Raw genomic sequence first — 57,435 nt, 5'->3', positions numbered from 1 at the left:
ACGTAATTACGCATTTTGTATCAATTGCGCAGGCCCGGGCTCAGGCGCAGCATGTCCAGCCCTATATCCACCAGACGCTCGGCCTGCTGATACAGCTCGAAGCTGTCAGGCACCAGTAGCCACTGGCCAATAAGCCCATTGATATAAGCGTGAATGCACACCGCCCCGCGAGCGGTGTCGAGGTTTTCCGGGAGTTGCCCGCGGTGGACTGCATTGCGCAGCGTCAGGCCGATGCGCAGGTTGCACTCAAGGCTGTGGGTCTGGCGCTGACGGCGCATGTCGCACATTTCATCGGTAAATTCGCACTTATGGAACAGGATCTCATTTATGCGCCGAGTCTTCGGGTCCAGGGCCACCTGATGAAAAAGATGGATCAGCAGCTTGCGCATGCAGCCCAGCGGATCTACCTCATCCTCGCTTTCACTGGCCCTGGCCAATTCGTCCAGCGGTTCGTGCAGCGTGTCGAGCAGTGCCTGCAACAGGTCCGACTTGTTGCTGAAGTGCCAATAGATCGCGCCCCGCGTCACCCCTGCCCTGGCCGCGATATCTGCCAACGTAGTGCGCGCAACGCCGCGCTCATAAAAGGCTTGCTCGGCGGCTTCAAGTATTTGGCTACGCGTTTCCTGAGCTTCCTCTTTGGTACGACGAACCATGGCAGTAACACCTCAATCAGGACACGAGCGGTGGTTGATGACCACCTTCTGAATAATTATGGGACGACACCTTCATGGGCGCCGAACGTAATAGAATCGAGGCTTTCAGCGCTGCCTTGTAAGGAATCCGCGAAGCCTGTCAAGAGTTTACAAACAACCATGAACGTAAGTATATTGCCTAGCAAGCTACTTATCTACTCAATGCCTGTTTTTTACCCTTCCACACTTCTTGTGCGCATAAAGCGCGCCTGACCCGAGGATCTTCATGCAACTTAAGCCAGCTGTTACCGCTCTGGTCACTGCCGTCGCCCTGGCATCGCTGCTCAGCGGATGTAAAAAGGAAGAAGCGGCGCCGCCCGCTCAAACCCCTCAGGTCGGCGTGGTCACCATTCAACCTCAAGCCTATACCCTGACCTCCGAATTGCCGGGGCGCACCACTGCGTTCCGCATCGCGGAAGTGCGCCCGCAGGTCAACGGCATCATTCTCAAGCGCCTGTTCAAGGAAGGCGGCGACGTCAAGGAAGGCCAGCAGCTCTATCAGATCGATCCGTCGGTCTATGAGGCCACCCTGAAAAGCGCCCAGGCCAACCTGCAGCAGACCAAGTCGATTGCCGACCGCTACAAGCAACTGGTCAACGAGCAGGCCGTCAGCCGCCAGGAATACGACACCGCCGTGTCCAACCGCATGACCTCGGAAGCCAACCTGCAGAGCGCCCAGATCAACGTGCGCTACACCAAGGTATTCGCCCCGATTTCCGGGCGTATCGGCCGCTCCTCGGTCACTGAGGGCGCACTGGTCAGCAATGGCCAGGCCGATGCCATGGCCGTGATCCAGCAGTTGGACCCGATCTACGTCGACGTCACGCAGTCGTCCACCGAGATGCTGAAGCTGCGTCGCGACCTGGAAAGCGGCCAACTGCAAAAAGCCGGTGAAAACGCGGCCATGGTCAAGTTGACCCTGGAAGACGGCAGCGAATACAGCCAGCAAGGCCGCCTGGAGTTCTCCGAAGTGTCGGTCGACCAGACCACCGGTTCGGTAACCCTGCGCGCCGTGTTCCCCAACCCTGACCACACCCTGCTGCCGGGCATGTTTGTCCACGCGCAATTGCAGGCCGGTGTGAACAGCAAAGCAATCCTCGCCCCTCAACAGGGCGTGACCCGCGACATCAAGGGTATCCCGACGGCGCTGGTGGTGACTGCCGACAACAAGGTTGAACAGCGCGTGCTGGTGGCCAACCGTACCGCCGGTGCCTACTGGCTGGTGGAAAAGGGCCTGAATGCCGGTGACCGTGTGATCACCGAAGGCTTGCAGTTCATCAAGCCGGGCATCACGGTTGAAGCGAAGGAAGCCACCAACGCCAAGCCTGCCGGTACTGCTCCTGCCGCTGCTGGCAAAGGGGAGTAATACATGTCGAAATTTTTTATCGACCGTCCCATTTTTGCCTGGGTAATAGCCCTGGTAATCATGCTGGTCGGGGCACTGTCGATCCTGAAGTTGCCCATCAACCAATACCCGGCCATCGCGCCAACCGCCATTGATATCCAGGTGACCTACCCAGGCGCGTCCGCACAAACCGTGCAGGACACCGTGGTGCAGGTGATCGAGCAACAGCTCAACGGTATCGACAACCTGCGTTATGTGGCCTCGGACAGTAACTCCGACGGCAGCATGACCATCACCGCGACGTTCAACCAGGGGACCAACCCCGACATCGCTCAGGTTCAGGTGCAGAACAAGCTCAACCTGGCGACCCCATTGCTGCCGCAAGAAGTGCAGCAGCAAGGGATCCGCGTAACCAAGTCGGTGAAGAACTTCCTCATGGTGATCGGCCTGGTGTCCGAAGACGGCACCATGACCAAGGATGACCTGTCCAACTACATCGTTTCCAACATCCAGGACCCGATTTCACGGACGTCTGGCGTCGGTGACTTCCAGGTCTTCGGTTCCCAGTACGCCATGCGTATCTGGCTGGACCCGGCCAAGTTGAACAACTTCCAGATGACCCCGGTGGATGTCAGCGCCGCCGTGCAGGCCCAGAACGTACAGGTGGCCACCGGCCAACTGGGCGGCCTGCCTGCTCTGCCCGGCACTCAGTTGAACGCCACCATCATCGGCAAGACCCGTCTGCAAAGCGCCGAGCAGTTTGAAAAGATCCTGCTGCGCGTGAACAGCGATGGCTCCCAAGTGCGCCTGGGCGATGTCGCCCGGGTCGAGCTGGGTGGTCAGAACTACAGCATCAGCGCCCAGTTCAACGGCAAGCCGGCTTCCGGCATGGCGATCAAACTGGCCTCGGGCGCCAACGCCCTGGACACCGCCAAGGCCATCCGCGCCACGGTCGCGTCCCTGGAGCCGTTCTTCCCGCCTGGCATGAAAGCCGTGGTTCCCTATGACACCACCCCCGTGGTGACCGAATCGATTTCCGGGGTAGTCGATACCCTGGTCGAGGCGATCATCCTGGTGTTCCTGGTGATGTACCTGTTCCTGCAGAACTTTCGCGCCACCATCATCACCACCATGACGGTACCGGTGGTATTGCTGGGTACATTCGGCATCCTCGCGGCCTTCGGCTTCACCATCAACACCTTGACCATGTTCGGCATGATCCTGGCCATCGGCTTGCTGGTGGACGATGCGATCGTGGTGGTGGAAAACGTCGAGCGGGTGATGGCCGAGGAACACCTGTCGCCCAAGGAGGCGACGGTCAAGTCCATGAGCCAGATCCAGGGCGCCCTGGTGGGTATTGCCCTGGTACTGTCGGCGGTACTGCTGCCGATGGCATTCTTTGGCGGCTCCACGGGTGTGATCTATAAACAGTTCTCCATCACCATTGTGTCGGCGATGGCCCTGTCGGTGCTGGTTGCACTGATCTTCACCCCGGCCTTGTGCGCCACCATGCTCAAGCCGATCGACCCTGAGAAACACGGGCAACCCAAGCGTGGTTTCTTCGGCTGGTTCAACCGCACCTTCGACCGTGGCGTACTGAGCTACGAGCGTGGCGTGGGCAACATGATCAAGCACAAGGCGCCTTCGTTCCTGGTGTACCTGATCATCTTCGCCGGCATGATCTGGCTGTTCACCCGTATTCCGAGCGCGTTCCTGCCCGAGGAAGACCAGGGTGTGATCTTCGCCCAGGTGCAGACGCCGGTCGGTTCTTCCGCCGAGCGTACGCAAACCGTGATCGACGACATGCGTGCCTACCTGCTCAACGACAAGGAAGGCGAACCGGGTGAAGGTTCGGCCGTGAAGTCGGTGTTTACCGTCAACGGCTTCAACTTTGCCGGTCGTGGCCAAAGCTCGGGCCTGGCGTTTGTGATGCTCAAGCCATGGGACGAGCGGGATGCCTCGATGTCGGTATTCGAGGTGGCCAAGCGGGCCCAGGGTTACTTCTCCCAGACCTTCAAGGACGCCATGGTGTTCGCCATCGTGCCGCCTTCGGTACTGGAGCTGGGTAACGCAACGGGGTTCGACGTGTTCCTGCAGGATCAGGGCGGTGTTGGTCACGATGCCTTGATGAACGCCCGTAACCAGTTCCTCGGCATGGCGGCCCAAAGCAAGATTCTTGCTGGCGTGCGTCCAAACGGTGTGAACGATGAGCCGCAGTATGAGTTGACCATCGACGACGAGAAGGCCAGCGCCCAGGGCATCAGCCTGTCGAGCATCAACCAGACCCTGGCGATTGCCCTGGGTGGCAGCTACATCAACGACTTCATCGACCGTGGTCGAGTGAAGAAGGTCTATATCCAGGGCGATGCCGCTGGCCGGATGTCCCCGGAAGACCTGAACAAATGGTACGTACGCGCCGACGACGGGAAAATGGTGCCGTTATCAGCCATTGCCTCTGGCAACTGGATCTTCGGTTCGCCGAAACTGTCGCGGTACAACGGCGTAGCGGCAATGGAAGTCCTCGGGACCCCGGCGCCGGGCTACAGCACCGGTGACGCGATGGCAGAAGTCGAGCGTATCGCCAAGCAACTGCCAGCGGGTGTGGGCTATGCCTGGACCGGCCTGTCCTATGAAGAACGCTTGTCCGGCTCCCAGGCGCCTGCGCTGTACGCCCTGTCGTTGCTGGTCGTGTTCCTCTGCCTGGCAGCGCTGTACGAAAGCTGGTCGATCCCGATTGCGGTGGTGCTGGTTGTGCCGCTGGGTGTAATCGGTGCACTGATGGCTACCAGCCTGCGGGGACTGTCCAACGACGTGTTCTTCCAGGTGGGGTTGTTGGTGACCGTGGGCCTGGCCTCGAAGAACGCCATCCTGATCGTGGAGTTCGCCAAGGAGCTGCATGAACAGGGCAAGGGCATCGTCGAGGCGGCCATCGAAGCGTCCCGCATGCGTCTGCGTCCGATCATCATGACGTCCATGGCGTTCGTCCTCGGTGTACTGCCGCTGGCGATCTCCTCGGGCGCAGGTTCGGGCAGCCAACACGCAATCGGTACCGGGGTAATTGGCGGTATGATCACCGCTACCGTCCTGGCGATCTTCTGGGTGCCACTGTTCTTCGTGACCGTGTCCGCCATTGGCAGCCGGAAAAAAACTGACAAGTCCGATACACCGCAAACTCCTAAAGAGGCTGGCTAATGCGCAAGTCGCTACTTTCCCTGGCAGTCACGGCATTTGTGCTCAGTGGCTGCTCGCTGATCCCTGACTATCAGCAGCCTGAAGCGCCGGTTGCCGCCCAATTCCCGCAGGGGCCGGCGTATTCGTCGGCCCAGGCGCCGAGCCAGGCCGCGGCCGAACAGGGCTGGAAGCAGTTTTTCCACGACCCTGCCCTGCAACAGTTGATCCAGGTTGCACTGGTCAACAACCGTGACCTGCGCGTCGCCGCGCTGAACATCGACGCCTTTGCCGCGCAGTACCGCATCCAGCGTGCGGACCTGTTCCCGGCCGTCGGCGCCAATGGCAGCGGCAGCCGCCAGCGCGTTCCGGCACGGGCCTCGCAAACCGGCGAATCGAACATCACCAGCTCCTACTCGGCGACCCTCGGGATCAACGCCTACGAGCTGGACCTGTTCGGCCGGGTACGCAGCCTGAGCGAAGAAGCGTTGCAGAAATACTTCGCCACTGAAGAAGCGCGCCGCAGCACGCAGATCAGCCTGGTGGCCAGCGTGGCCAATGCCTACCTGACCTGGCAAGCGGACAAGGAACTGCTCAAGCTGACCCAGGACACCCTGGCCGCCTACGAGCAGAGCTTCAAGCTCACCTCGCGCAGCAACGAAGTCGGCGTAGCCTCGGCCCTGGACTTGAGCCAGGCGCGCACCTCGGTTGAAAGCGCCCGTGTGCAACTGGCCCGCTACACCCGCCAGGTGGCCCAGGACGAAAACAACCTGACCCTGCTGCTGGGCACCGGCCTGCCGGCGAATCTCGTTACTCAGCCGCTGTCCGACGACCTGTTGAGCGAAGTACCGGCTGGCCTGCCTTCAGACCTGCTGCAACGTCGTCCCGACATCCTGCAGGCCGAGCACAACCTCAAGGCTGCCAACGCCAATATCGGCGCGGCACGGGCTGCGTTCTTCCCGAGCATCAGCCTGACCGCCAATGCCGGTACGTTGAGCCCGGACCTCGGCGGCCTGTTCAAGGGCGGCTCGGGTACCTGGTCGTTCGCGCCACAGATCAACATCCCGATCTTCAACGCCGGTAGCCTGCGCGCAAGCCTGGACTACTCGAAGATCCAGAAAGAGATCAACGTCGCGACCTACGAGAAGTCGATCCAGACCGCGTTCCAGGAAGTCTCCGACGGCCTGGCGGCACGTGCGACCTACAACCAACAGTTGCAGGCCCAGCGTGATTTCGTCTCGGCGAACCAGGACTACTACCGTCTGGCAGAGCGTCGCTACCGCATTGGTGTCGACAGCAACCTGACCTTCCTCGACGCCCAACGCCAGCTGTTCGCTGCCCAGCAAACGCTGATCACCGACCGCCTGGCCCAACTGACCAGCGAAGTGACCTTGTACAAGGCCCTCGGTGGCGGTTGGAACGAACAGACGGCGAAGAATGAGCCAGTGAAAGAAGAAGCGCCGAAACTCAAGTTGTTCTGAGCGGCGTAGCGACACACGAAGCCCACCTTTTGGTGGGCTTTTTCATGGGCGCACAGTTTCGTGCGATCACCGCCCAAAACCCGCCCTCCCCCAATTGAATCGCCCCAGCAACGCCACGCACCATGGCCCGCACCTGAAAACCACCAATAACAACAGGTCCCACGCCATGAGCACTTTGCACCCTCGCCGGCTATTGCTGGCTACCGCTGTCGCCAGCCTTGCCCTTCCCGCTGTCGCCGAAGAACACGGCTTTCTCGAAGATGCCAGCGCCAACCTCAACCTGCGCAACTTCTTCTTCAACCGCAATTTCACCGACCCGACCAAGACCCAGGGCGGTGCGCAGGAGTGGACGCAGAGTTTCATCCTCGACGCCAAGTCCGGCTTCACCCAGGGCACCGTGGGTTTTGGCGTGGACGTGCTGGGTATGTACTCGCAAAAGCTCGACGGCGGCGGCGGCTCTGGCGGCACTCAACTGCTGCCCCTGGATCACGACGGCAAACCAGCGGATAACTTCGGTCGCCTGGGGGTGGCGTTCAAGGCGCGGTTTTCCAAGACCGAGCTGAAAGTCGGCGAGTGGATGCCGGTGTTGCCGATCCTGCGTTCGGACGACGGTCGCTCCCTGCCGCAAACCCTGCGCGGCGGGCAGATCACCTCCAGAGAGATCGACGGCCTGAGCCTGTATGGCGGCCAGTTCCGCGCCAACAGCCCGCGTGATGACAGCAGCATGACCGACATGTCGATGTTCGGTAAAACCGCCTTCACCTCCGATCGTTTCAACTTCCAGGGCGCCGAATATGCATTCAACGACAAGCGCACCCAGGTCGGCGTGTGGAATGCCCAGCTCAAGGACATCTACCGCCAGCAATACCTCAACCTGACCCACAGCCAGCCCGTGGGCGACTGGACCCTGGGCGCCAACCTGGGCTTCTTCTACGGCAAGGAGGCCGGCAGCGCCCGTGCCGGCAACCTGGACAACAAGACCTGGTCCGGCCTGTTCTCGGCCAAGTACGGCGGCAACACCTTCTACGTCGGCCTGCAAAAACTCAGCGGCAATAGCGCGTGGATGCGGGTCAATGGCACCAGCGGCGGCACCCTGGCCAACGACAGCTTCAATGCCAGCTATGACAACGCCGAGGAAAAATCCTGGCAGCTGCGCCATGACTACAACTTCGCCGCGCTCGGCGTGCCCGGGCTGACCCTGATGAACCGCTACATCAGCGGCAGCAACGTGCATACCGCCACCGTCAGCGACGGCAAGGAATGGGGCCGGGAAAGCGAAGTCGGCTACACCGTGCAAAGCGGCAGCCTGAAAAACCTTACCCTGCGCTGGCGCAATTCCAGCATGCGTCGGGACTACAGCAACAACGAATTTGATGAAAACCGGTTGATCGTCAGCTATCCGATAAGTCTGCTGTAAACCGGCGACAATCTTGCTGTATGGTGCGCGCCTGCCGCTGCTGATCCCACTCAGTAGCGGCCTTTACCTGAGCCCGCGCACACCATGAAGCCCGCCGTCCTCGCTACCGCCCTGTTCGCCCTGGCACTTTGCCTCAGTGGCTGCATCGGCGCGCCCGTAGCGTTGACGCCACTGACCGAACAACGCCTGCAAACCCAGGCGCCGATCCGCTTTTTGCTGACCTTCGATGATGGCCCCAGTGCTTCGGGCTACGCCAACCCCAGCCGTTCGGTGATTCAGGATCTGGCCGACAACCCGGTGCAACCGGGGATCAAGGCGATCTTCTTTTTACAGACCGACGCCTGGCGCGCCGGTGGCAGCCCGCGCGGGCGCAAGACCATGGCGCGTGAGCACGCTGCTGGCCATATCCTGGCGTTTCACACTGCCACGCGCTGGCACAGCAATCACCGTCTGCTCAATGACAACGACCTGGAACAGACCCTGCGCCAGGGCGCCGCGAGCATCGCCTCGATCACCGGCGCCGCACCGAGGCTGGTACGCCCACCGTTCTGGAACTACGACCGACGGACCTTCGCCGCGTACCAGCGCCACGGTATGCATATTCTGTTGACCGATTTAAGTGCCAATGACGGCAAGATCTGGGGCTTCAATGCCAGCCCCCAGCGCCGCGCCAACCTGTTGCGGCAGCTGTCGCTGGTGCGCGAACGCATTGCCCTGGGCCAGTTGCCGACCGTCGACGGGGTGATTCCCGTGGTCGTCACCTTTCACGACATCAACCGCTATACCGCCCGGCACCTGCAGGAATACCTGCAGATCCTGATGGACAGCGCCCAGGCCAATGGCTTGAAAACTGCCGCTGAACCGTTCTACAGCGACCGCTCGGCGCTGGAACGTGGCGCCCTGGCCCGCACGGTAAAAGACCTCCACGAGGTGGTGCAGTTGCCCGGTATGTGGAATTGGGTGTGGGACGCGGACGCCCGATGAGGCGCGTGAACCCGGAATAAAACACACCTTCTCCATGAGTATCTGTCGAATATTTTGAGCCAGATACTTTAAGTCATTTAAAAAACCGGTATTACTTTCTTCAGGAACGTTTACCCAACAACCCACCACCGACTCTCAAAGTGCATACGTCCTAGCGAGAGTCTGTAATGGTTAACTTACCTGCTGCAACATATCCCAACGTCACCCTTTCTTCCCCACCCTCCGAAACTTCCGGCCAAAGAACCACTCCCGCCGTTACCGTAATTCAAAGCCCCCACATACAAGAAGCGACCACCCGCTTTACATCAAAGTCAAAACTCCTACCCGAGCAGAATTACGTCGAGAAATACCCAAACTACACAAACTCGGCGCCACTCTTTAGCGATAACAACATAAAAGTTATCCATAAATCCTCCTGGACAATTGAGAAAGAGGATAACTATAGAAATATCAACAACGTACTTCAAATCGAAACCGGAGACAAAGCAGACACTATAAAAGTCAGCCAACCTTCAGCCAACGAAATCAACTTGCAAGTCAATGGCGCTCACTACACTTTAAAGCTCAACAACCATGAAAACTACCCTGAAGAACTGCACATAAAATCCAAAGGCGGCAATGACAAAATCAAGGTTGATCCCAGCGTCACCGTACCCATCACCATTGAAGGTGGCAGAGGCAATGACCAGATTGAAGCCCTTGGCAGTGGTTTGACTGCAGTCTATGGCGGGGCTGGAAATGATGACATCACCCTGGGCAGCGGGGCCGGTTATGCCGAAGGCAACAGTGGCGATGACAAAATGAAAGGCGGGACCGGTAAATCCGTGATGTATGGAAATGCCGGCAGAGACCAGATGTTTTCTGGCGCCGGGAGCAAAGGTACATTCAGCTACATGGATGGGGGCGCAGGCGACGACTTCATGATCAGCGAAAGCCCCTTTAACGTGATGCACGGTGGCCCCGGCCAGGACTTTATGTACGGAAGAGGCCCTACCACCTTTTATACCGGGCGGGGCCGGGATACCGTCTTTGCAAACGATGCCCGCGACAAAGTCTATGCCGATGCTGGGGATCGTGTGTGCCGGGTTCCCGGTTCTACATTAAGACAAGTCACAATAAGCGATGCCGGCAATAAGGGCTTGAATATCGAAGGCACAGATAAGTTCCGACAGCGTACAGAAGATGATCTTGAGTTCTTTAGAAACTCGCCGACTGCGCAAAAGATGCTCTCCGAGTTAGACCAGGCCGCCGAGCGCAATGGTGCTCCCGTCACGATCAAAGAAACCTTGACCCGCTCTAACTATTCGTTCGCCAACGCGTTCACAAGAGAAACCGACAAACAACTCAAGGACTATGACGATATCAGCGAGTCCGCACAGTTAGGTTTCATCCACGACAATACCAAGGGTTCGGTGGCGACCAGCGCGACGATACACAGCAACCCGCGCATCATATTCACTCCCACCCTCGTACCGCCGATAGTCGACCTCTACCATGAAATGGCACATGCCTATAACGGCGCCAATGGCACTTTCTTACCGGGTACAACCACCCGACCTGATCTGGAGTTTCCAGAGCCCAACTCAGAGCGACAAGCCGTTGGCGTGGAGATCGATGCAGCGGCCTTTGATTTTGACAACGACCGCGCCACTCCCCCCACGACAACCAACCCCAAGACCTTTACCGAAAATGCGCTGCGTGAAGAAATGGGCTTTCCCCTGCGCAAGTCTTACTATCACATTGACTGAGCAATAATCAGCCGCCCTGAGCGATGCATGATTGGGAGAAGCCGCCCTCAACCGCGCGACTCAACCCCCAACTCATCCCATACCGACTCCGCCAGGTGGAAGGTCGCATTGGCCGCCGGGATCCCACAGTAGATCGCGCTCTGCATCAGCACTTCCTTGATCTCGGCGCGGGTCACGCCATTGCTGGCGGCGGCCCGCAGGTGCAGCTTGAGCTCTTCGTTGCGGTTCATGCCGATCAGCATCGCGATGGTGATCAGGCTGCGAGTGTGCCGGGGCAAACCCGGGCGGGTCCAGATGTCACCCCAGGCGTGGCGGGTGATCATTTCCTGGAACTCACTGTTGAACTCGGTCAGGGCATTGAGGCTGCGATCGACATGGGCATCGCCCAGCACTTCACGACGGACCTTGAGGCCATCGGCATAACGTTGTTTCTCGTCCACAAAATTCTCCTGTATTGGTGCGGGCCTGCCGTGAGAAGCGGGCTTGTTGTGGCGAGCGGGCTTGCCCCGCGCTGGGCTGCGTAGCAGCCCCAACAAGATCGCAGTGTTTTATCAGATAGTCCGAGGTGACTGATTTTAGGGCTGCTGCGCAGCCCAGCGCGGGGCAAGCCCGCTCGCCACAACCACAACCACAACCACAACCACAACCAAACCCAAACCCCATCAATCAGCTAACAAAAAGGCCAGCACCCGATCGCTGAACGCAGCCCCGGCCTGTACGTTGGACAGGTGTGCCGCGTAGAACTCGGCGTACTCAGCCCCCCGTACCTGCTCCTGGATAAAGCGGCTGCCAGACGGCGGTGTCACCGCATCTTCGGTACCGGCGATCACCAGGGTCGGCACGCTGATCAACGACACTTGCTCGCGAAAATCGGCATCGCGCACCGCGCCACAGTTGGCGGCGTAACCGGCGGGATCGGTGGCGGCCAGCATGTCGGTAATCCGCTGGGCCTGCTCGGGATGAGCCTGGGCAAAATCTGCGGTAAACCAGCGCGCAATCGACGCATCGCGCAGCGCCACCATGGCCGCCGGGCCATCGCGCAGGACCATTTCTATTCGAGGGTTCCAGATATCCGCAGTGCCGATTTTCGCTGCGGTGTTGCACACCACCAGTTTGAGCAAGCGCTCGCCAGCATTGATGCCCAGCCACTGGCCAATCAGGCCGCCCATGGACAAGCCGCAGAAATGCGCGCGTTCGATGTTCAGCGCATCCAGCAGCGCCAGCACATCCCGCCCTAGCTGTTCGATGCTGTAGGGGCCTGCGGTAACCAGGGATTTGCAGTGGCCACGGGTATCGAGGCGCAGCACCCGAAAGTGCTCGGTGAACGCCGGCATTTGCGTGTCCCACATCCGTAGGTCAGTGCCCAGTGAGTTGGACAGCACCAATACCGGCGCACCTTCGGGGCCTTCCAGTTGGTAATTCAGTTCGCCATCGGCGAGTTGTACAGATCCCACAGCAGCCTCCTCAGGCAGAAAATGCAAAGTGTTCGGCCACGGCGCGGCTGACCCAGGTCTGTGCCTGGCCCAGGTAATGCGCCGGGTCCAGCAGGCGATCCAACTCCAGCGCCGACAGCTCTGCGGTGACTTGCGGCTCATCGGCCAACACCGCGCGCAAATGGCGCTGCTCGGCGACGGCGCGTTTGCAGCACTGCTCCAGTAAGTGATGGGCGGTTTCACGTCCCAGGCGCTGGGCGAGCACGATACTGACGGCTTCGGCCAGCACCAGCCCCTGGGTCAGGTCGAGATTTTTGCCCATGCGTTGCGCGTCGACTTCCAGGCCTTCGCTCACCAGCAGCGCTTGGTGCAAGGCGCCGGACACCAGGCGGCAGATTTCGGGCAAGGTCTCCCACTCGGCATGCCACAGGCCCAGGCTGCGTTCGTGTTCCTGGGGCATGGCGCTGAACATCGTCGATACCAGGCCAGGCACACGGGTGGCCGCACTGATCAGTACAGCGGCGCCCACCGGGTTGCGTTTGTGCGGCATGGTCGAGGAACCGCCCTTGCCCGGTGCCGACGGCTCGAACACTTCCGCCGCTTCGGTCTGCATCAACAGGCTGATATCGCGACCGAGCTTGCCGAGGCTGCCGGCGATCAGGCCAAGGACGCTGGCAAACTCCACCAGCCGATCACGCTGGGTATGCCAGGGTTGTTCCGGCAGCGTCAGTTGCAACTCCGCCGCCAGGGCTTGCGCCACTGGCATCGCCTGTTCGCCCAACGCCGCCAAGGTGCCGGACGCCCCGCCGAATTGCAGGACCAGCAGGCGTGGCTTCAACTCCTGCAGCCGTTGGCGACTGCGCGTCACCGCCCCCAGCCAACCGGCGATTTTCATCCCCAGGGTGACCGGCGTGGCGTGCTGTAACCAGGTACGCCCGGCCAATGGCACGTCGGCATAACGCTGCGCCTGGGTGGCGAGCACCGCGCCCAGCCGGGCCAGGTCTGCCTCGATCAGCACCAGCGCCTGGCGCAGTTGCAACACCAGGCCGGTGTCCATCACATCCTGGCTGGTGGCGCCCAGATGCACATACCGCTCGGCGCCGGCGTCTTCACTGGCAATCAACTTGCCCAGGGCCTTGACCAACGGAATCGCCGAATTGCCCGCCGTGGCAATCGCTACGCCGAGGGCATCCACGTCATACAACGAGGCCAGGCAGGCCTGGGCAATCGGCGCCACGGCGGCCGGCGGGATCAACCCGACCCGGGCCTGCGCCCGGGCCAATCCGGCTTCAAAATCCAGCATGCCCTGCAAGCGTCCCTGGTCACAGAACACCTCGGCCATGCTATCGGCGGTGAAGTAAGCGTCGAACAATTGGTTGCTCGTGCGCAGTGTCATAACTCATCCCTTACAGATCGTGGTGCAAGTACTCAGCCTGTTTCGGCAGGCGCAGGCTGAACAGGAACGCAATGGCCATCATGCCGGTCACGTACCAGTAGAAGGTGTTTTCCAGGCCGATGGACTTCAGGCCCAGGGCCACGTATTCCGCCGAACCACCGAAGATCGCATTGGCCACCGCATAGGCCAGGCCTACACCGAGGGCGCGTACTTGTGGCGGGAACATTTCCGCTTTTACCAGGCCGCTGATGGAGGTGTAGAAACTCACAATCGCCAGCGCCAGGGTAATCAGTACAAAGGCCAGGAACGGGCTGGTCACGGTTTTCAGGGTCAGCAGGATCGGCACCGTGCACAGGGTGCCGAGGGCGCCAAACCAGAGCATCGAGTTACGGCGGCCGATCTTGTCCGAGAGCATGCCGAACAGCGGCTGCATGCACATGTAGAGGAACAGCGCACCGGTCATGATGTAGCTGGCGGTCTTGGCGTGCATGCCGGCGGTATTCACCAGGTACTTCTGCATGTAGGTGGTGAAGGTGTAGAAAATCAGCGAGCCGCCAGCGGTGTAGCCGAGCACGGTGATAAACGCGGCCTTGTGATCACGGAACAGCGCGGCAATGCTGCCGGCGTCCTTGTTGTCACGCATTTCCTTGCTGGTGGTTTCTTTCAGGGAGCGGCGCAGCAACAGCGAAATCACCGCCGCCACCGCACCGATCACAAACGGAATGCGCCAGCCCCAGGCCCGCAGTTCGTCTTCGGTGAGCAGTTGTTGCAGGATCACCACCACCGACACCGCCAGCAGTTGCCCGCCGATCAATGTCACGTATTGGAACGACGCGAAGAAGCCGCGCTGGCCCTTGAGTGCAACTTCACTCATGTAGGTTGCCGTGGTGCCGTACTCGCCGCCCACCGACAGGCCCTGGAACAAGCGCGCCATCAGCAGCAGCGCCGGCGCCCAGGCGCCGATGTCTTTATAGGTGGGCAGAAAAGCGATGACCAGCGAGCCGGCACACATCATCAGCACCGAGATCATCATGGAGTTCTTGCGCCCGTGCTTGTCGGCGACCCGGCCAAACAGCCAGCCACCGATGGGGCGCATCAGAAAGCCTGCGGCGAATACGCCCGCGGTGTTGAGCAGTTGCACCGTGGGGTCGTCGGAGGGGAAAAACGCCGGGGCAAAATAGATGGCGCAGAAGGCGTACACGTAGAAGTCGAACCATTCGACCAGGTTGCCGGAAGAGGCCCCGACAATCGCAAAAATCCTTTTGCTGCGTTCTTCTCCGGTGTAGTGACTGGTATTCGTTGTCATGTTGTTTTCACTCGAGGGGAACGGGTTAGAGTCTAGACATACTTTGCAACAACCTCGTTCCGCAAGCAGACCTTTGGATTGTGGGCGCCTGTACCGACCTCATCGCAGGCAAGCCAGCTCCCACAGGTGATCGCATTCCAATGTGGGAGCGGGCTTGCCCGCGATGGGGCCCTTTCAGACTACTCAGTAATCGAAAAACACCGTTTCTTCATCTGTCCCCTGCAGCACCACGTTCCACTGATAAACCCCCGACGCATCCGCCTTGGCCACCAAGGTCCGCCGCCGCTCTGCCGGCACACACGCCAGCAACGGGTCATCGCCATTGGCCGACTCGCCCTCGAAATAAATCCGCGTCAGCAAGTGCTTCACCAAACCACGGGCAAACACCAACACCACCAAATGCGGCGCCTGGGTTGTGCCCTTGAGGCCCGGCACGCTGCCGGGCTTGATGGTGCTGAAACGGAAACGCCCTTCACCATCCACCGGGACCCGGCCAAACCCTTCGAAGTTGGGGTCCAGGGCTTTGTCCTGGTCATCCTCGGGGTGGTCATATTTGCCGGCGGCGTTGGCCTGCCAGACTTCCAGCATGGCGTCGTTGACCACATCGCCATTGCCATCCACCACTTGCCCGGTGATCGCCACGCGCTCGCCGAGGGTACCGGCGTTGGCCAGGTCTTCGCGGTTCAGCCAGGTCAGGCCGATGTGATAGTACGGCCCGACGGTGTGGGACGTGGTTGCGTTAAGGGTCATGTCATTTCTCCATCGGCGTGGCGTCACGGCCGCGCAGGACGATGTCCCAGCGGTAGCCGAGGGCGTAGTGCGGCACGGTCTTTTCCAGATCGAAACTGGCGATCAGGCGTTCCTTGGCCGAAGTGTCGGGCACGCAGTTGTAGATCGGGTCATAGGCCAGCAGCGGGTCGCCAGGGAAGTACATCTGGGTCACCAAGCGCGTCAGCACGCTGGGGCCGAACAGCGAGAAGTGAATGTGTGCCGGACGCCAGGCGTTGTGATGATTGCCCCACGGATAAGCGCCAGGCTTGATGGTCTGGAACTGGTACCAGCCATCGGCGTCGGTAACGGTGCGACCGGTGCCGGTGAAGTTCGGATCCAGGGGCGCATCGTGCAAGTCGCGCTTGTGGTTGTAGCGACCGGCAGCGTTGGCCTGCCAGATCTCGACCAGGATGCCCGGCACAGGCAGGCCATTTTCATCCAGGACCCGACCGTGAATGATGATGCGCTCGCCTTGGGGTTCGCCATCGTGCTGGGCAGTCAGGTCATTGTCGTGCTCGGCAATGCGTTCGGCGCCGATGGTCGGGCCGGTGATTTCCGATAGCGAATGGGGCAGAAACACCAACGGCTTGGACGGCGAACGCAGGTTCGTCGATTGGTACGCCGGGTGCAGGTAATCAGGCTGAGTACCCGCTTGCGGGCGCCGGTATCCGGGCTTGTCACTCATGGAGTCATCCTCTTTATTCTTGTCAGTCTCAAACGCGTTCAATCGCCAGGGCCAGGCCTTGGCCGACGCCAACACACATGGTCGCCAGGCCTTTGCTGCCGCCGGTTTTTTCCAGTTGATGCAGCGCGGTCAACACCAGGCGCGCACCGCTCATGCCCAGCGGATGGCCCAAGGCAATTGCGCCACCGTTGGGATTGACCTGGGTTGCGTCGTCCGCCAGGCCCAACTCGCGCAGCACCGCCAGGCCTTGGCTGGCAAAGGCTTCGTTGAGTTCGATCACATCAAAGTCGCTGACGGCCAGGCCCAGGCGCTCAACCAGTTTGCGCACCGCAGGCACCGGGCCGATGCCCATCACACGAGGTTCGACCCCGGCGCTAGCCATGCCCAACACCCGGGCGCGGGCAGTCAGGCCGTGCTTTTTCACGGCTTCGGCGCTGGCCAGAATCAAGGCTGCAGCGCCATCGTTGACGCCGGAGGCGTTGCCGGCGGTGACGGTCTTGTCCGGACCATTGACGGGCTTGAGCTTGGCCAGCGCCTCGAGGCTGGAGTCGGCGCGTGGATGCTCGTCGTGCTCCACCAGGGTCTCGCCTTTTTTATGGGCGACCCGCACCGGCACGATTTCTTCAGCGAAGAACCCGGCAGCCTGGGCAGCGGCCGTGCGTTGCTGGCTGCGCAAGGCGAAGGCGTCCTGGTCGGCGCGCGAGACTTTATAGTCGTCCGCCACGTTATCAGCGGTCTGCGGCATGGCATCGACGCCGTACTGGGCCTTCATCAACGGGTTGATAAAACGCCAGCCGATGGTGGTGTCTTCCAGCTTCATGTTGCGCGAGAACGCGGCATCGGCCTTGCCCATCACGAACGGCGCACGGGACATCGACTCGACGCCACCGGCAATCGCCAGCTCCATTTCGCCACTGGCGATGGCGCGGAACGCGGTGCCGATGGCGTCCATGCCCGAGGCACACAAACGGTTGAGGGTCACGCCAGGGATGCTCGATGGCAAGCCGGCCAACAGCGAAGCCATGCGGGCCACGTTGCGGTTGTCTTCGCCAGCCTGGTTGGCGCAGCCGAGGAACACTTCGTCGACCGCGGTCCAGTCCACCGACGGGTTGCGCGCCATCAGTGCCTTGATCGGCAAGGCCGCCAGGTCATCGGCGCGCACCGTGGACAGGCCACCGCCGAAGCGGCCGATGGGGGTGCGGATCGCATCACAGATAAACACGTCGCGCATCAGGCTTCTCCTGGGGTTTGGCCATGGGCGGCGGCGGTACGGGCTTCAAGGTCGCGCAAGGCGTTCAGTTCGATGTCGGTGGGCTCGGCGCTGGTGCCGAGTTGATCGGCAAAGCGCACCGCCCAGCCGGTGGCGGCGATCACTTGCTCGCGGGTCACGCCTGGGTGCAAAGCCGTGACCACAAATTCGTGGGTGCCCTCTTCCGGTTCCATGATGCACAGGTCGGTAATAATCCCTACCGGGCCTGCGCCTGGCAGGCCGAGGCGCTTGCGCGAATCGCCGCCTTCGCCATGGCCGACCGAGGTAATGAAGTCCAGTTTGTCGACAAACGAACGGGACGACTGCTTGAGGATGATCAGCACGCTCTTGGCGGAACCGGCGATTTCCGGCGCGCCACCGGCGCCCGGCAGGCGCACCTTGGGCTGATGATAGTCACCGACCACGGTGGTGTTGATATTGCCGAAACGGTCGACCTGGGCCGCGCCTAGAAAGCCGACGTCAATGCGCCCGCCTTGCAGCCAGTAGCGAAAAATCTCACCGGTGGGGACTACGGTATCGGCGGTTTCCGCCAGTTCGCCGTCGCCAATGGACAGCGGCAGTACCGAAGGCTTGGCGCCAATCGGGCCGGACTCGTAGATCAACACCACATCCGGCGAAGACGTCAGGCGCGCAAGGTTGGCGGCCTTGGACGGCAGGCCGATACCGACGAAGCATACCGAGCCGTTTTTAAGGCGACGCGCGGCGGCGACGGTCATCATTTCATTGGTCGAGTAAGTCATTACTTGGCCTCCTGGGCCGCAGCCAGCTTGGCCTGGAATTGACTGAAGTCGGCGGTGCCATGGATGTATTCATCGATCCAGGCGGTAAACGTCCCACGATCCCGAGCGATCGGGTCCCAGGCTTGATAGAAGCGATTGTCGCGTTCGGTGTAACCGTGGGCGTAGGACGGATGCGCGCCACCCGGCACATGGCACACGGCGGTCAGGGCCCAGGTCGGCAGCACGCAGGCGTTCATCGGCGCGTTGAGGTCATCGACGATCTCTTCGACGGTGACGATGCAACGCTTGGCCGCCAATGCCGCCTCTTTCTGCACCCCAAGGATCCCCCACAACAGCACGTTGCCCTTGCGATCGGCCTTTTGCGCATGGATCACGGTGATGTCCGGGCGCACCGACGGCACCGCCGCCAGCACTTCGCCAGTGAAGGGGCAGGTCACGGTCTTGATCAACGGGTTGACCTTGGGCAGGTCGGAACCGGCATACGCCCGCAACACCGCGAACGGCAAGCCGGAAGCGCCGGCCACGTAGGCGTTGGCCAGGTCCGCATGGCTGTGTTCTTCGATCTCCAACGGTTGCGGCCATTGCTTCTCGACCGCGTCCCGCAGGCGATGCAGGGAACCCACGCCAGGGTTGCCGCCCCACGAGAAAATCAACTTGCGTGCACAGCCGGCACCGATCAGTTGGTCGTAGATCAGGTCGGGCGTCATGCGTACCAGCGTCAGGTCTTTCTTGCCCTGACGAATGATTTCATGACCTGCCGCTGTAGGGATCAGGTGGGTAAAGCCTTCGAGCGCGACGGTATCACCGTCATTGACGAACTGCTTTACCGCATCAGCCAGCGAAAGGATTTCAGCCATGGGGTTGGGCTCCCGATGTAGGTCGAAAAAGGCGCTGGAGGCAGCGCCGAAGTGCTTGAAGAGTAAGCCGGGGTCTGGAGCCAAACAATCCGATAATCGACTATCCGTTCGATAATCGAACAGATTGTTGCTTGGCTAACATTCCGCCAAACACCCCTGAATTCAATGTGAGCACCGTCCATGTGGGAGCGGGCTTGCTCCCACACTTTTGAAGCGTGCCGGCCTTAAATCTCAGGTGGCATCCGCATGACTAACCAGGCCTTTGATCAACACCGCAGTGGTGGCCAATGCAGCCGGAATCACCAACGCCGTCAGCACCTGCTCGAAGTTCCAGCCCAGCCCCAGCAAGGTGGCGCCCATCCATGCGCCGAGGATCGCGCCAAAACGTCCAATCCCCAGCATCCACGAGACACCCGTGGCGCGCCCCTGGGTCGGGTAGAACCGCGCGGCCAGCGAAGGCATGGCCGATTGCGCACCGTTGACACACATCCCGGCGATCAACACCAGGGTGGCCAAAAGGGTGATATTGCCCAGGCTTTGGCCCACGGCGTAGGCAAACACCCCAGCCAGCAGGTAGAAAGTACCGATGACCTTGTGCGGATTGAACCGGTCCATGGCCCAGCCCACGCCCACGGCGCTGAGTACGCCACCAAACTGGAACAACGCGCCGATGAACGCCGCCTGTTCCATGCTGGCACCGCTGTCACGCATCAGGGTCGGCAACCAACTGGTCAGCAGGTACACAATCACCAGGCCCATGAAGTACGTGAGCCACAACAACAAGGTGCCGGTGCTGTAAGTGCCGGAGAAGATCACCGCGAACACATTGCGCGCCTTGACGGTTTTCTGTTCCGGGACACTGAAGCTGGCGGCCTGGGCGACGGTGGCCGGGTCGATGGGTGCCAGGGCCTTGCGCACTTTGTCGGTGCCGCGATTGCGCACCACCAGGTAGCGCGCCGACTCCGGCAGCCACAGCAGCAGCACCCCCACCAGGATCAGGGGCAGGATGCCGCCGATCAGCAGCAGGCTGTGCCAGCCGAACAGCGGTATGAGCTTGGCCGAGATAAACCCGCCACCGGCCATGCCCAGGTTGAAACCACAGAACATGCTGGTCACCAACAACGACTTGTGGCGCTCCGGGGTGTATTCAGACAGCAATGTCGTCGCGTTCGGCATTCCGGCGCCCAGGCCCAGGCCGGTCAGGAACCGCAACACCAGTAGCTGATCAACGTTGGTGCTGTAGGCCGAGGCCAGGCTGAAGGCGCCGAACACCAGCACGGCCCCCACCAGCACCACCTTGCGCCCGAACCGGTCGGCCAAGGGCCCCGAGCCCAAGGCGCCAAAAACCATGCCGATCAACGCCGCACTCATCACCGGGCCGAGGCTGGCACGGTCGATCCCCCAATCCTGGGACAGCGCCGGCGCAATGAAGCCCATGGCCGCAGTATCCAGGCCATCGAGAAAGACAATCAGGAAACACAGGATCACCACCCGCCATTGATAGCGGGACAAAGGTTGCGCGTTGATAAAGGACTGCACGTCCAGACATGTACCAACAGAAGGCGAAGGCTGATTCATTGTTTTTATTTCCACACCGATGGCGGGCGGACGACGGTGAGTCGTCATTATTATTGGAGCGAAATCAGACCTGCGGCGTACGCCATCGCGGTCAATCACGCTGCCGCGACATTAATAAGCCAGGGGAAACACCGTCAATTCACCAAACCGGGATCTGTGCGGTCACCGAACAGCTTAAGCAAACAACTGGGCACTCAGCTCCTGGCTGGCGCTAAGCATGCTCGGCAGGAAGCGTTGCTCCAGCTCGCTACGGCTGACCCGGCCGGCATGGGTGCTGACGTTCAGCGCAGCCAGCACCTGGCCAGACGCGTCATACACCGGCACGGCAATGGAACGCAGGCCCTGCTCCAGTTCCTGGTCAACGATGCACCAACCCTGTTGCCGCACTTGTTGCAGGCATTCCAGCAACGCTTCGGGCGTGGTCAGGGTGCGGCTGGTCTTGGTTTGCAGGTCGGCATGATCGAGGTAGTCCTGCAGCGACGCATCATCCAGGGCGGCCAGCAAGATCCGCCCCATGGACGTGCAATAGGCCGGCAGCCGGCCACCGACCGACAGATCCACCGAGATCAGGCGCTGAGTCGTGGCGGAGCGGGCGATATAGAGGATGTCGTCACCTTCCAGGGTCGCCATGTTGCAGGCTTCGTGAAGCTGCTCGCTCATGCGGTCCAGGTAGGGCTGGGCAGAAACCGCCAGGGGTGTGGACGACAGGTAGGCATGCCCCAGGGTCAGGACCTTGGGCAACAGCGAGTAGGTGCGCCCGTCGGTAGTGGCGTAGCCGAGTTTGATCAAGGTATGCAGGCAACGCCTGACGGCAGCGCGGGGGATTTCTGTGCGATGGCTGATCTGCGCGATGGTCAGGTGGCGCTTGCGCTCCTGGAACGCCTGCACAACGGCCAGCCCGCGTGCCAGGGAGGTCATGAAATCCGGGTCGCCGGTAAACGCCTGGATGCGTTTGGCCGGTGACGCAACGATCGGCGGCGCCACTGAGGCAAAGGAGTTGCGCAATTGATCGTTCATTTCAGGTCCTTTCTCTTATTTTCAAGCGCCATTACAAGCCGCCGCGCGGCAGATGTACAAGGCAGGGGCGCCAAGATTGGGCGATTATCGGACGATCATTCGATAATCGCAATTTGTTGGCTACCTGGATCAGGCGCAGCAGTGTTGACTTAATTAATGCCAATTTTACTTTCAACTGTCACATGCCGGTTATTAAGCAAGTGGCGCCAACTTCTCGACACTATTGAACTACCCTCTCACCAGGCCAAGTTGACGTTTTTTAACTTGTTGACGATAGTCTTATTCAAATGCGCCGCTATAATGCACTCTGCGACAATGTGAAGTGGGCCTGACGCGCGATCTTTGATCCCGCTGAACCCAGCCCTTGCCTTATCCAGGCCTTGGCCGCATGTACCCAGCCTGAAAAAGAAAACTGTTGCTACGACAGTTGTACTTCCCCGGTGCCGTGGCCGCGCGCAATTCAGAAGTGGTGAGTCGTATGCCTCTTCCTGATATCGCGCTTCACCGGAATCAAACTCAACTCAATTAGGTAGCAATGTGACGAAAGACGAACTGCGCGCGGAACTTGAGCGCCAGGAGCAACGTTACAAGGATGTTTACGGCGGGGAAGTCACCACCTACGCCGCCCAACCGGAGCCGGAACGCAAACCATGGCGCAAACGAGCCAGCCTGCTCGACCAGGCGTTTGCCCAGGAAATCCAAAAGATCGAAAAGGACCTCAAGGCCGAAGAGCCATAAGCTCTGCTGGACTGAGCCCCCTGGCCAGTCACCGCCCTGCCAGCACCTCCTGGCAGGGGCGCCTTGGGCATGCCCTCCAATCGTCAGTTTCGGCGCCATTACGAAATTTCATACAGCCGTTTCAGCCGCCTTACCTTAATTGTCGCACCCCGCTCCGCCCCCTCTATTCTTTACAAATCAATGAGTTGCCAAACCAGCGGAATATCTGATAGCCGCACCCCTCCTCCAAACTAATTCGTTGAAGAATGTTACCGGCGAGCAGCTAGTGCATCGATTACTGAGGTTTTCTGGCATAATCGCGCCCCCTTACGACCGGGTCATAAAACCTTCATGATCGATTTATTCAGCGGACTGGATGCCTGGGTTCTTGTGAGCCTGTTGCTCGCCCTCGCCTTTGTCCTCGCCTTCGAGTTCATCAATGGCTTTCATGACACCGCTAACGCGGTGGCCACAGTCATCTATACCAAAGCGATGCCGCCGCACCTGGCCGTATTCTTTTCCGGGGTGTTCAACTTCCTCGGCGTGTTGCTCGGCGGGGTAGGCGTTGCCTATGCCATCGTGCACTTGCTGCCGGTGGAGTTGCTGATCAATGTGAACACCGGACATGGCCTGGCCATGGTGTTCTCATTGTTGGCCGCCGCCATCACGTGGAATCTCGGCACCTGGTATTTCGGGATCCCGGCATCCAGCTCCCACACGCTGATCGGTTCGATCCTCGGTGTCGGCCTGGCCAATGCCCTGATCAACGATATTCCGCTGGCGGACGGGGTTAACTGGCAGAAGGCTATTGATATCGGCGCCTCGCTGGTGTTCTCGCCCATGGCCGGCTTCCTGGTCGCAGCCCTGGTGTTGATTGGTCTTAAATGGTGGCGTCCGCTGTCCAAGATGCACAAGACACCGGACCAGCGCCGCAAGCTCGACGACAAGAAACACCCGCCGTTCTGGAACCGCCTGGTACTGGTGATTTCGGCGATGGCCGTGAGTTTCGTGCATGGATCCAACGACGGCCAGAAAGGTATCGGCCTGATCATGCTGGTGCTGATTGGTATCGTGCCCGCGCAGTTCGTACTCGATCTGGGCAGCACCACTTACCAGATCGAGCGAACCCGCGACGCCACCCTGCACCTCAACCAGTTCTACCAGCGCAACCACGAAACCCTCGGCGAATTCCTTGCCCTGGGCAAAAGTGTCAGAGACGACCTGCCAGGCAAGTTCCGTTGCAATCCGCAACAGACCGAACCCACCATCAACGCCCTCCTCGGCACATTGAAGGGTGTCTCTGACTACCACTCCTTGACCTCCGACCAGCGCATTGAAGTCCGTCGCTACTTGCTGTGCCTGGACGATACCGCGAAGAAAGTCGGCAAGCTGCCAGGCCTTGATTCCCGCGAGAAGTCGGACCTGGAAAAACTGCGTAAAGACCTGACCGCTACCACCGAATACGCCCCGTTCTGGGTGATCCTCGCCGTGGCCCTGGCCCTTGGCCTGGGCACCATGGTGGGCTGGAAGCGTGTGGTACTGACCATCGGTGAGAAGATCGGCAAGCAGGGCATGACCTATGCCCAGGGCATGTCGGCGCAGATCACCACCGCCACCATGATTGGCTTTGCCAACATCTTCGCCCTGCCGGTCTCCACCACCCACGTGCTGTCTTCGGGCGTGGCCGGGACCATGGTCGCGAACAAGAGCGGCCTGCAAGGCGGCACCGTGAAGACCATCCTGATGGCCTGGGTGCTGACCCTTCCGGCCACGGTGAGCCTGTCGGCCGGGTTGTTCTGGCTGGCATCCAAGGCGCTGGGCAGTTAACAGCCCGCGCAACTGAAAAAGGCGTGACCCTCGCGGGTCACGCCTTTTTTTGTCCTTGTAGGAGCCGGCTTGCCGGCGAAAAACTGGAGAGCAGCACGGGCACCAGGCCCACCGCGTTATCGTTGGCGATTTTCGCCGGCAAGCCGGCTCCTACAAGAACTGCGTCAAAATCCGGGCAAAAAAAAGGGCGACCGAAGTCGCCCAAAATGCCTTGCGTGCTCATGTAACCCGGAAAAACCTATGGTTTTTTACGCTTATTCGCGTCTTTCCAGATAAAAAAACCAAACCCTACAAAAAACAGCACCATGAGGCCGACAGTCAGCACCCCGGCGAAAACCACATTATCGAAAAACATGACCGGCCTCCTGCTCTTGCCCTGTTGCGATGGGGCTAAGTTAACCAAGAAGGCGGGAGGAGAAATTGACGGGGATCAATGTCGCCCGCAACGGGGCGTATAGAAGGGAAATAACTGATCTGAATCAACAGATTCAGGTCATTTCAGCGCTTTTTCGTTTTGTTTTTCGACTTTTTCTTCGTCTTGCCCAACGGCATGGCCTGCTCGAACGCCTGGCGCACGTCATTCAGGCGCTTGTCGTTGAGGTCATGTACCCGTTTGGCCCGTTCGGCATTCAGGTCGATCAGCTTGTCGTCACTCATGGCATGGCTTACGTGGTGGCTGGAGTGACTCAATAATGCGTCCTGGCCCGCCCGGGGGTCAAACCTCGACATCCACCCACAACCCCTGGCGGGGCGCGTCTTCGATCAGCGGCGCGACTGGCACGGTGTTATCAGCATTGAGCTCATCACCAGGAATGGCCAGGTGTTGCTCAGGATCCTCGTCGGCTTCGCGCCGGCGTTTCTGCTGTTCCTGCTGGCGCCGCTGTTCCTCACGCAGCATCAGTGTCGATTGCTCGGCGTCGCGGTGCTTGAGGTCGATGGTGCTTTCGTTGGAGCTCGGCTGCGCGGGGACCACCGGTGGAATATCGGGCTTTGGGCGCACGGGGTCGAGTTGCGACGTGACCGGCACAACACTCAAGGGCAAGATCGGTGGCAGCATAATTATTAGTCTCCTGTCAGCAGGCTGTCGGCTGGCGCACCAGCGACTTGAGCCCAGGCTCGCCAACTTGTGACCCAGTCGTCAGTCACCCGTGCCCTGCCACCCGTCGAATCGCCCTCTTTCATCCCTGCAAGCGGAGTAGTTTTTGTCAGAGTCCTTTGGCTGGGGCCCTTGTTCCGTTAGAATAGTCGGCTTTTTCACGGCGGGAGTCAGGCAGCATGGCGCAGCAGTATCAACCGGGGCAACGCTGGATTAGTGACAGCGAAGCAGAGCTGGGGTTAGGCACCGTTCTGGCACAGGACGGCCGCTTGTTGACCGTGCTCTATCCGGCCACTGGCGACACCCGCCAGTATGCGCTACGGAATGCGCCCCTCACTCGCGTGAGGTTTTCGCCGGGTGACACCATCACCCACTTCGAAGGCTGGAAAATGACCGTGCGCGAGGTCGACGATGTCGATGGCCTGCTGGTCTACCACGGTCTCAATGGGCAGAACGAGCAGGTCACCCTGCCGGAAACCCAACTGTCGAACTTCATCCAGTTCCGCCTCGCCAGCGACCGTCTGTTCGCCGGGCAGATCGACCCGCTGGCCTGGTTCTCCCTGCGCTACCACACCCTGGAACACACCAGCCGCCAATTGCAGTCCTCGCTCTGGGGCCTGGGTGGCGTACGTGCGCAGCCGATTGCACACCAATTGCACATTGCCCGTGAAGTGGCCGACCGTATCGCACCACGGGTCCTGCTGGCCGACGAAGTAGGCCTGGGCAAGACCATCGAAGCCGGCCTGGTGATCCATCGCCAGTTGCTGTCCGGCCGCGCCAATCGCGTGTTGATCCTGGTCCCGGAAAACCTGCAGCACCAATGGCTGGTAGAAATGCGCCGGCGCTTCAACCTGCAGGTTGCGCTGTTCGACGAAGAACGTTTTATCGAAAGCGATGCCAGCAACCCGTTCGAAGACACCCAGCTCGCGCTGGTGGCCCTGGAATGGCTGGTGGATGACGAGAAAGCCCAGGACGCGCTGTTCGCCGCCGGCTGGGACTTGATGGTGGTCGACGAAGCGCACCACCTGGTCTGGCATGAAGAGAAAGCCAGCGCCGAATACCAGCTGGTCGAGCAGTTGGCCGAGACCATTCCCGGCGTGCTGCTGCTGACCGCAACCCCTGAACAACTGGGCCAGGACAGCCACTTCGCCCGGCTGCGCCTGCTGGACCCGAACCGTTTCCACGACGTCAAAGCCTTCCGCGCCGAGAGCGAGAACTATCGCCCAGTGGCCGAAGCCGTCCAGGAATTGATGGACAAGGGCCGTCTTTCACCGGCTGCGCACAAGACTATCCAAGGCTTCCTTGGCAACGAAGGTGAAGCCCTGCTGGCCGCCGTCAACGATGGCGACACCGAAGCCAGCGCACGCCTGGTGCGTGAACTGCTGGACCGCCACGGCACCGGCCGCGTGCTGTTCCGTAACACCCGCGCCGCGGTGCAGGGCTTCCCCGAGCGCAAGCTGCACGCCTACCCGCTGCCGTGCCCGGACGAGTACCTGGAACTGCCGCTGGGCGAGCATGCCGAGTTGTATCCGGAAGTCAGCTTCCAGTCGCAGCCAGATATTGAAGAAGAAAACCGCTGGTGGCGCTTCGACCCGCGCGTCGAGTGGCTGATCGACCAGCTGAAGATGCTCAAGCGCACCAAGGTCCTGGTGATCTGCGCCCATGCCGAAACCGCCATGGACCTGGAAGACGCCCTGCGCGTGCGCTCCGGCATCCCGGCCACGGTATTCCACGAGGGCATGAACATCCTCGAACGGGACCGTGCCGCCGCCTACTTCGCTGATGAAGAGTTCGGCGCCCAGGTGCTGATCTGTTCGGAAATCGGCAGTGAAGGCCGCAACTTCCAGTTCGCCCACCATCTGGTGCTGTTCGATCTGCCGTCGCACCCGGACTTGCTGGAGCAACGCATTGGGCGCCTGGACCGGATCGGCCAGAAGCATGTGATCGAATTGCACGTGCCGTACCTGGAAACCAGCCCGCAAGAGCGGCTGTTCCAGTGGTACCACGAAGCGCTGAATGCCTTCCTTAATACCTGCCCGACCGGCAACGCCTTGCAGCACCAGTTCGGCCCGCGCCTGCTGCCGCTGTTGGAAAACGCCGACGACGGTGAATGGCAAGGCCTGATCGACCAAGCCCGCGCCGAGCGCGAGCGCCTGGAGGCCGAGTTGCACACCGGCCGCGACCGCCTGCTGGAGCTCAACTCCGGCGGCGCAGGTGAAGGTGATGCGCTGGTCGAAGACATCCTGGAGCAAGACGATCAGTTCACCCTGCCGATCTACATGGAAACCCTGTTCGATGCATTTGGCATCGACAGCGAAGACCATTCGGAAAACGCGCTGATCCTCAAACCCAGCGAAAAAATGCTCGACGCCAGCTTCCCCCTCGGCGACGACGAAGGCGTGACCATCACTTACGACCGCAACCAGGCGCTGTCTCGCGAAGACATGCAGTTCATCACCTGGGAGCACCCGATGGTCCAGGGCGGCATGGACCTGGTGCTGTCCGGTTCCATGGGTAACACCGCCGTGGCGCTGATCAAGAACAAGGCGCTCAAGCCGGGCACCGTGTTGCTGGAACTGCTCTACGTCAGTGAGGTGGTGGCGCCGCGTTCGCTGCAACTGGGTCGCTACCTGCCGCCAGCGGCACTGCGTTGCCTGTTGGATGCCAATGGCAATGACTTGTCGGGCCGTGTGTCATTCACCACCCTGAACGACCAGTTGGAAAGCGTGCCACGGGCCAACGCCAACAAGTTCGTGCAGGCCCAGCGTGACCAGCTGACGCCACGGATCAACGCCGGCGAAGAGAAAATCGCCCCGCGCCACGCCGAACGTGTGGCCGAGGCGCAACGTCGCCTGGCAGCAGACACCGACGAAGAGCTGGCGCGCCTGACGGCCCTGCAAGCGGTCAACCCAACCGTGCGCGACAGCGAACTGGTTGCCCTGCGCCAACAACGCGAGCAAGGCCTGGCCATGCTCGACAAGGCGGCGTTGCGGTTGGAAGCGATTCGGGTGTTGGTAGCGGGTTGATCCGCGCCCTGCCCTGTCAAACAAGAAGGCCCGCGCAATGCGGGCCTTTTTTATGGGGTCTTGAGGGCCTCATCGCAGGCAAGCCAGCTCCCACAATTGACCGGTGTTCCAGTTGGCAACTCGGTTAACTGTGGGAGCAGGCTTGCCTGCGATGCCATCACCTCGATCTCAAGCAGGAACCGCCGGACCAGGCACCTCCACCACCCCCAACCCATCCTTCATCCGCTTGGCATCGCGCACAAAACACCGCGAAGCCTGGAACAGAAACAGCATGGTCAGGAACAACGCCACCGGGATCAGGTACATGGCGTCATGCAGGCCCACGGCCTTGAACGCTTCGGTCATTTGTTCGGCACCCGCCGCATACATCGCCGCATGGGCAAAGTGATCAGACAATGCGCCCACCACCACTGGCCCCATACCACCACCCAGCAGATACAGGCCGGCAAAGAACAGTGCCATGGCCGTAGCCCGCAGGCGTGGCTCCACCACGTCCTGGATCGCCGTGTACACACAGGTATAGAAGTTATAGGCAAACAGCCAGCCCACACTGAACACCGCGACAAACACTCCAATCTCGATGCGCCCCGCATGCAGGGCCCAGGCCGTGCAGACCGTGGAAATAATCAGGCTGAACGCGGCAAACAGCAGGCGGCCGTTGGGGATACGTTGGTGAATCTTGTCGGCCACCAGCCCACCCAGGGTCAGGCCGAACAAGCCCGTCACACCGACAATCACCCCGGTTGCTACCGCTGCTTCTTGCAGCGGCATCAGGAAGTAGCGTTGCAGCATCGGCACCAGGAACGAGTTGCAGGCATAGGTGGCAAAGTTGAAGCACAGCCCGGCCAGCACCAACCAAAGGAAGGTCGGGACCGCCAGCACGCGACGAATCGGCCGGTCGACTTTCTCTTGGGAAACTTGCACGGTTTCGGCGGCGCCGCGCTTGGGCTCCTTGATGTAGAACATGAAGATCGCGAGGATCAGCCCCGGGACCGCGGCAATAAAGAACGGTGCACGCCAGCTGTCGAACGCCTGGACCATCGCGCCGATGGTGAAGAACGCCAGCAACAGGCCCAAGGGCAGGCCCAGCATGAAAATCCCCATGGCCCGGGCGCGGCGGTGGGCCGGGAACAGGTCGCCGATCAACGAGTTGGCGGCCGGTGCATAACTGGCTTCGCCAATACCAATGCCCATGCGCACCAGCAGGAAGGTCCAGAAGCTGCCAACCATACCGTTGACCGCCGTCAGCGCACTCCAGCTCGCCAGGCCCCAGCCCATCAGTTTGCTACGTGAGCCGGTATCGGCCAGGCGCCCCAAAGGCAAGCCGGCAATGGCATAAACGATGGTGAACGCGGTGCCGATGATGCCGAGCTGGAAGTCACTGAGGTGCCATTCCATGCGGATCGGCTCGATGATGATCGCCGGAATCGTGCGATCAAAGAAGTTGAACAGGTTGGCCAGGAACAGCAGGAACAGAATGCGCCAGGCATTCGCCGCTTGGGTCGAGTTCTGCATGGGTCCGTCTCTTTATTGTTATAGAGGCTCGATGCCGACGCATCCTGCCCGGAACCTGCAATCTAGTCAGGCGCGGCGCGGTTGTCTGTAATGATTCGTAAAGCTGATAGGGCGTAATGTCATCCAGGGCAGCCCGATTTTCCCCGGTAAAAAAATAAGCACGCGCCCCCCTTCCCAAGCGCCTTGGCAGGAATAGAATAGCGAGCCTTCCGCAGTTCCCCCCCTTACCTCTTATTGATGACGTGCCATGTCCGATGCCAGTCCGTGTCTGAATTGCGGTGCCTGCTGTTCACACTTTCGCGTGTCTTTCTTTTGGGGCGAATGCGCTTCATCAGGCGGCACCGTGCCCGATGAACTGGTGGTACAGATCAACCCCAGCCGAGTGGCGATGATCGGCACCGACCAAAAGCCGGCGCGCTGCTGCAGCCTGGAAGGCGAAGTGGGCAGCGGCACACGCTGCTCGATCTACGCCCAGCGTTCCAGCGTATGCCGGGAGTTCGAAGCGTCATGGAGCCAGGGCGAAGTGAACGTCGATTGCGACGCCGCCCGCGCCGCGTTCGGCCTGGCGCCGCTTGAGCAACCGCCTTACGAGTACGAATTGCCGATCAGCGCTTAGAATCATTGGCTATGGTCAGCATGCCAAAATCGAAGAAGTCAAAATGCCATTACCGCTTGCGATTCCGTTGAGCCTTCTATACTCGAATCCATAGGTCATCGCCGCGCGCCGTGACACGAGATGACTCAAACGGGACATGCTATGGAATGGCTGGGTCTGCATTTTTTTACCCCCCTTCCCGAGAGCGGGCATTTATTACTCGATTGCACCCATAACCCCTTCCTGGTGCTACTGGCGTACCTGGTTGCCTGCGCAGCGGGCTTCGGCACCTTGGACATGGCTGAACGGGTCGGCCACGTTGACAACCCCACGGCAAAACGCCGCTGGCGCTGGATCGGCGCCGCTTGCCTGGCCGGCGGGATCTGGTCGACTCACTTCATCAGCATGCTGGCGTTCCAGGCGCCCATTGCCATCCATTACGAAGTGTTCATGACCGTTGCCTCCTTGTTGATCGCAATGGTCGCGTCGCTATTCGCCATGCAAACCCTCAGTCATGCGCAACTGCACTTTCATCAATACCTGGTCGCCTCCATCTGGATGGGCTTGGGCATCGCCCTGATGCATTACGTGGGCATGGCCGCCATGCGCTCCGAGGCCCAGGTGTATTTTTCCGGCGCGCTGTTCGGGTTGTCGGTGGCCATCGCCATCGGCGCCAGCCTGGCAGCCTTGCTGTTGTCCCATTACCTGCGCAGTGGCAGCGGGATGTTCCACCAACTGCTCAAGTACGGCGCCAGCCTGGTGCTCGGCGCCGGCATTCTCAGCATGCACTTCACCGGCATGGCCGCCATGCAACTGCTGCTGCCCACAGGGGCTGTGCCGCCGCTGCCAATCGACAATCACCCGACGCAACTGGGGCTGTCGGTGGCCGTCATCACATTGCTGGTGATCGGCAGCAGCATCAGTGCGGCCCTCGCCGACAAGAAACTGCAGCACAAGGAACGCGACCTGCGTCGGGTCAATACCCTGCTGAGCGAACTGGACCAGGCGCGCGCGTCCCTGCAGCAAGTCGCCCACTATGATGCCTTGACCAGCCTGCTCAATCGCCGGGGTTTCAACCAGATCTTCGCCGAAAAGCTCGCACAGAAATCCCTCGACGGGGGCATGCTGGCGGTGATTTTCCTCGACATCGACCACTTCAAGCGGATCAACGACAGCCTGGGCCATGACGCCGGCGATGAGCTGCTGACGGTCCTGGCCGGGCATATCAAGAGTTCGGTACGCAGCCACAATGATGTAGTGGCGCGGTTTGGCGGCGATGAGTTCTGCATCCTGATCAATATCCATCATCGCGACGAAGCGCGGCACATGGCCCAGCGCATCATGCTGAAAATGAAAGAGCCCATCGAGCTGGCCGGCCGGCGCATGGTGATGACCACCAGCATCGGTATCAGCGTGTTTCCCGAGGATGGGACCACCAGCGAGGAACTGCTGAAAACCGCCGACCTGGCGCTCTATCAGTCCAAGGATGGCGGGCGCAACAGCTTGAATTTCTTCAGCTCCAACCTGAAAACCCGGGCCTCTCTTGAACTGCAACTGGAAGAGGAACTGCGTAACGCACTACGCAACCAAAAAGAACTGGTCCTGCATTACCAACCGATTCTCGACCTGCGCAAAGGCAAAGTCACCCGGCTTGAAGCCCTGGTGCGCTGGCAACATCCCGTCCATGGTTTGCTGGCGCCCGACCGGTTTATCGGTATTGCCGAAAACAACGGGCTGATCGCCGAACTGGACAACTGGGTACTACGCCAGGCCTGTGCCGACCTGAGTTGGCTGACGGAACAGGGCCACCCCGACCTGAGCATGGCCGTCAACTGCTCGGCCCTTAACCTGGCCCGTGACGAACTGGCGGACGAGATCGAATATGCCCTGCGCAGCAGTGGTATCGCTGCCAGCCGCCTGGAACTGGAAGTGACCGAAAATGCCTTGATGGGCAACATCAGCAGCACCCTGATCCTGCTGCGGCAAATCCGCGCGCTGGGCGTTTCGCTGTCCATCGATGACTTCGGCACCGGCTACTCCTCCCTTTCCTATCTCAAGCGTTTGCCCCTCAATACCTTGAAAATCGATCGGTCCTTTATCCAGGACATTCCCAAATCCACCACCGATATGGAGATTGTCCAGGCGATCATCGGCATGGCCCACACCCTGCACCTGCAGGTCATCACCGAAGGGGTGGAAACTGCGCAGCAACTGGAGCTTCTGATCAAGCATGGTTGCGACTATGTGCAGGGTTATCTGCTTAGTGCAGCAGTGCCGGCCAATGAAGTCAGCGCGTTGATCATCGCGCTGGATCAGCACAACCCGCTCACACCGTTAAGCCAGGCAAGCGGCAAGGACACCTCTTCGGTGGTACGTCCCATCCGTTGACTCGCAAAAGCCTTGGCATATCGCCATCATTTTGATTAAAGAACGCCGACGAACGGCCGATTCATGAGAGTCCGGCGCCGCTTTTCCCTAGAAAAAATAGGGTTAAGACGGGTCGCTGAGGCCTAAAACGCACTGTAAAAGTCGCGAACTCTCACTCGGTGATGGCTCTTTGATGCTTTCCAGCCATCCGTCCAGGCACATGGCGCACAATGACTTCTAAAAATAATCCTGTTACTGCGGTATCCGACGTGTTGCTGACAGCTCCTGCGGAAAAACCCTCAGGTTCAAAGTCATTGAACAGTCAACGTGCGCTGGGCACCCAGCAATACCTGTACTTCACCGAAACCAACACCGACCGCATCCTCGACAACCTCGACGGCCTGCGCGACATGGTGTTCCCACGCCCGCCGCACCTTGAGGGCGACAGCGAGTTACGCAGCGAGCAGGAATTTCCCTCGGTCTGCCTGATCGGCTTGGGGCGCTGCGGTTCCAACATTGCCCTGGATGTCGCGGAGCTGGTCTACAACGCGCGCAAGTTCTACTTGAACGAGTTCAGCACCGAAGACAAATCCTACGTTGAAAAGGGCTACAGCCCTGCCCAATGGATCCGCAACAACCTGCGCCTGGGCGCCAGCAAGGCCAGCAAGCCGGTATTCCTGGTAGAACCGTTGGTGATGCTCGGCGACCTGGACAAAGACATCGCCGGGCGCATCCGTTTTTCCCGCAAGGGCGAAAAAAGCGGCTTTTTGCGCGACTACAGCAAGATGAAAATCATGGACCTGTCGGAAGTGCACGCCGGTGGCGCCGGTAACGCACCGATCCTCGGCCAGTACCTGGCCAAGATCATCCTCAACAAAGACACCCAGCGTTTTTCCAGCCCCGACTGGAAGATGATCCATTCGTACCTGATCGATTCCTGCGGGATCAAGGCCAACCAGTCGCGCCTGTACTTCTCGATCTTCAGCGCCGGCGGCGGCACCGGCTCGGGCATGGCCTCGGAATTTGGCCTGGCCCAACAGCACTCGTACATGAACAAGACCTTCGACACCAAGCCCGCCGACGAGCACGACAGCAAGAGCGGCCACGCCTTTGTGTTCGAGCCGATCTTCACCAGCGGCATTTGCGTGCTACCGAATATCTCCGATCACCGCAGCGAAATGTCCGAGGCTCTGCACATCAACGCCGGGCGGCTGCTGTGCAAGTACCTGTCGGAGGAATGGGACTTCTCGTACAACTTCGACAATGAAGACAGCAGCGAGGCCAGCGTCAAAGGGCGTATTCGCCCGTGGAACGCCATGATGCTGATCTCCAACGACATCATGCGTTACGCCGAAGAAAGCGACGATGGCAACATCCAGAACATTGACGTCAATGCCATGGAAAAACACGCCAACCAGTACATCTCACAGCAGATCTTCAACATTCTGACGGCCCAGGCGGTGACAACCGACTACGACCAGAACTATTTCCGCCGGGCCGGCATTGATATCGGTGAAACCATTCGCCTGGACGCCAACGACCTGTTCATGAGCCTGGCCGGGCCGGTGGCGATTGCCTATGCCGAGTCTGTGGTCCCGGAAACCCCGGCGCCGTCGAATGACAAGTTCAAGGTGTTCGAAAAAGAACCGCAGCGCTTGAACATCGATGACCTGTTCTTCCGCTCCATCGACCTGCCCCACTTCAACAAGGTCACCCAGGCCATCGAAGGCATCAGCCTGCTGCCGATCGAGTCCAAGCGCTATCGGGCGTCGCTGGAGCAGTACAAGAATTCCGGCTACGACGCGGCGGCCCTGCATGACCTGCACTTCTTCAAGAACTGCTCGTCGGTGGTGTCCATCGTCTCCCTGCCCAAGGACTACAAACTGTCCTATATGGACCTGAACCGGCTCAAGACGCACCTCAACAGCCTGTTCCCCAACACCACCCTCAAGCGTTACGCACTGGTGATCGGCGCCTCGGCCAACCTGTCGCTGACCACGCTGATCGCCAAGAGCCCGTGCCTGTCGGATGATTTCCTGACGTTGATCGTGGCCTTTATCAAACGCTGCTTTGCCCGCAACCCGTACCGCTTCGACGAGACGCTGGACAACTCGATCCTGGACTTCATCATCCATGAAGACTTCGACGAGGACCGTATTGACGAGTTGCTCAACGAATTCGAGAACCCGGCGAAAATCCTCGATACCAACTGGTACGCGATCAAGCCGATGTATGAGAAGAAGTACCGCGAGCTGATCAATGACAAAGAGAAGTTTGTCTCGATCAACGACATCCGCCTGTCGCGGGACTGTGTGAAGAAGGCGATCAAGTACCTGCGTGAGATTTATCGTCACCGGATTGGCAAGACCAAGGTTATTTCCTTGAATAACCATACCGGGAAGACGGCCTAGACCGCGGCGCGGCCTTCGCGGGCAAGCCCGCTCCCACAGTTGACCGAGGTCCACCCTTGGAATGCGGTCGACTGTGGGCGGGCTTGCTCGCGAAAGCGGTCTGCCAGGCGACAATATCCATAACCTTGCCACACCAAGAAACAATTCCCCGAGCCATTCGCGGCCCGCAAAACTGTTCCCATGACGTTTACGTCACCCTCGCCTGTGACCTTTCTTCACGGCCAGTTGCCATCATGGCGAAAGCGGTTACTCCGCTACACACTTCCCACCGGGAAAAACTCGCACCATTTCAGTGCTAGCATTTAATTCAATGCCCTTTCCTGGATCAGAATCCACGGCGAAACCACCACCGCCCACAGACTCGGATCACGCTCCAGCAGGTCCAATGCCCGCGTCGCAGACACTTCGCCAAGGCTCCCCGAGGCCAGCCAGGCGGCCACTTTGTCCCGGCTGTCCTCGGCCATGCCCTCGGCGGCTTCGATCAAATCTAGGCCCGCGTCGACCCACAATAGGGCACCCTTGGCGAAGAACGGCTCAAGCTCCTTCCAGGAAATTTCCGCGGTTTCGCCGAGCAGCTTGGCATAGAGGGTGCTAGGTTCTTGCGTCATGGGAACTCACCTGAGGAAAAAATCGGCGCAATCATACCGTCGAGACTTCCTCAGAAAAACCCAGTTGCAATTGAGGCACCGATTGAAAGCGTCAGGAACGCCAAGGATTGCCCGAGACTCTGGCATTCACCCGCCGCAATTCTGTCTTTTTCTTTCATTTAAGCGACATACCCAGGGTTTGCCCCCAGTAGCTAGCTTTTCAAGCGATCAACCGGCGCTCTACACTGTACCGGTACAGTTGCCAGGCCGCTGCCGGGGGGATATCCGAGATATCTGATCCGGTTCTGTAGCCCACAAGGCCGCTAGAACTATAAAAAATACAACAGTAAGAGTGGAGCACTATGAATAAGGCTACTAAGCAGATTTCCAAACTGTTTGCCGCTATGGTCCTGGCTGGGGTTGCCGGCCATTCGTTCGCAGCTGACACCATCAAGATCGGTATTGCCGGCCCTAAAACCGGCCCTGTGACCCAATACGGCGATATGCAGTTCATGGGCGCCAAGCAAGCCATCAAAGACATCAACGCCAAGGGCGGTGTCGACGGCAAGATGCTCGAAGCCAAGGAATACGATGACGCTTGCGACCCTAAACAAGCCGTTGCCGTAGCCAACAAAGTGGTCAACGACGGCGTCAAGTTCGTTGTCGGCCACCTCTGCTCCAGCTCCACTCAACCCGCTACCGACATCTACGAAGACGAAGGCGTGATCATGATCACGCCTGCCGCCACCAGCCCGGAAATCACCGCTCGTGGCTACAAGCTGGTCTTCCGTACCATCGGCCTGGACAGCGCCCAGGGCCCAGCGGCCGGCAACTACATCGCCGACCACGTCAAGCCGAAGGTCGTTGCAGTACTGCACGACAAGCAACAGTACGGTGAAGGCATCGCCACTGCGGTCAAGCAGACCCTCGAGAGCAAAGGCACCAAGGTTGCCGTGTTCGAAGGCCTGAACGCCGGTGACAAAGACTTCTCCTCGATCATCCAGAAGCTCAAGCAAGCCAACGTCGACTTCGTCTACTACGGCGGCTACCACCCAGAACTGGGCCTGATCCTGCGCCAGTCCCAGGAAAAAGGCCTGAAAGCCAAGTTCATGGGTCCGGAAGGCGTGGGTAACGACTCCATCTCGCAAATCGCCCAGAAAGCCTCCGAAGGCCTGCTGGTCACCCTGCCGAAATCCTTCGACGCAGACCCTGCCAACAAGGCAATCGTCGACGCACTCAAGGCTGACGGCAAAGACCCAAGCGGTCCGTTCGTGTTCCCAGCCTACTCGGCGGTGGAAATCATTGCCGGCGGCATCGCTGCTGCCAAAAGCGAAGACACCACCAAAGTGGCCGAGGCCATCCACGCGGGTACCTTCAAGACCCCAACCGGCGACCTGAGCTTCGACGCCAAGGGCGACCTGAAAGACTTCAAGTTCGTGGTCTACGAATGGCACTTCGGTCAACCAAAAACCGAAGTTTCCCCTCAGTAAGCCAGGCGTTACTGGACAACAAGCCCACTGTGCAAGCAGTGGGTTTTGTTTTACGAGGTTTATGGGCCACGCACCCGCGATCCGGGCGCTGGTTCACCTGAAAATCTTAAAACCGTCACCAGCGGTTCGCTGGCAAATGCTTTGTGCAAATGTGCTCACAGAACACAGCACCAGGCTGGAAGATGACTCCACCAGTGAAATGCGTATCGGGTTTTTAGGAGCGCTGTAATGCCTGAGATCTATCATTTTTTCCAACAGCTGGTTAATGGCCTGACCATTGGCAGCACCTATGCCTTGATAGCCATTGGCTACACAATGGTTTACGGCATCATTGGAATGATCAACTTCGCCCACGGCGAGGTGTACATGATTGGCTCCTATGTGGCTTTCATCGCCATTGCCGGGTTGGCCATGATGGGTATCCACTCCCTGCCGCTGTTGATGACTGCCGCGTTCCTTGCGTCAATCGTCGTAACCAGTGCCTACGGCTACAGTATCGAACGCGTTGCGTACCGCCCCTTGCGTGGCAGCAACCGCCTGATCCCGTTGATTTCCGCCATCGGCATGTCGATTTTCCTACAGAACACCGTATTGCTATCCCAGGACTCCAAGGACAAGTCCATTCCCAACCTGATCCCGGGCAGTATTTCCTTCGGGCCGGGCGGTGCAGAAGAAGTCCTGATTTCCTACATGCAGATCCTGGTCTTCGTCGTCACCCTGGTGGCGATGCTCGGCCTGACCCTGTTCATCTCCCGCTCCCGTCTGGGGCGCGCCTGCCGGGCCTGCGCCGAAGACATCAAGATGGCCAACCTGTTGGGCATCAACACCAACAACATCATTGCCCTGACCTTCGTGATCGGTGCTGCATTGGCCGCCGTCGCGGCGGTGCTGCTGAGCATGCAGTATGGCGTGATCAACCCCAACGCCGGCTTCCTGGTGGGCCTCAAAGCCTTTACCGCGGCGGTTCTGGGCGGCATCGGCAGTATTCCGGGCGCCATGCTCGGGGGGCTGGTGCTGGGTGTGGCCGAAGCCTTTGGTGCCGATATCTTCGGCGACCAGTACAAGGACGTGGTGGCCTTCGGTCTATTGGTTCTGGTGCTGTTATTCCGGCCGACCGGCATCCTGGGCCGTCCGGAGGTTGAGAAAGTATGAGCAGATATCTTAAATCGGCGTTTTTCAGCGCCTTGCTGGTATGGGCCGTGGCCTTTCCGGTACTCGGGCTCAAGTTGAGCATTGTCGGGATCAACCTTGAAGTACACGGCACCGGGCCGGTGACACTGACCATCATCGCCCTGTGCTCGGTGCTGATGTTCCTGCGGGTACTGTTCACCCAGCAGGTTGGTGCGCTGCTCAAGTCCAACCGGGGCCCGCTGGTCTCGCCCAAGGTCAGCCAGTTCCTGACCCTGCCGCGCACCCAGCGCTACATCATCATCGGCCTGATCGTGGCCGCGTTGATCTGGCCATTCTTCGGCTCCCGTGGTGCGGTGGATATTGCCACCCTGATCCTGATCTACGTGTTGCTGGGCCTGGGCCTGAACATCGTGGTGGGCCTGGCCGGGCTGCTCGACCTGGGTTACGTGGGCTTCTACGCAGTCGGTGCCTACACCTACGCGCTGCTCTCGCACTACCTGGGCTGGAGCTTCTGGATCTGCCTGCCATTGGCCGGCATGGCGGCGGCGACGTTCGGCTTCCTGCTGGGCTTCCCGGTGTTGCGCCTGCGCGGTGACTACCTGGCCATCGTGACCCTGGGCTTCGGTGAAATCATCCGCCTGTTCCTGCGTAACCTCACCGATATCACCGGGGGTCCCAACGGCATCAGCAGCATTCCCAAGCCAACGTTCTTCGGCTTGTCGTTTGATCGCTCCGCTGCCGAGGGCATGCAGACCTTCCACGAGTACTTCGGGATTGCCTACAACCCGGTGAGCAAGGTGGTGTTCCTGTACCTGGTCGCCCTGCTGCTGGCCCTGGCCGCGCTGTTCGTGATCAACCGCCTGCTGCGCATGCCGATCGGGCGCGCGTGGGAAGCGCTGCGTGAAGACGAAATCGCTTGCCGCGCGCTGGGCCTGAATCCGACCATCATCAAGCTCTCCGCCTTTACCCTGGGTGCTGCGTTCGCCGGTTTTGCCGGTAGCTTCTTTGCTGCTCGCCAAGGCCTGGTGACGCCGGAGTCGTTTACCTTCATCGAGTCGGCAATCATCCTCGCCATCGTGGTATTGGGTGGTATGGGCTCGCAGCTGGGCGTGATTCTTGCGGCCATCGTGATGATCCTGCTGCCGGAACTGATGCGTGAGTTCAGCGAGTACCGCATGTTGATGTTCGGCGCCATGATGGTGCTGATGATGATCTGGCGCCCTCAAGGCCTGCTGCCCATGCAACGTCCACATATGGAGCTGCGCAAATGAGCCGCGAGATCCTGAAAGTCGAAAACCTGAGCATGCGTTTCGGCGGCTTGCTGGCGGTCAATGGCGTGGCCCTGACCGTCAAAGAGAAACAAGTGGTCGCCTTGATCGGCCCCAACGGCGCCGGCAAGACCACGGTGTTCAACTGCCTGACCGGTTTCTACAAGCCGGCCGGTGGCAGCATCCTGCTGGACGGCCAGCCGATCCAGGGCCTGGCCGGTCACGAGATCGCCCGCAAGGGCGTGGTGCGGACCTTCCAGAACGTGCGGTTGTTCAAGGACATGACCGCAGTGGAAAACCTGCTGATTGCCCAGCACCGTCACCTGAACACCAACTTCTTCGCAGGCCTGTTCAAGACCCCGGCGTTCCGCAAGAGCGAGCGCGAGGCCATGGAGTACGCCGCGTATTGGCTGGACAAGGTCAACCTCACCGAGTTTGCCAACCGCCCGGCCGGCACCCTGGCCTATGGTCAGCAGCGTCGCCTGGAAATCGCCCGCTGCATGATGACCCGCCCGCGGATCCTGATGCTCGACGAACCGGCGGCAGGCCTCAACCCCAAGGAAACCGAAGACCTCAAGGCGTTGATCGGTGTGCTGCGTGAAGAAAACAACGCCACCGTGCTGCTGATCGAGCACGACATGAAACTGGTCATGAGCATTTCCGACCATATCGTCGTGATCAACCAGGGCACGCCATTGGCCAACGGGACGCCGGAGCAGATCCGCGACAACCCGGAAGTGATCAAAGCCTATTTGGGGGAAGCGTAAATGCTGCAATTCGAAAACGTTTCCACTTTCTACGGCAAGATCCAGGCCCTGCACGACGTCAACGTGGAAGTGCGCCAGGGCGAGATCGTCACCCTGATCGGTGCCAACGGTGCCGGCAAGTCCACCTTGCTGATGACCCTGTGCGGTTCGCCCCAGGCTCACAGCGGCAGCATCCGCTACATGGGTGAGGAACTGGTGGGCCAGCACTCGGCAGCGATCATGCGCAAGAGCATTGCCGTGGTCCCGGAAGGCCGTCGGGTGTTTGCCCGCCTGACCGTGGAAGAAAACCTCGCCATGGGCGGGTTCTTTACCGACAAGGGCGATTACCAGGAGCAGATGGACAAGGTGCTGCACCTGTTCCCTCGGCTCAAGGAGCGTTTCAGCCAGCGCGGCGGCACCATGTCCGGCGGCGAACAGCAGATGCTCGCCATCGGCCGTGCGCTGATGAGCAAGCCTAAGCTGCTGCTGTTGGACGAACCTTCCCTGGGCCTGGCGCCGATCATCATCCAGCAGATCTTCGACATCATCGAGCAACTGCGCAAGGACGGTGTGACGGTGTTTTTGGTGGAGCAGAACGCCAACCAGGCGTTGAAAATTGCCGACCGTGCCTATGTACTGGAAAACGGCCGGGTGGTGATGCAGGGCAGCGGCGAGCAATTGCTGACCGACCCGAAAGTGCGCGAGGCGTACCTGGGCGGCTAAAAACGGCGTAAAAAATGTGGGAGCGGGCTTGCCCGCGATGGCGGAGTGCCAGGGCCGGATGTATTGGCTGACGCACCTCTATCGCGGGCAAGCCCGCTCCCACATTTGTTTTGTGTGAACCGTAGAATTTGCGTTGTTTTCAAGTTTTCTTCGATCCCCGTGTAACGATCCCCTCCCCCCTTTCTCTAGTGGGGTAAGCAAGCACAAACGCTTTCTTACCTACCTCACTACTGGAGAAACACCATGACCACTACCACCCGTTCGCTGTCCGCCGCCACCCTCGTCCTGGCCCTGGGTTCTGCCTTGAGCCTGAGCACCCTGACCACTGTCGCCCATGCCGACGAGCCGAAGATGGAAAAATGCTTTGGCGTCGCCCTCAAAGGCAAGAACGACTGCGCCGCAGGCGCCGGCACCACCTGCGCGGGCACCTCGAATACCGACTACCAGGCCAACGCCTGGAACCTGGTCCCCGAGGGCACCTGCATGAAGATGGAAAGCAAAACCTCGCCAACCGGTTTTGGCCAACTGGAAGCCTTCAAGGCCAAATCCTGAATCCCCCGCCTGAGTACTGACGATGACGCTTTCATCCCTGCCTGATGTCGCCCAGGCTCAGGCTCCCGGCCTTCCGCGCCGGGCCGGGCTGGGGCTCAAGAGCGAGCACTTCCAGCAAGTGCTCGCTACCCTGCCCGACATTGGTTTTTTTGAGGTCCACGCCGAAAACTACATGGTGGCCGGCGGACCGTTCCACCACTACCTGGGGTTGATCCGCGAGCACTATGCGCTGTCGCTGCACGGCGTCGGCCTGTCCATCGGCGGCGAAGGCCCGCTGGACCACGCTCACTTGGCGCGCCTGGCGGCACTGGTGGAACGCTATCAACCCCACTCCTTTTCCGAACACCTGGCGTGGTCCAGCCACGGCCCGGTGTTTCTCAATGATCTGCTGCCCCTGGCCTATGACGACGCAACCCTCAAGCGGGTGTGCGAACACATTGACCAGGTACAAAGCACGCTCAAGCGGCGCATGTTGCTGGAGAACCCGTCGACCTACCTGCTGTTCCAACACTCCTCCCTGGACGAAACCGACTTTATCCGCGAGGTCATCCAGCGCACCGGCTGCGGCTTGTTGCTGGACGTGAACAACGTGTATGTGTCCTGCATCAATCATCAGCAGGATCCGTTGGCCTACCTCAATGCCTTGCCTTTGCACAGCGTGGGCGAGATTCATCTGGCGGGTTTTGCCGAAGATGCCGACAGCCTGGGTGATCGCCTGCTGATCGATGACCACGGAGCGCCGGTCGACAACGCCGTCTGGCAGTTGTATCAACAGGCACTGCAACGCACCGGCCCGGTGGCTACGCTGATCGAGCGCGACAACGATGTACCGGCCTTTAGCGTATTGCACGCCGAAGCCCGGCAAGCGGACCAGCATCTGCTGGCTGCGGCGGTGCACCCATGAACCGGCACGAACAGTTCGCCCAGGCCCTGCTTACGCCGGGCCTGCCATGCCCGGATGGATTATTCAGCCGCAATGGCGCCGAGCCTGCCAGCCGTTTTGCGGTGTATCGCAATAACGTCCACAGCTCATTGATCAACGCCCTGGCCGACAGTTATCCGGTGACCCAACAACTGGTGGGCGAGCATTTTTTCCGGGCGATGGCGGGGTTGTATATCCAGGCGTATCCGCCTATCAGCCCGCTGCTCCACGACTACGGCAGTGACCTGGCGGACTTTATCAAGGGCTTCGCCCCCGCTGCCGATGTGCCGTACGTGGCCGACGTGGCTCGACTGGAACGCTTGCGCATCAGTGCATATCACGCCATCGACACCCCCGTGGCCAATCCACACGCCGTGGTGAACCAACTGCAGCAGTTATCAAGTCTGGGCAACGTGCGCCTGCAATTGCATCCCTGCGTTGCCACCTTGCGCTCGGACTACGCCGTGGTGGCCCTATGGGCTGCGCACCAAACCACCGACCCCGTCGCCCGACTCGACCCCTGGCATGGGCAAAGTGCGCTGGTCCTGCGCAACGGCCTGGAGGTCGAAGTGTTTTGCATCGACAGCGGCTGCGTGACCTTCATCAACAGCCTGAACAACGATTGGCCCCTGGAAATGGCGATGGCATACGCCCTCGACGCGGCCAGCGAATTCGACCTGCACCAATGCCTGGGACTGCTGATCAACCACCGCGCCATCACCCAAATCAAGGTACACCCATGAATACTGCCGCCCCGTGCCTGAGTGCACGCATCACTCAAACCTTCGAAAAAATCCCCTACAGCCTGATCGCCCTTGTCGCACGCTTTTCCATTGCGGCGGTGTTCTGGAAGTCTGGCCAGACCAAGGTCCAGGGGTTTGCCGTCGACCTGATAGATGGCACCTTCGAACTGGGCATGCCCCACCTGGCCAGCTCCACCGTGCCGTTGTTTCGAAGTGAATACCGGCTACCGTTTGTGCCCGCAGAAGTGGCCGCCTACCTGGCGACGTTCGCCGAGCACCTTTTCCCGGTCCTGATTCTGCTGGGGCTCGCCACGCGTTTTTCAGCGCTGGCGTTACTGGGCATGACCCTGGTGATTCAACTGTTTGTCTATCCGGATGCCTACCCGACCCACGGCACCTGGATCGCGTTGCTCCTGGTATTGATGGCCAAGGGGCCAGGACGGCTATCGATTGATCACTGGATCGCCCGGCGCTGGCGCTAGAGCCGGTCCAACGCTTCGCCGTTGCGCTTGAACCAGCCCACCAGGTAATCGGCCAGCACTTGGGTGCGACGCGGTAGCCCGCCCTGATACGGGTGCACCAGGTACATCGGCATGCTGCGGGTCTGATAATCACGCAAGAGCCAACGAAGCCGGCCGTCAGCCAATTCCTCTTGCAACAGATAGGACGGCAACCGTGCGATACCGGCCCCCACCAGCGCGGCCTTTTTCAGCAGGTTGTAGTGGTTGGAGGCAAACGTGCCATCCACCCGCACTCGCAACAGCTCGTGCTGCTGGTGATACAACCACTCTTCACGCCCACTGTAATGGCTGTTGAGTAAACAGCGGTGCCCAACCAGATCCGCGGGTGTCAGCGGCTCACCGTACTGTTGCAGATATGCCGGGCTGGCACAGGTCATTTCATGCCAGGCCAACAGGGGCTTGGCGACCAGGCGCTCATCGTTGGCAACCTCTGAGCGTACCGCCAGATCAAAACCGTCCCTGGCCAAGTCTCGATAATTATTGCTCAGATCCACTTCGACCTGCACTTGCGGGTACTGGCGGGAAAACTCCAATAACAGGCCATCAAAGAAGGTTTCGCCCAGGGAAACCGGAACCGTCATACGCACCGGCCCGGCCACATCGTCTTTCAGCCGGGCCAATGCCTGACGTGCGCGGTCCACCTGGATGACCAGCGCCTGGGCTTGTGGCAGCAGGGCCGCGCCGGCAGCGGTCAGATTCAGTCGGCGGGTGGTGCGGTGCAGTAACACCACCGAGAACTGTGCCTCCAGCTGGCTGATGCGCTTGGACAACTGCCCCTTGCTGCAGCCCAGTTGCTGGGCTGCCAGGGTAAAGCTGCCGGCTTCGATCAACACCGCAAACGCCGCCAGGTCGTCCATCTCGCTCATGGATTGTTTCCAATTGAAAACCAAAGGTTGCCTATTAGTGCGCTTATCTACCGAAAAAACCACTCTAGACTGCAGGCTCACTTGAACCCTTTGAGGTACCACACCATGAAAATCCTGTTGATTGGCGCCAGCGGCACGGTGGGCTCGGCAGTCAAGGCCGAGCTGTCCCAGCGCCACGAAGTGATCAGCATTGGGCGCAAGAGCGGCGACTTTCAGGTCGATATCAGCGACAGCGCGTCGATCCGCCAACTGTTTGCGCAAACTGGCAAGTTCGACGCCCTGGTCTGCGCCGCCGGCAACGTCAACTTCGTGCCCCTGGGCGACATGGATGCCAGCCACTTCGACCTCGGCCTGCAAGACAAACTGATGGGCCAGGTCAACCTGCTGCTGATCGGCCGCGAATTTGCCAACGACGGTGCGTCGTTCACCTTCACCAGCGGCATCCTCAATCGCGACCCGATCCGCACCGGCGCTTCGGCCGCACTGGTCAATGGCGCCATCGATGCCTTCATCAAAGCGGCGGCGATTGAATTGCCACGGGGCTTGCGCATCAATTCGGTGAGTCCGACCGTGTTGGTGGAGGCTATGGGCAGCTATGCGCCGTACTTCAGGGGCTTCAAGCCGGTTCCTGCGGCGGAGGTGGCATTAGCCTACGCAAAGAGTGTTGAAGGCTTACAGACCGGACAGACTTACATCGTCGGCTGAACGGCGGCCGGTCAGTATCACTCGAGCAGCGATGGCATCATCTCCAGCAACTGGTCACGGGGAATGGAAAACGTCAGGGCGGGGCGGTCAAGGACACTCTGAACCGTCGCGGTATTGAGCTGCCGGCCATTGAGATACAGCGTTATCCGTTTGTGCATGGCCAACAGGCTCAGGGCTCTTGTACGCGCCCTGGCCTCGGGCGTCAGCGTCACGTGGACTTGAATAAACTCAGGCCGGGGTACAGAGGCTTTTTTCAGGCTCACCGTGATCTCGGTAAAGTCGGTCTGTGAGCTGTAGAACAGCTTGGCCGGAGCCTGGGCCCAGGCCAGGGGCGTCATCCAGACCAGGGCGAAAAAGGCCCATCGAAGGTTCATACATGTGCTCCTTTGAAAAGCTTGAACGTTGCACAAGGTTGGCACAGCAAACAGAGGAAAAGGCTTAAATCCGCGCGCCATTAAAATGCTGAAACCTAATCGCACGCCATCCTCGGCTTGTGATGCAGCGCCAGCCTGCGTAACGTGGCGGCACTTGTCAGGAGACCCGATAATGCTTGCCGCCCGTACCCTTGCTCTGTTTGCCCTGCTGCCCTTGTTCGCTGCCTGCCAGGTGTTTGAACGCGATCCGGCGACGCCCTCCACTGCGGGCCTGACTCGCATGCAAGGCGAATTGACGGCCATCGGCGACAAATTGCTGTTCCAGCCCTGCCATGACCAGCGTAACTACGTGGTCAACGATACCGGCGGTACCAGCATCCTCCAGGAAGCGGCGTCCCTGGCCGGCCAGCAAGGGGCGTTGTTTGCCGACTTGCGCGGCAAATTTTCCGGGGTCGCCAGCGGCACCCAGGGCCAGGTGGAGCTGCAACAGCTGTACCGCGTCGAACGCTCGACCTCAGCCTGTGACGACCCGGACTTCAAGCGTATGATCCTGCGCGCCAACGGGCACAAGCCAGCCTGGGCACTGAATGTGACCAACAAGGGCATGGTCCTGCAACGCGAAGGCCAGCCACCGTTGCCGGTGCCTTATGTGGAAGAGCAACTGGGTGACGGCCGTTTCAACCTCACCACCGAAGCCAACGGCCAGCAGATTGAACTGTGGGTCGCGCCCCAGCGCTGCATCGATAGCGTCAGCGGCAGCCTGCAACACATGAGCGCCGAACTTCGGATCAACGGTCAAGTGCAGCGTGGCTGCGCGGCATTTGGCGGCTCGCGAGACGACTGATTCGCCCCTGGGCGGTTTTAGCATGACGGGAATGCGTCGTTGGGGCTTATAATCGCCGGTTTGCAAAACCGCCGGCCCTACCAAACGCCGCATATCGGATCCTGTCATGCTACGAATCACCGAACTCAAGCTGCCCATCGACCATCCCGAAGAAGACCTGCGGCCTGCCATCGTGCAGCGCCTGGGCATCGCCAGTGATGATCTGCTCGATTTCACCCTGTTCAAACGCAGCTACGATGCTCGCAAGAAATCGTCGGAGCTGTGCTTTATCTACACCGTCGACCTTGAGGTCAAGGGTGAAGCTGCCCTGCTGCTCAAGTTCGCCGACGACCGCAATATCAATGCCGCGCCCGATGTCAGCTACAAGGTCGTGGGCCAGGCGCCGGCAGACCTGAGCGAGCGGCCCATCGTTGTCGGCTTCGGCCCTTGCGGGATCTTTGCCGGGTTGTTGCTGGCGCAGATGGGTTTCAAGCCGATCATCCTCGAACGCGGCCGCGAAGTGCGCCAACGTACCAAGGACACCTGGGGCCTGTGGCGCAAAAGCGTACTCAACCCCGAGTCCAACGTGCAGTTCGGCGAGGGCGGCGCCGGGACCTTTTCCGACGGCAAGCTCTACAGCCAGATCAAGGACCCGAAGTTCCACGGGCGCAAGGTCTTGCATGAGTTCGTCAAGGCCGGCGCGCCGGATGAGATCCTCTATGTCAGCAAGCCGCACATCGGCACCTTTCGTCTGACCGGTGTGGTGGAAAACATGCGCCAGCAGATCATCGCCCTGGGCGGTGAGGTGCGTTTTGAACAGCGGGTCACCGACGTGCTGATCGAAGACGACCAGTTGAATGGCGTGGTGGTCGCTGGGGGCGAACAGATCCTCTCCAAGCATGTGATTCTTGCCCTCGGCCACAGCGCCCGCGACACCTTCCGCATGCTCCACGGCCGTGGTGTGTACATGGAAGCCAAGCCGTTTTCGGTGGGCTTTCGCATCGAACACCCGCAATCGCTGATCGACGCCGCACGCCTGGGCAAGTATGCCGGGCACCCGAAACTGGGCGCGGCCGACTACAAGCTGGTGCACCACGCCAAGAACGGCCGTTCGGTATACAGCTTCTGTATGTGCCCGGGCGGTACGGTGGTTGCGGCCACTTCCGAGCCAAATCGGGTCGTGACCAATGGCATGAGCCAGTACTCGCGTAACGAGCGTAATGCCAACTCCGGGATCGTGGTCGGCATCACCCCGGAAGTGGACTACCCCGGTGGCCCTCTGGCCGGGATCGAATTGCAGGAGCGCCTGGAGTCCCACGCGTTCATCCTCGGCGGCAGCAACTACGAAGCGCCGGCGCAACTGGTCGGTGATTTCATCGCCGGCAAGCCGTCCACCGCCATTGGAACTGTGGAACCGTCCTACAAGCCAGGTGTAGCCCTCGGTGACTTGGCCCTGGCCTTGCCAGACTTCGCCATCGAGGCCATCCGCGAAGCGTTGCCGGCCTTTGAGAAGCAGATCAAGGGCTACTCGCTGCACGACGCGGTACTGACCGGGATCGAGACCCGCACTTCGTCGCCGCTGCGGATCACCCGCGATGCGTCGATGCAGAGCTTGAATGTCAAAGGCCTGTTCCCGGCCGGCGAAGGCGCCGGTTATGCCGGTGGGATCTTGTCGGCAGGCGTTGACGGGATTCGGATTGCCGAAGCCGTGGCCCGGGATATCCTCGGCATCGAGGCCTGACAGCTCACCCGCAAACGCCCCTCTCTATCGTGGGAGCCGGACTTGCCCGAGATGGCCACCATAGGTATCTACACAACTTTCAGAAACTGACGAACTTTCCTGTGGCGAGCGGGCTTGCCCCGCGCTGGGCTGCGAAGCAGCCCTAAACCCGGCCATCAGAGGTTTATCTGAAGAAACGCGGAGGGCTTTTTGGGGCTGCTTCGCAGCCCAGCGCGGGGCAAGCCCGCTCGCCACTGGAGAGTTGTGTAGATACCTACGGCCATCGCGGGCAAGCCCGGCTCCCAAAATGGTTTCCATACACAGGAAGTTTTAGATATTGGCGCGCAGGATGCTGTCCGGCAACGGCTCGCCCCGCTCGACACTGGCTGCAACAGCGTCAATCAGCTCCTCCAACTCATACCCTTGCCCGAGCAGCCACGCATCGTCGTAATAGGTCGTGGCATAACGCTCGCCCCCATCACACAGAATCGCCACGATAGACCCCGACTCTCCTGCCGCCTGCATCTGCTGCGCGGCAATCAACGCGCCAATCAGATTGGTACCGCTGGAACCCCCGACCCGCCGTCCCAAGCGTTGCGCCAGGTAATGCATGGCCGCCAACGACAAGGCATCCGGCACCTTGACCATCGCATCAATCACCTTGGGCAGGAATGACGCTTCTACCCGTGGCCGGCCAATGCCCTCGATCCGCGAACCGCAGTCCAGGCGCAGGCTGGCATCACCGGTCTGGTAGTACTCGAAGAACACCGAACGCTCGGCGTCGGCGCATAACACCCGGGTGCAATGCTGGCGATAACGCACATAACGCCCGAGGGTCGCGGTGGTACCGCCGGTACCCGGGCTGGAAATCAGCCAGCTTGGCTCGGGATGCCGCTCGAAACGCAACTGCTGGAAGATCGACTCGGCAATATTGTTGTTCGCCCGCCAGTCGGTGGCCCGTTCGGCGTAGGTGAACTGATCCATGAAGTGCCCGCCGCTTTCCTGCGCCAGGCGCTCGGATTCGGCGTAGATCTGCGTGGGATCCTGCACCAGATGGCTCTTGCCGCCGTAAAAGGCGATCTGCGCAATCTTTTCCTGGGAGGTGGTGGCCGGCATCACCGCAATGAACGGCAGGCCCAACAAGCGCGCGAAGTACGCCTCGGAAATCGCCGTCGAGCCGCTGGAGGCTTCGATCACCGGCGCGCCCGGCTTGAGCCAGCCGTTGCACAGGGCATACAGGAACAAAGAGCGGGCCAACCGGTGCTTGAGGCTCCCGGTAGGGTGGCTGGACTCATCCTTGAAATACAACTCGATCCCCGGCAAACCCGGCAGCGGTAGGGGGATCAGGTGGGTGTCGGCGCTGCGCTGGAAGTCCGCTTCAATAATGCGGATGGCCTCTCGGGCCCACGGACGGTGGTCGCTCATGCTCAGGTTCCATTAAGTTTTCAGGCTTGATCTTAAGGACTTTCCTACACTGCACACAGATACAGTCATGACTCAATTCGATACACAATTGCCAGGCTTTGACGCAATCCATACAACGACGCTTTTATATAACAAAAAAGAATATAACTTTTGTTTTAACAACTAACAGTACGGGTTAGGGTACGCCCCTATTGAACTTTGATTGGAGAGCATCCCTTGCCTCTGCGTAGCACGTTTACCCGTTTCTTCCAGCTCGAAGCGGCCAGTGGTCTGTTACTGATCGCTGCGGCCGCCTTGGCCCTGATCATCAACAATTCGCCGCTGTCCTCGTTCTATAACAGCTTTCTTGAAGTGCCCGTCGCCGTCCAGATCGGCGCCCTGCAAATCGCCAAGCCTTCACTGCTATGGATCAACGACGGCCTGATGGCCCTGTTCTTCCTGCTGATCGGCCTGGAGGTCAAGCGCGAGTTGCTCGACGGCCACCTGTCAAAGCCATCCCAGGTCGTGCTGCCAGGCGCAGCGGCTATCGGCGGCATGGTGGTGCCGGCGCTGATCTACTGGGCGCTGAACAAGGATAACCCGGCGGCGCTGGGCGGCTGGGCCATCCCGATGGCCACCGATATCGCCTTTGCCCTCGGCGTGCTGGCACTGCTGGGCAAGCGTGTCCCGGTGTCGCTGAAGCTGTTCCTGATGACCCTGGCGATCATTGATGACTTGGGCGCCATCATTGTCATCGCGATTTTCTACTCCGGCGACCTGTCCACCGCGTCGCTGGCAGGCGCTGGCGCGTGCCTTGTCGCACTGATAGCCATGAACCGCCTGGGGGTGGTGAAGCTCGGGCCCTATCTGATCATCGGCCTGATCCTGTGGGTCTGCGTACTCAAGAGTGGTGTGCACGCAACCCTGGCCGGCGTCACCCTGGCGTTCTGCATTCCGCTGCGCACCAAGAACGCCGAGCCATCGCCCCTGCTGAGCCTGGAACACGCCCTGCACCCGTGGGTGGCGTACGGCATCCTGCCGCTGTTCGCGTTTGCCAACGCTGGTGTGTCCCTGGCCGGGGTCAACCTGGAAAGCTTCACCCACCATGTGCCTATGGGTATCGCCGCAGGCCTGCTGCTGGGCAAGACCGTCGGTGTGTTTGGCCTGACCTGGCTCGCAGTGAAAACCGGCCTTGCGGCCCTGCCGACTGGCGCCAATTGGGGCCAAGTCATGGGCGTGGCCATCCTGTGTGGTATCGGCTTCACCATGAGCCTGTTTGTCGGTTCGCTGGCGTTCGTACCACGCAGTAGCGAATACGCCGGGATGGACCGGATGGGCATACTCACCGGTTCGATCCTTGCTGCATTGATTGGTTATGCAGTGACAGCGATGGCCAGTCGCAAGCAGGTGACGGTCAACGCATAACGCGTAACGAGGGGGCAGGCTTTTCCTGCCCCCTCATTCTTTAAGCCTCTTCTCCCCTCGCTTACAGCACCTTCCTACATTTTTTCTCGTGCTCCTCCCATAACGTCGCACATCCGACTTCAAGAACGGATGTCGCGGTGTAACTCGCCAGGAGGGCATGATGGCCAACAACCAAGACAGACCGCAGGTCTGGCGCTCCTACGGGACCGGCACCGGTGGCTATCGCCGCCTGGAACCTATGAACGAGCGCGAACTGGCGGCCCGCGAGGCGCTCCAGCAACCCTACAACGCAATGCTCGCCCGCCAGCAGGCCTACGAAGCAAAGCTTCAACCGGCTTCAGAACCGAACCCTGCTCCTGTCGTCGGGTGCGTTTTCGCCAAGTCCTGCAACTTGCCGGACGCCATCATCAGCTACAACAACCCGTCTGGTTACATTCCCCTGGAGCGCCTCGCAGACTATGGCGAACATGCGGTGCTGGGCCTGGTCGCACGCCTAGTAGGTATCGACCCACAGACAAAGATAGATCGCACCACAGATGAGCTTTACCACGGCCATGTGAGGTCTTGGGAAGAGCTTCATCAAGACATGAAAAATGCGCTGATAAAAGCGGGTAAAACCAACCGCAAAGGAAAAACTCTCGGAGCAGAAAAATGAACATCCACTATCACGACCCGGATATGAGCCATGAGGAAGCAGTAAGTAGTCTTGCCGCTGGAGACGAACGAAAGGTAGCAACTGCACTGATTTCTATCGGGCTTAATGAAAAAAATAGCGCCTGGGCTCAGGAGACCTGCTTAGAACATATAAGTCATGACAACCAAGCGATTGCCTCAGCTGCCATAGTCGCTGTAGGTCATATCGCGCGTCGATTCAGAACATTGGACACCGCTAAGGTGTCTGCGGCAATGCACCAGGCTGGGCAAAAACACCCATCACTGAGCGGCGTGATAAGTAGCGCGCGAGATGACATCGAAATATTCACCTGATCGCTCCCTCCAACCCGTCACTCAATCTGAGAGTTTTTCCTTCACGGCGCCCCTTTAACCAGTAAAAGATGGAGCCCGTCGATGGTTACAACATATCCCGGCAGTAAACTTGGAGGTGAGCTAGAGCCGTTAATAATCAAATCCATCTCCACGAAAATCCAAAAAAAGAAAAAAGAGTCGCACCATGAGATATCTGATTGAAGCCTTCGATAAGGTTACTGACCTCCAAGTGTTTGTAATCGAGCTACCTCATGGGTGCGAGGACAAGTTGAAAACCATAATGCAATGGTCCGAAGAGCAACATGGCTGGGAGGGCTACAACCTGACCCCCGCTCAACTGACGGCTATAGAAACCTTAGCCGGCAGAGTGATAAATGACTCTATTCATCACTTCCAACTTACTTGCAACGTTTAACGCGCCCGCCCGAAATTAAAAATCATATTAAGAAAATCCGTAGCCAAACTGAAAAAACCCCGACCAGTCACCCGGTCGGGGTTTTTCTTTTACTGTGTGACGCTTAGCGGGTAACGCGACTGGTCCCGTCTACGGTCATGATGCGCACGCGGTCGCCGATGCGGAAGATTTCGTTTTCCTGCACGGCCTGGACGTAGGCGCGCATGCTGCCGTCGTCTTCGCGCACGGTGATTTCAACGCCCTGGGTGCGGGTCAGGCCTTCTTCGGTGGCCGAGCCCAGCAGGCCGCCCGCCACGGCACCGATAACGGCGGTGACGATGCTGCCGCGACCGCCGCCGATGGCGCTACCACCAACACCGCCGATGACTGCGCCTGCTGCGCCGCCGATTGGGGTCTTGGTGCCTTCGATCTTGACCGGACGCAGGGATTCAATGGTGCCCATGCGCACGCTCTGCACGCGACGGGCTTCGTCACGGGAATACGAGTCGCCGGTCAGACTGGAGGCGCAGCCACCCAGCAGCAACGACATGGTGGTAAAGCAGGCAACCAGCAGAACAGACTTACGCATAGCATCAACTCCAAAGGACATATCTTTATTAGACTCCGCTGCTTGACGCCTGTCACGGCACGGCCCGGAGAAAATTGCTTTCATTCAGCCCCAGTACAGACAGGCTGTACCGCAAAAACAGACAAACGGTAGCACCTGCACCCAGACAAGGAATTTCATGGACTACTTCATCATTGTAGCTACCACCGCAGCCGGCCTGTATTTCCATTGGTGGCTGTACCGGCGGATCAAGCGCTGGGTAGACCGCGACCTGGCGCTGTCACTGGCAGGAGACGATCAGCACAAGCGCAACTTTATGCTGCAACAGTTGGACCGCGCCAAGGCTGAGAAGGTCAAGCGTAAGGACTTGCCACAGTGGCTGCAGGACGCAGCACGGCAATATGAGGTCAAGTAGAGGCTGTAGGAGCCGGCTAGCCGGCTCCTACAAGTATGACGTTTTCAGGGTGCCAATCGCTCGCGGGTCCAGTCGGCACCCTGCAAACGATAGTTCAAGCGATCATGCAGACGACTCGCCCTGCCCTGCCAGAACTCGATGCGCTCCGGCAGCAGGCGATACCCCCCCCAGTGCTCCGGGCAATCGGGCTGGGTCTCGCTGAAACGCTGTTCGGTCAGCGTGAGCAGGTCCTGCAACTGCTGGCGATCGCGGATCACCTGGCTTTGCGGGGAAGCCCAGGCGCCGATACGGCTGCCCAGTGGGCGTACTTGATAGTAGGCGTCCGACTCCTCGGGCGTGACCTTGACCACCCGACCCTCGATACGCACCTGGCGCTCCAGGGTCGGCCAGAAGAAGGTCATGGCAGCAAACGGGCGGGCTGCCATTTGCTGGCCCTTGGCGCTCTGGTAGTTGGTGAAGAAGGTAAAGCCCTGGGCATCCAGCCCCTTGAGCAGCAGGACGCGGCAGTGAGGCCGGCCCTCATGGTCGACGGTCGCCAGGGTCATGGCATTGGCCTCGACCGGCGGTTGCTCGGTCTTGACCGCGTCGTTGAACCACTGGTGGAACAAGGCAAACGGCTCGGCCGGGGCCTGGGCTTCGCTCAAACCGTCCCGTGTGTAGTCACGGCGCATATCTGCCAGTGCCTGGGTCATGCAGCTTTATCCTTCTTGCTCAACTGCTCAGTTTTTCGCCTGGTCGTTTGCAGCTACTTTTTTCGCTGGCGTTGCAGCCTTGGCAGCAGCTGGCTTTTTGGCTGCTGGCTTGGCGGCCGCTTTTTTCGCGGCTGGCTTGGCGGCGGCCTTCTTGGCAGGTGCTTTCTTGGCGGCAACCGCTTTCTTGGCGACCGGCGCTGGGGCAACCACGTCCTGTACCGCAACCATTTCTGGCTTCGGCGGGTTTGGCGAGTTGTACTTGCTCAGCAGTGCCAGCATGGTAGTGCGCTGGGTGAACATGATTTCCATGCGACGGTTCAGGGCACGGCCCTGGGTGCTGTCATTGGCAGCGCGGGGCATCAGGTCACCCATGCCACGCAACATCAAGCGGTCCTGCTTCAAGCCACTGAGGCTGAAGATCGACGCGATAGACTGGGCACGCTCCTTGGTCAGGGGCTGGTTCTGCACGGTGTCGATATGACCAAGCACCAGCACGGCGGTCTTGGGATCGCTTTCAACGGCCTTGGCCACACGGGTGAACGGACCCAAGGTCACTGGCAGCAACATCGCCGGGCGTTTCGGGTTGTAGGAGCCATCGACCGGGGCTATCACCACCAGAACGTTGTCGCGACGCTCCAGTTGCAGGTTGCTGTCCTTGATCGCGGCGCGCAGGCGCGGCTCGTAGTCGTCCAGCCAGGCCTGGGTGATTTTCGGGTCTGGCATCGGGATGTTGGTCACATCGACTTTGCTTAGGGGTTTTGGCTTGCTTTCAAACGGCCACCACCATTTGGTGTCGGTTTCAGTCTTGGCGACTACCGGGGCCGCAGATGGAGCCGGCGTTGCCGCCTGCAGGTCGGCCTTAAGATCGGCCTTGGCGTCAGCCGCCTTGGCATCGGCTTTGGCAGTAACGTCCTTGGTCGCCGACTTGTCGAACCCGAATGACCACCAATGCTCGCCAGACGCATCATTTTGTGGAGTTTGTGCACAGCCAGTAATAGTTAGGCAGAGCGCCAGTGCCAAGGACTTGTTCGATAACATGAGATATCCACAAAATGAGAAAACACAGGGGTCTGGATGACCCGTTAAACAGACGCTTCACGAAGTTTAAAGTAACAATACTTTTCAAGCGCCTTTTGTAGGTGCCTTTTTAACAAAAAAACGCCGGACGGCAAGCTATTTACAGACAACCGGCCAATATTCTTACCAACTTTTGCGCGCGTGGGTCCATAAGTACATACGGACCTAGAGTATTGGTCACGAAACCAAATGCTACATCATGTTCCGGGTCAGCAAAGCCCACGGAACCACCCGCCCCAGGATGCCCAAATGCACGCGGGCCAAGGCCGAACGTGGCATTGGGCACATCCGGCTGGTCCAACATGCAACCCAGGCCAAAGCGGGTTTGCGTCAATAAGGTTTTATCCGGCCCGATACTGTGCTCGCGGGTCAGCTGTTCAAGCATATCGGCTTCCAACAAACTTCCGTCCAACAAACCACTATAAAACCCGGCCAAACTGCGCGCATTGCCATGCCCATTTGCCGCAGGCTGCTGCATACGACGCCACTCGGGTTTGTTAGTGCTGGTTAGTATAGAAGGCGGATTGGTAAACGCCCGGGTGCTCATTGCCTCGGGCTCACGCAGGGTGACCTGCAATAGCCGCTGGGCCGCCTCATCCCCCATATTGCCTTTGCCCCTGGCAATGTGCGCGACACGATAAAACTCTTCGTCCGCCAGCCCGACGTGAAAGTCCAAGCCCAACGGGCGGGCAACCCGGGCCACGATCGACTCCCCCGGCCCACGCCCATCGGCGCGGCGCAGCAGTTCCCCGACGAGCCAGCCATAGGTGATGGCGGCGTAGCCATGGCCTTCCCCGGGGGTCCACCAGGGAGCCTCGGCGGCCAGGGCCGCCGTCATCAACGGCCAGTCATACAGGGCTTCGGCGGGCAACGTCTCACGCAACGCTGGCAACCCGGCCTTATGGCACAGCAGTTGGCGCAAGGTGATGCTTTCCTTGCCCGCCGCCGCGAATTCAGGCCAGTAGTTGGCCACGGGGACGTCCAGTTGCAATTTGCCTTCGGCAACCAGTTGCAAGGCCGTGACAGCGGTAAAGGTCTTGGTGCAGGAGAACAGGTTGGCGATGGTGTCGCTGTGCCAGGCCTCGGCACCGTCCTTGTCGGCAGTACCGGCCCACAGATCGACGACGGTTTCGCCGCCAATCTGCACACACAGCGCAGCGCCGCGCTCCTGAGGGTCGTCAAACAATGCGGCGAAGGCTTCACGCACTGCTTCGAATTGAAGTTCGTAATGACCCTGAATCTGCACCTGAATCCCCCCGGAAAAGACCTACGTTAAGTGGCGCCCATTGTTCCAGTCATTACTGGGTTTGGGAACCCGTTGCAGCCTTGGCTTTTTCCGCTTCCTGGGCCAACTGCTGGATCGCCGCCAGGTTGCTTTTACGCACACTGTCGACGAAGCCCTGGAACGGCACATCGGTGATCCCCACCAGACCGAAGTGACCGTTTTCACCGTCCAGCAAACGCCCGGTCACTGGCTGGTCGAGGTACTGGAACCAGTGCACGCCGACAATCGACGGCTCGGCCATGGCCTGCTTGAGGAAGGTCGCATAAGCCGGGCCGCGCGCCTCCTCCCGGGCCAATTGCGTGACCCCACCCCAGAACGGGCCACGGTCGGCCGAGCCGAAGTTGAACTCGCTGATCAGCACCGGTTTGTCCAGTGCGCGCAGCGCCGCAAAGTCGTAACCGTCCTGGGGCTTGAGGGTGTACATGTTGAAGCTCAACACATCGCAATACTGGGCGCAGGACGCCACCGCCTCCGGGGTGCTGACCGCATAGCGGCCACCCAGCAGCAACTGGTTGGGCGCATGCCATTTAAGCGCATCGGAGATGGTCTTGAAGTAGGCGTCGGCGAAGGTCTTC

The 57,435-nt window shown here is 60.0% G+C and carries 54 protein-coding genes (1 of these 54 cut by a window edge); 28 read left to right on the top strand and 26 right to left on the bottom strand.

What is annotated here, in order from left to right:
- Window positions 1-20 precede the first annotated feature (20 nt).
- Entirely contained in the window at window positions 21-653 is a 633-nt protein-coding gene (locus C5F71_RS19405; RefSeq protein WP_029297045.1) for a TetR family transcriptional regulator, read from the bottom strand.
- Window positions 654-918: 265 nt separating this feature from the next.
- Between C5F71_RS19405 and C5F71_RS19400 the strand changes: the two genes are divergently transcribed.
- From C5F71_RS19400 to C5F71_RS19375, 6 genes are all read left to right on the top strand, one after another.
- Window positions 919-2,058 (top strand): efflux RND transporter periplasmic adaptor subunit, encoded by a 1,140-nt coding sequence (locus tag C5F71_RS19400; RefSeq protein ID WP_029297047.1) that lies wholly within the window; start codon window positions 919-921, stop codon window positions 2,056-2,058.
- A 3-nt stretch (window positions 2,059-2,061) separates the two neighbouring features.
- A complete protein-coding gene (locus tag C5F71_RS19395; protein ID WP_029297050.1) occupies window positions 2,062-5,229 on the top strand; it encodes an efflux RND transporter permease subunit in 3,168 nt (1,055 codons plus the stop codon).
- Window positions 5,229-6,686: an AdeC/AdeK/OprM family multidrug efflux complex outer membrane factor gene (gene adeC, locus C5F71_RS19390; protein WP_029297052.1), complete on the top strand. Its 1,458-nt coding sequence runs from the start codon at window positions 5,229-5,231 to the stop codon at window positions 6,684-6,686. The genes C5F71_RS19395 and adeC overlap by 1 nt, the downstream gene beginning before the upstream one ends.
- A 166-nt stretch (window positions 6,687-6,852) precedes the next feature.
- The gene (locus C5F71_RS19385) at window positions 6,853-8,103 is read left to right on the top strand and encodes an OprD family porin (protein WP_104911747.1); all 1,251 of its coding nucleotides are present in this window, start codon (window positions 6,853-6,855) and stop codon (window positions 8,101-8,103) included.
- 84 nt (window positions 8,104-8,187) lie between these two features.
- Window positions 8,188-9,087, top strand: coding sequence for a polysaccharide deacetylase family protein (locus C5F71_RS19380; protein WP_029297056.1), 900 nt, complete (start codon window positions 8,188-8,190; stop codon window positions 9,085-9,087).
- A 167-nt stretch (window positions 9,088-9,254) separates the two neighbouring features.
- Complete coding sequence (locus C5F71_RS19375) at window positions 9,255-10,835, top strand: M91 family zinc metallopeptidase (protein WP_104911746.1); 1,581 nt, start codon at window positions 9,255-9,257, stop codon at window positions 10,833-10,835.
- A gap of 47 nt (window positions 10,836-10,882) precedes the next feature.
- On the opposite strand, the gene pcaC is transcribed toward C5F71_RS19375, so the two are convergent.
- The 11 genes from pcaC to pcaR form a co-directional block, all read right to left on the bottom strand.
- Entirely contained in the window at window positions 10,883-11,275 is a 393-nt protein-coding gene (gene pcaC, locus C5F71_RS19370) for a 4-carboxymuconolactone decarboxylase (protein ID WP_029297061.1), read from the bottom strand.
- Between the two features lie 222 nt (window positions 11,276-11,497).
- On the bottom strand, window positions 11,498-12,289 hold the full coding sequence (gene pcaD, locus C5F71_RS19365) for a 3-oxoadipate enol-lactonase (RefSeq protein ID WP_104911745.1): 792 nt from the start codon (window positions 12,287-12,289) through the stop codon (window positions 11,498-11,500).
- Window positions 12,290-12,299: 10 nt separating this feature from the next.
- Window positions 12,300-13,664, bottom strand: a complete 1,365-nt coding sequence (locus C5F71_RS19360) for a 3-carboxy-cis,cis-muconate cycloisomerase (protein WP_104911744.1) — start codon at window positions 13,662-13,664, stop codon at window positions 12,300-12,302.
- A gap of 10 nt (window positions 13,665-13,674) precedes the next feature.
- Window positions 13,675-14,970 carry an MFS family transporter gene (locus C5F71_RS19355; protein WP_029297066.1) on the bottom strand — a complete coding sequence of 432 codons (1,296 nt, stop codon included), beginning with the start codon at window positions 14,968-14,970 and terminating at the stop codon, window positions 13,675-13,677.
- Between the two features lie 183 nt (window positions 14,971-15,153).
- On the bottom strand, window positions 15,154-15,720 hold the full coding sequence (gene pcaG, locus C5F71_RS19350; protein WP_104911743.1) for a protocatechuate 3,4-dioxygenase subunit alpha: 567 nt from the start codon (window positions 15,718-15,720) through the stop codon (window positions 15,154-15,156).
- A gap of 1 nt (window position 15,721) precedes the next feature.
- Window positions 15,722-16,426 (bottom strand): protocatechuate 3,4-dioxygenase subunit beta, encoded by a 705-nt coding sequence (gene pcaH / locus C5F71_RS19345; protein WP_070995774.1) that lies wholly within the window; start codon window positions 16,424-16,426, stop codon window positions 15,722-15,724.
- A gap of 28 nt (window positions 16,427-16,454) precedes the next feature.
- Complete coding sequence (gene pcaF / locus C5F71_RS19340; protein ID WP_169852022.1) at window positions 16,455-17,660, bottom strand: 3-oxoadipyl-CoA thiolase; 1,206 nt, start codon at window positions 17,658-17,660, stop codon at window positions 16,455-16,457.
- Window positions 17,657-18,436 carry a CoA-transferase subunit beta gene (locus C5F71_RS19335; RefSeq protein WP_029297074.1) on the bottom strand — a complete coding sequence of 260 codons (780 nt, stop codon included), beginning with the start codon at window positions 18,434-18,436 and terminating at the stop codon, window positions 17,657-17,659. Before C5F71_RS19335 ends, pcaF begins: the two co-directional genes overlap by 4 nt.
- Window positions 18,436-19,293, bottom strand: a complete 858-nt coding sequence (locus tag C5F71_RS19330; RefSeq protein WP_029297076.1) for a CoA transferase subunit A — start codon at window positions 19,291-19,293, stop codon at window positions 18,436-18,438. The genes C5F71_RS19335 and C5F71_RS19330 overlap by 1 nt, the downstream gene beginning before the upstream one ends.
- Before the next feature lie 231 nt (window positions 19,294-19,524).
- Window positions 19,525-20,871 (bottom strand): MFS transporter, encoded by a 1,347-nt coding sequence (locus C5F71_RS19325; RefSeq protein WP_029297078.1) that lies wholly within the window; start codon window positions 20,869-20,871, stop codon window positions 19,525-19,527.
- A gap of 174 nt (window positions 20,872-21,045) precedes the next feature.
- Window positions 21,046-21,888 (bottom strand): pca regulon transcriptional regulator PcaR, encoded by an 843-nt coding sequence (gene pcaR, locus C5F71_RS19320; protein ID WP_029297080.1) that lies wholly within the window; start codon window positions 21,886-21,888, stop codon window positions 21,046-21,048.
- 537 nt (window positions 21,889-22,425) lie between these two features.
- Here pcaR and C5F71_RS19315 point away from each other — a divergent pair.
- A complete protein-coding gene (locus C5F71_RS19315; RefSeq protein ID WP_029297082.1) occupies window positions 22,426-22,626 on the top strand; it encodes a hypothetical protein in 201 nt (66 codons plus the stop codon).
- A gap of 330 nt (window positions 22,627-22,956) precedes the next feature.
- Window positions 22,957-24,432: an inorganic phosphate transporter gene (locus C5F71_RS19310; RefSeq protein WP_029297084.1), complete on the top strand. Its 1,476-nt coding sequence runs from the start codon at window positions 22,957-22,959 to the stop codon at window positions 24,430-24,432.
- Between the two features lie 37 nt (window positions 24,433-24,469).
- Here C5F71_RS19310 and C5F71_RS28955 read toward each other — a convergent pair whose 3' ends face one another.
- The 4 genes from C5F71_RS28955 to C5F71_RS19305 form a co-directional block, all read right to left on the bottom strand.
- Entirely contained in the window at window positions 24,470-24,655 is a 186-nt protein-coding gene (locus tag C5F71_RS28955) for a hypothetical protein (protein WP_154906446.1), read from the bottom strand.
- A gap of 15 nt (window positions 24,656-24,670) precedes the next feature.
- A complete protein-coding gene (gene ccoM, locus C5F71_RS29550) occupies window positions 24,671-24,787 on the bottom strand; it encodes a cytochrome c oxidase subunit CcoM (RefSeq protein WP_029297086.1) in 117 nt (38 codons plus the stop codon).
- Between the two features lie 143 nt (window positions 24,788-24,930).
- Window positions 24,931-25,122: a hypothetical protein gene (locus C5F71_RS28950; RefSeq protein WP_133714123.1), complete on the bottom strand. Its 192-nt coding sequence runs from the start codon at window positions 25,120-25,122 to the stop codon at window positions 24,931-24,933.
- 25 nt (window positions 25,123-25,147) lie between these two features.
- Window positions 25,148-25,489 (bottom strand): hypothetical protein, encoded by a 342-nt coding sequence (locus C5F71_RS19305; RefSeq protein ID WP_029297088.1) that lies wholly within the window; start codon window positions 25,487-25,489, stop codon window positions 25,148-25,150.
- A 218-nt stretch (window positions 25,490-25,707) separates the two neighbouring features.
- Between C5F71_RS19305 and rapA the strand changes: the two genes are divergently transcribed.
- On the top strand, window positions 25,708-28,554 hold the full coding sequence (rapA, locus tag C5F71_RS19300) for an RNA polymerase-associated protein RapA (RefSeq protein ID WP_104911742.1): 2,847 nt from the start codon (window positions 25,708-25,710) through the stop codon (window positions 28,552-28,554).
- Between the two features lie 168 nt (window positions 28,555-28,722).
- Here rapA and C5F71_RS19295 read toward each other — a convergent pair whose 3' ends face one another.
- On the bottom strand, window positions 28,723-30,069 hold the full coding sequence (locus tag C5F71_RS19295) for an MFS transporter (RefSeq protein ID WP_104911741.1): 1,347 nt from the start codon (window positions 30,067-30,069) through the stop codon (window positions 28,723-28,725).
- Window positions 30,070-30,316: 247 nt separating this feature from the next.
- Here C5F71_RS19295 and C5F71_RS19285 point away from each other — a divergent pair, with 247 nt between their 5' ends.
- The 3 genes from C5F71_RS19285 (at window position 30,317) to C5F71_RS19275 (ending at window position 35,442) form a co-directional block, all read left to right on the top strand.
- The gene (locus tag C5F71_RS19285; protein WP_029297096.1) at window positions 30,317-30,685 is read left to right on the top strand and encodes a YkgJ family cysteine cluster protein; all 369 of its coding nucleotides are present in this window, start codon (window positions 30,317-30,319) and stop codon (window positions 30,683-30,685) included.
- A 141-nt stretch (window positions 30,686-30,826) separates the two neighbouring features.
- Window positions 30,827-33,052, top strand: a complete 2,226-nt coding sequence (locus tag C5F71_RS19280) for a bifunctional diguanylate cyclase/phosphodiesterase (protein WP_104911740.1) — start codon at window positions 30,827-30,829, stop codon at window positions 33,050-33,052.
- A 209-nt stretch (window positions 33,053-33,261) separates the two neighbouring features.
- Window positions 33,262-35,442 carry a hypothetical protein gene (locus tag C5F71_RS19275; RefSeq protein ID WP_029297104.1) on the top strand — a complete coding sequence of 727 codons (2,181 nt, stop codon included), beginning with the start codon at window positions 33,262-33,264 and terminating at the stop codon, window positions 35,440-35,442.
- 302 nt (window positions 35,443-35,744) lie between these two features.
- Here the strand turns inward: C5F71_RS19275 and C5F71_RS19270 are convergent, their stop codons facing one another.
- On the bottom strand, window positions 35,745-36,050 hold the full coding sequence (locus C5F71_RS19270; protein ID WP_104911739.1) for a DUF2288 domain-containing protein: 306 nt from the start codon (window positions 36,048-36,050) through the stop codon (window positions 35,745-35,747).
- Between the two features lie 341 nt (window positions 36,051-36,391).
- On the opposite strand from C5F71_RS19270, the gene C5F71_RS19265 reads away from it, so the two are divergent.
- The 9 genes from C5F71_RS19265 to C5F71_RS19225 all read left to right on the top strand — a co-directional run bounded on the left by C5F71_RS19265 (window position 36,392) and on the right by C5F71_RS19225 (window position 44,086).
- Entirely contained in the window at window positions 36,392-37,519 is a 1,128-nt protein-coding gene (locus tag C5F71_RS19265) for a branched-chain amino acid ABC transporter substrate-binding protein (RefSeq protein ID WP_104911738.1), read from the top strand.
- A gap of 228 nt (window positions 37,520-37,747) precedes the next feature.
- Window positions 37,748-38,671, top strand: a complete 924-nt coding sequence (gene livH, locus C5F71_RS19260) for a high-affinity branched-chain amino acid ABC transporter permease LivH (RefSeq protein ID WP_029297109.1) — start codon at window positions 37,748-37,750, stop codon at window positions 38,669-38,671.
- Complete coding sequence (locus C5F71_RS19255) at window positions 38,668-39,921, top strand: high-affinity branched-chain amino acid ABC transporter permease LivM (protein WP_029297111.1); 1,254 nt, start codon at window positions 38,668-38,670, stop codon at window positions 39,919-39,921. Before livH ends, C5F71_RS19255 begins: the two co-directional genes overlap by 4 nt.
- Entirely contained in the window at window positions 39,918-40,685 is a 768-nt protein-coding gene (gene livG / locus C5F71_RS19250) for a high-affinity branched-chain amino acid ABC transporter ATP-binding protein LivG (protein WP_038446527.1), read from the top strand. The genes C5F71_RS19255 and livG overlap by 4 nt, the downstream gene beginning before the upstream one ends.
- A complete protein-coding gene (locus C5F71_RS19245) occupies window positions 40,686-41,387 on the top strand; it encodes an ABC transporter ATP-binding protein (protein WP_029297115.1) in 702 nt (233 codons plus the stop codon).
- Window positions 41,388-41,630: 243 nt separating this feature from the next.
- Complete coding sequence (locus tag C5F71_RS19240; protein ID WP_092234093.1) at window positions 41,631-41,939, top strand: DUF2282 domain-containing protein; 309 nt, start codon at window positions 41,631-41,633, stop codon at window positions 41,937-41,939.
- Window positions 41,940-41,961: 22 nt separating this feature from the next.
- A complete protein-coding gene (locus C5F71_RS19235; protein ID WP_104911737.1) occupies window positions 41,962-42,843 on the top strand; it encodes a DUF692 domain-containing protein in 882 nt (293 codons plus the stop codon).
- Window positions 42,840-43,604, top strand: coding sequence for a DNA-binding domain-containing protein (locus C5F71_RS19230; RefSeq protein WP_104911736.1), 765 nt, complete (start codon window positions 42,840-42,842; stop codon window positions 43,602-43,604). Before C5F71_RS19235 ends, C5F71_RS19230 begins: the two co-directional genes overlap by 4 nt.
- Window positions 43,601-44,086, top strand: coding sequence for a DoxX family protein (locus C5F71_RS19225; protein WP_104911735.1), 486 nt, complete (start codon window positions 43,601-43,603; stop codon window positions 44,084-44,086). Before C5F71_RS19230 ends, C5F71_RS19225 begins: the two co-directional genes overlap by 4 nt.
- On the opposite strand, the gene C5F71_RS19220 is transcribed toward C5F71_RS19225, so the two are convergent.
- On the bottom strand, window positions 44,083-44,991 hold the full coding sequence (locus C5F71_RS19220; protein ID WP_070995768.1) for a LysR family transcriptional regulator: 909 nt from the start codon (window positions 44,989-44,991) through the stop codon (window positions 44,083-44,085). The genes C5F71_RS19225 and C5F71_RS19220 overlap by 4 nt on opposite strands.
- A gap of 105 nt (window positions 44,992-45,096) precedes the next feature.
- Between C5F71_RS19220 and C5F71_RS19215 the strand changes: the two genes are divergently transcribed.
- Window positions 45,097-45,696, top strand: coding sequence for a short chain dehydrogenase (locus C5F71_RS19215; RefSeq protein WP_104911734.1), 600 nt, complete (start codon window positions 45,097-45,099; stop codon window positions 45,694-45,696).
- A gap of 17 nt (window positions 45,697-45,713) precedes the next feature.
- On the opposite strand, the gene C5F71_RS19210 is transcribed toward C5F71_RS19215, so the two are convergent.
- Window positions 45,714-46,070, bottom strand: a complete 357-nt coding sequence (locus C5F71_RS19210; protein ID WP_104911733.1) for a hypothetical protein — start codon at window positions 46,068-46,070, stop codon at window positions 45,714-45,716.
- A 172-nt stretch (window positions 46,071-46,242) separates the two neighbouring features.
- On the opposite strand from C5F71_RS19210, the gene C5F71_RS19205 reads away from it, so the two are divergent.
- Both C5F71_RS19205 and C5F71_RS19200 read left to right on the top strand, forming a co-directional pair.
- Window positions 46,243-46,914, top strand: a complete 672-nt coding sequence (locus tag C5F71_RS19205) for a COG3650 family protein (RefSeq protein ID WP_070995765.1) — start codon at window positions 46,243-46,245, stop codon at window positions 46,912-46,914.
- Window positions 46,915-47,020: 106 nt separating this feature from the next.
- The gene (locus C5F71_RS19200) at window positions 47,021-48,634 is read left to right on the top strand and encodes an NAD(P)/FAD-dependent oxidoreductase (RefSeq protein ID WP_104911732.1); all 1,614 of its coding nucleotides are present in this window, start codon (window positions 47,021-47,023) and stop codon (window positions 48,632-48,634) included.
- 309 nt (window positions 48,635-48,943) lie between these two features.
- Here the strand turns inward: C5F71_RS19200 and C5F71_RS19195 are convergent, their stop codons facing one another.
- The gene (locus C5F71_RS19195; protein WP_104911731.1) at window positions 48,944-50,038 is read right to left on the bottom strand and encodes a PLP-dependent cysteine synthase family protein; all 1,095 of its coding nucleotides are present in this window, start codon (window positions 50,036-50,038) and stop codon (window positions 48,944-48,946) included.
- Between the two features lie 216 nt (window positions 50,039-50,254).
- Between C5F71_RS19195 and nhaA the strand changes: the two genes are divergently transcribed.
- From nhaA to C5F71_RS19180, 3 genes are all read left to right on the top strand, one after another.
- Window positions 50,255-51,442, top strand: a complete 1,188-nt coding sequence (gene nhaA, locus C5F71_RS19190) for a Na+/H+ antiporter NhaA (RefSeq protein ID WP_104911730.1) — start codon at window positions 50,255-50,257, stop codon at window positions 51,440-51,442.
- A gap of 160 nt (window positions 51,443-51,602) precedes the next feature.
- Window positions 51,603-52,097, top strand: coding sequence for a colicin E3 (locus C5F71_RS29380; protein WP_256587923.1), 495 nt, complete (start codon window positions 51,603-51,605; stop codon window positions 52,095-52,097).
- Window positions 52,094-52,429 (top strand): hypothetical protein, encoded by a 336-nt coding sequence (locus tag C5F71_RS19180; RefSeq protein WP_029297138.1) that lies wholly within the window; start codon window positions 52,094-52,096, stop codon window positions 52,427-52,429. The genes C5F71_RS29380 and C5F71_RS19180 overlap by 4 nt, the downstream gene beginning before the upstream one ends.
- Before the next feature lie 518 nt (window positions 52,430-52,947).
- Here the strand turns inward: C5F71_RS19180 and C5F71_RS19170 are convergent.
- On the bottom strand, window positions 52,948-53,412 hold the full coding sequence (locus tag C5F71_RS19170) for a glycine zipper 2TM domain-containing protein (protein WP_029297142.1): 465 nt from the start codon (window positions 53,410-53,412) through the stop codon (window positions 52,948-52,950).
- Window positions 53,413-53,569: 157 nt separating this feature from the next.
- On the opposite strand from C5F71_RS19170, the gene C5F71_RS19165 reads away from it, so the two are divergent.
- Window positions 53,570-53,806 carry a hypothetical protein gene (locus C5F71_RS19165; protein ID WP_070995761.1) on the top strand — a complete coding sequence of 79 codons (237 nt, stop codon included), beginning with the start codon at window positions 53,570-53,572 and terminating at the stop codon, window positions 53,804-53,806.
- A gap of 44 nt (window positions 53,807-53,850) precedes the next feature.
- On the opposite strand, the gene pdxH is transcribed toward C5F71_RS19165, so the two are convergent.
- The 4 genes from pdxH to C5F71_RS19145 all read right to left on the bottom strand — a co-directional run.
- Window positions 53,851-54,498 carry a pyridoxamine 5'-phosphate oxidase gene (pdxH, locus tag C5F71_RS19160; protein ID WP_104911729.1) on the bottom strand — a complete coding sequence of 216 codons (648 nt, stop codon included), beginning with the start codon at window positions 54,496-54,498 and terminating at the stop codon, window positions 53,851-53,853.
- A gap of 27 nt (window positions 54,499-54,525) precedes the next feature.
- The gene (locus C5F71_RS19155) at window positions 54,526-55,536 is read right to left on the bottom strand and encodes an OmpA family protein (RefSeq protein ID WP_070995760.1); all 1,011 of its coding nucleotides are present in this window, start codon (window positions 55,534-55,536) and stop codon (window positions 54,526-54,528) included.
- A 139-nt stretch (window positions 55,537-55,675) separates the two neighbouring features.
- Complete coding sequence (locus C5F71_RS19150; RefSeq protein ID WP_104911728.1) at window positions 55,676-56,821, bottom strand: serine hydrolase domain-containing protein; 1,146 nt, start codon at window positions 56,819-56,821, stop codon at window positions 55,676-55,678.
- Between the two features lie 52 nt (window positions 56,822-56,873).
- A protein-coding gene (locus C5F71_RS19145) for a beta-galactosidase (protein ID WP_104911727.1) crosses the window boundary here: on the bottom strand, window positions 56,874-57,435 show its 3' portion. 1,694 nt of this gene lie beyond the right edge of the window; only the last 562 of its 2,256 coding nucleotides appear in the window; its start codon lies off the right edge, out of view; it ends in the stop codon at window positions 56,874-56,876.

The sequence above is a fragment of the Pseudomonas sp. LG1D9 genome, assembly GCF_002949995.1.
GTDB classification, from domain to species: domain Bacteria; phylum Pseudomonadota; class Gammaproteobacteria; order Pseudomonadales; family Pseudomonadaceae; genus Aquipseudomonas; species Aquipseudomonas proteolytica.
This window is presented reverse-complemented; position numbering and strand designations above follow the sequence as displayed.

Coding starts and splice junctions, on each gene's coding strand:
- livG (WP_038446527.1), top strand. CDS start 39,918: ATGAGCCGCGAGATCCTGAAAGTCGAAAACCTGAGCATGCGTTTCGGC.
- C5F71_RS19205 (WP_070995765.1), top strand. CDS start 46,243: ATGCTTGCCGCCCGTACCCTTGCTCTGTTTGCCCTGCTGCCCTTGTTC.
- C5F71_RS19325 (WP_029297078.1), bottom strand. CDS start 20,871: ATGAATCAGCCTTCGCCTTCTGTTGGTACATGTCTGGACGTGCAGTCC.
- C5F71_RS19210 (WP_104911733.1), bottom strand. CDS start 46,070: ATGAACCTTCGATGGGCCTTTTTCGCCCTGGTCTGGATGACGCCCCTG.
- C5F71_RS19355 (WP_029297066.1), bottom strand. CDS start 14,970: ATGACAACGAATACCAGTCACTACACCGGAGAAGAACGCAGCAAAAGG.
- C5F71_RS19335 (WP_029297074.1), bottom strand. CDS start 18,436: ATGACTTACTCGACCAATGAAATGATGACCGTCGCCGCCGCGCGTCGC.
- C5F71_RS19170 (WP_029297142.1), bottom strand. CDS start 53,412: ATGCGTAAGTCTGTTCTGCTGGTTGCCTGCTTTACCACCATGTCGTTG.
- C5F71_RS19200 (WP_104911732.1), top strand. CDS start 47,021: ATGCTACGAATCACCGAACTCAAGCTGCCCATCGACCATCCCGAAGAA.
- pdxH (WP_104911729.1), bottom strand. CDS start 54,498: ATGACCCAGGCACTGGCAGATATGCGCCGTGACTACACACGGGACGGT.
- C5F71_RS19395 (WP_029297050.1), top strand. CDS start 2,062: ATGTCGAAATTTTTTATCGACCGTCCCATTTTTGCCTGGGTAATAGCC.
- C5F71_RS19400 (WP_029297047.1), top strand. CDS start 919: ATGCAACTTAAGCCAGCTGTTACCGCTCTGGTCACTGCCGTCGCCCTG.
- C5F71_RS19165 (WP_070995761.1), top strand. CDS start 53,570: ATGGACTACTTCATCATTGTAGCTACCACCGCAGCCGGCCTGTATTTC.
- C5F71_RS19225 (WP_104911735.1), top strand. CDS start 43,601: ATGAATACTGCCGCCCCGTGCCTGAGTGCACGCATCACTCAAACCTTC.
- C5F71_RS19230 (WP_104911736.1), top strand. CDS start 42,840: ATGAACCGGCACGAACAGTTCGCCCAGGCCCTGCTTACGCCGGGCCTG.
- C5F71_RS19285 (WP_029297096.1), top strand. CDS start 30,317: ATGTCCGATGCCAGTCCGTGTCTGAATTGCGGTGCCTGCTGTTCACAC.
- C5F71_RS19265 (WP_104911738.1), top strand. CDS start 36,392: ATGAATAAGGCTACTAAGCAGATTTCCAAACTGTTTGCCGCTATGGTC.
- C5F71_RS19380 (WP_029297056.1), top strand. CDS start 8,188: ATGAAGCCCGCCGTCCTCGCTACCGCCCTGTTCGCCCTGGCACTTTGC.
- livH (WP_029297109.1), top strand. CDS start 37,748: ATGCCTGAGATCTATCATTTTTTCCAACAGCTGGTTAATGGCCTGACC.
- C5F71_RS19220 (WP_070995768.1), bottom strand. CDS start 44,991: ATGAGCGAGATGGACGACCTGGCGGCGTTTGCGGTGTTGATCGAAGCC.
- pcaH (WP_070995774.1), bottom strand. CDS start 16,426: ATGAGTGACAAGCCCGGATACCGGCGCCCGCAAGCGGGTACTCAGCCT.
- ccoM (WP_029297086.1), bottom strand. CDS start 24,787: ATGTTTTTCGATAATGTGGTTTTCGCCGGGGTGCTGACTGTCGGCCTC.
- C5F71_RS19255 (WP_029297111.1), top strand. CDS start 38,668: ATGAGCAGATATCTTAAATCGGCGTTTTTCAGCGCCTTGCTGGTATGG.
- C5F71_RS19275 (WP_029297104.1), top strand. CDS start 33,262: ATGACTTCTAAAAATAATCCTGTTACTGCGGTATCCGACGTGTTGCTG.
- C5F71_RS19375 (WP_104911746.1), top strand. CDS start 9,255: ATGGTTAACTTACCTGCTGCAACATATCCCAACGTCACCCTTTCTTCC.
- C5F71_RS19310 (WP_029297084.1), top strand. CDS start 22,957: ATGATCGATTTATTCAGCGGACTGGATGCCTGGGTTCTTGTGAGCCTG.
- C5F71_RS19180 (WP_029297138.1), top strand. CDS start 52,094: ATGAACATCCACTATCACGACCCGGATATGAGCCATGAGGAAGCAGTA.
- C5F71_RS19235 (WP_104911737.1), top strand. CDS start 41,962: ATGACGCTTTCATCCCTGCCTGATGTCGCCCAGGCTCAGGCTCCCGGC.
- rapA (WP_104911742.1), top strand. CDS start 25,708: ATGGCGCAGCAGTATCAACCGGGGCAACGCTGGATTAGTGACAGCGAA.
- C5F71_RS19215 (WP_104911734.1), top strand. CDS start 45,097: ATGAAAATCCTGTTGATTGGCGCCAGCGGCACGGTGGGCTCGGCAGTC.
- C5F71_RS29380 (WP_256587923.1), top strand. CDS start 51,603: ATGGCCAACAACCAAGACAGACCGCAGGTCTGGCGCTCCTACGGGACC.
- C5F71_RS19295 (WP_104911741.1), bottom strand. CDS start 30,069: ATGCAGAACTCGACCCAAGCGGCGAATGCCTGGCGCATTCTGTTCCTG.
- pcaG (WP_104911743.1), bottom strand. CDS start 15,720: ATGACCCTTAACGCAACCACGTCCCACACCGTCGGGCCGTACTATCAC.
- C5F71_RS19305 (WP_029297088.1), bottom strand. CDS start 25,489: ATGCTGCCACCGATCTTGCCCTTGAGTGTTGTGCCGGTCACGTCGCAA.
- C5F71_RS19195 (WP_104911731.1), bottom strand. CDS start 50,038: ATGAGCGACCACCGTCCGTGGGCCCGAGAGGCCATCCGCATTATTGAA.
- C5F71_RS19405 (WP_029297045.1), bottom strand. CDS start 653: ATGGTTCGTCGTACCAAAGAGGAAGCTCAGGAAACGCGTAGCCAAATA.
- C5F71_RS19245 (WP_029297115.1), top strand. CDS start 40,686: ATGCTGCAATTCGAAAACGTTTCCACTTTCTACGGCAAGATCCAGGCC.
- C5F71_RS19270 (WP_104911739.1), bottom strand. CDS start 36,050: ATGACGCAAGAACCTAGCACCCTCTATGCCAAGCTGCTCGGCGAAACC.
- C5F71_RS19360 (WP_104911744.1), bottom strand. CDS start 13,664: ATGACACTGCGCACGAGCAACCAATTGTTCGACGCTTACTTCACCGCC.
- C5F71_RS19385 (WP_104911747.1), top strand. CDS start 6,853: ATGAGCACTTTGCACCCTCGCCGGCTATTGCTGGCTACCGCTGTCGCC.
- C5F71_RS19240 (WP_092234093.1), top strand. CDS start 41,631: ATGACCACTACCACCCGTTCGCTGTCCGCCGCCACCCTCGTCCTGGCC.
- C5F71_RS19330 (WP_029297076.1), bottom strand. CDS start 19,293: ATGGCTGAAATCCTTTCGCTGGCTGATGCGGTAAAGCAGTTCGTCAAT.
- pcaR (WP_029297080.1), bottom strand. CDS start 21,888: ATGAACGATCAATTGCGCAACTCCTTTGCCTCAGTGGCGCCGCCGATC.
- C5F71_RS19280 (WP_104911740.1), top strand. CDS start 30,827: ATGGAATGGCTGGGTCTGCATTTTTTTACCCCCCTTCCCGAGAGCGGG.
- adeC (WP_029297052.1), top strand. CDS start 5,229: ATGCGCAAGTCGCTACTTTCCCTGGCAGTCACGGCATTTGTGCTCAGT.
- C5F71_RS19155 (WP_070995760.1), bottom strand. CDS start 55,536: ATGTTATCGAACAAGTCCTTGGCACTGGCGCTCTGCCTAACTATTACT.
- C5F71_RS28955 (WP_154906446.1), bottom strand. CDS start 24,655: ATGAGCACGCAAGGCATTTTGGGCGACTTCGGTCGCCCTTTTTTTTGC.